General features: G+C 51.6%; 65 protein-coding genes (2 of these 65 running past the window's edge). 24 read left to right on the top strand and 41 right to left on the bottom strand.

The features are described from left to right. Positions 1–1403 carry the 5' portion of an arginine--tRNA ligase gene (gene argS, locus M979_RS08600; protein ID WP_064554472.1) on the bottom strand. The gene continues 331 nt to the left of window position 1, outside the view, so 1403 of the gene's 1734 nt are visible here — the first part of the coding sequence; its start codon is at positions 1401–1403; its stop codon lies beyond the left edge, outside the window. 250 nt (positions 1404–1653) lie between these two features. Here argS and M979_RS08595 point away from each other — a divergent pair, with 250 nt between their 5' ends. Then, positions 1654–2220, top strand: a complete 567-nt coding sequence (locus M979_RS08595) for a VOC family protein (RefSeq protein ID WP_064554471.1) — start codon at positions 1654–1656, stop codon at positions 2218–2220. Here the strand turns inward: M979_RS08595 and M979_RS08590 are convergent. After that, a complete protein-coding gene (locus M979_RS08590) occupies positions 2209–3351 on the bottom strand; it encodes a MalY/PatB family protein (RefSeq protein ID WP_064554470.1) in 1143 nt (380 codons plus the stop codon). The genes M979_RS08595 and M979_RS08590 overlap by 12 nt on opposite strands. A gap of 211 nt (positions 3352–3562) precedes the next feature. Between M979_RS08590 and cutC the strand changes: the two genes are divergently transcribed. Next, entirely contained in the window at positions 3563–4312 is a 750-nt protein-coding gene (gene cutC / locus M979_RS08585; protein WP_064554469.1) for a copper homeostasis protein CutC, read from the top strand. A 132-nt stretch (positions 4313–4444) separates the two neighbouring features. Next, entirely contained in the window at positions 4445–4657 is a 213-nt protein-coding gene (fumD, locus tag M979_RS08580) for a fumarate hydratase FumD (protein ID WP_064554468.1), read from the top strand. Between the two features lie 29 nt (positions 4658–4686). On the opposite strand, the gene cmoB is transcribed toward fumD, so the two are convergent. The 5 genes from cmoB to M979_RS08555 all read right to left on the bottom strand — a co-directional run bounded on the left by cmoB (position 4687) and on the right by M979_RS08555 (position 8285). Further along, entirely contained in the window at positions 4687–5658 is a 972-nt protein-coding gene (gene cmoB / locus M979_RS08575; protein WP_064554467.1) for a tRNA 5-methoxyuridine(34)/uridine 5-oxyacetic acid(34) synthase CmoB, read from the bottom strand. After that, positions 5655–6398 (bottom strand): carboxy-S-adenosyl-L-methionine synthase CmoA, encoded by a 744-nt coding sequence (gene cmoA, locus M979_RS08570; protein ID WP_064554466.1) that lies wholly within the window; start codon positions 6396–6398, stop codon positions 5655–5657. Before cmoA ends, cmoB begins: the two co-directional genes overlap by 4 nt. A 39-nt stretch (positions 6399–6437) precedes the next feature. Beyond that, positions 6438–6833, bottom strand: a complete 396-nt coding sequence (locus M979_RS08565; RefSeq protein WP_034455112.1) for an MAPEG family protein — start codon at positions 6831–6833, stop codon at positions 6438–6440. A gap of 70 nt (positions 6834–6903) precedes the next feature. After that, positions 6904–7722, bottom strand: coding sequence for a DUF72 domain-containing protein (locus tag M979_RS08560; RefSeq protein WP_064554465.1), 819 nt, complete (start codon positions 7720–7722; stop codon positions 6904–6906). Then, positions 7719–8285, bottom strand: a complete 567-nt coding sequence (locus tag M979_RS08555; protein WP_064554464.1) for a hydrolase — start codon at positions 8283–8285, stop codon at positions 7719–7721. The genes M979_RS08560 and M979_RS08555 overlap by 4 nt, the downstream gene beginning before the upstream one ends. A 260-nt stretch (positions 8286–8545) precedes the next feature. Between M979_RS08555 and aspS the strand changes: the two genes are divergently transcribed. From aspS to ruvB, 6 genes are all read left to right on the top strand, one after another. Next, positions 8546–10318: an aspartate--tRNA ligase gene (gene aspS / locus M979_RS08550; RefSeq protein WP_064554463.1), complete on the top strand. Its 1773-nt coding sequence runs from the start codon at positions 8546–8548 to the stop codon at positions 10316–10318. A gap of 116 nt (positions 10319–10434) precedes the next feature. Then, positions 10435–10893 carry a dihydroneopterin triphosphate diphosphatase gene (nudB, locus tag M979_RS08545; protein ID WP_034457023.1) on the top strand — a complete coding sequence of 153 codons (459 nt, stop codon included), beginning with the start codon at positions 10435–10437 and terminating at the stop codon, positions 10891–10893. Positions 10894–10912: 19 nt separating this feature from the next. Further along, a complete protein-coding gene (locus M979_RS08540; RefSeq protein ID WP_034457024.1) occupies positions 10913–11656 on the top strand; it encodes a YebC/PmpR family DNA-binding transcriptional regulator in 744 nt (247 codons plus the stop codon). Between the two features lie 43 nt (positions 11657–11699). Then, complete coding sequence (ruvC, locus tag M979_RS08535; RefSeq protein WP_034455116.1) at positions 11700–12221, top strand: crossover junction endodeoxyribonuclease RuvC; 522 nt, start codon at positions 11700–11702, stop codon at positions 12219–12221. A gap of 76 nt (positions 12222–12297) precedes the next feature. Then, the gene (gene ruvA / locus M979_RS08530; protein ID WP_034455117.1) at positions 12298–12909 is read left to right on the top strand and encodes a Holliday junction branch migration protein RuvA; all 612 of its coding nucleotides are present in this window, start codon (positions 12298–12300) and stop codon (positions 12907–12909) included. Between the two features lie 21 nt (positions 12910–12930). Continuing rightward, entirely contained in the window at positions 12931–13938 is a 1008-nt protein-coding gene (gene ruvB / locus M979_RS08525) for a Holliday junction branch migration DNA helicase RuvB (protein WP_064554462.1), read from the top strand. Positions 13939–14032: 94 nt separating this feature from the next. On the opposite strand, the gene znuB is transcribed toward ruvB, so the two are convergent. Together znuB and znuC are read right to left on the bottom strand one after the other, a co-directional pair. Next, the gene (gene znuB / locus M979_RS08520; RefSeq protein WP_064554461.1) at positions 14033–14818 is read right to left on the bottom strand and encodes a zinc ABC transporter permease subunit ZnuB; all 786 of its coding nucleotides are present in this window, start codon (positions 14816–14818) and stop codon (positions 14033–14035) included. Next, positions 14815–15570, bottom strand: coding sequence for a zinc ABC transporter ATP-binding protein ZnuC (gene znuC, locus M979_RS08515; RefSeq protein ID WP_064554460.1), 756 nt, complete (start codon positions 15568–15570; stop codon positions 14815–14817). Before znuC ends, znuB begins: the two co-directional genes overlap by 4 nt. Before the next feature lie 79 nt (positions 15571–15649). Here znuC and znuA point away from each other — a divergent pair, with 79 nt between their 5' ends. The 3 genes from znuA to lpxM all read left to right on the top strand — a co-directional run bounded on the left by znuA (position 15650) and on the right by lpxM (position 19030). Next, positions 15650–16594, top strand: a complete 945-nt coding sequence (znuA, locus tag M979_RS08510) for a zinc ABC transporter substrate-binding protein ZnuA (protein ID WP_064554660.1) — start codon at positions 15650–15652, stop codon at positions 16592–16594. Positions 16595–16609: 15 nt separating this feature from the next. After that, entirely contained in the window at positions 16610–17932 is a 1323-nt protein-coding gene (gene mepM, locus M979_RS08505; RefSeq protein ID WP_074388637.1) for a murein DD-endopeptidase MepM, read from the top strand. 123 nt (positions 17933–18055) lie between these two features. Next, complete coding sequence (gene lpxM / locus M979_RS08500) at positions 18056–19030, top strand: lauroyl-Kdo(2)-lipid IV(A) myristoyltransferase (protein ID WP_064554458.1); 975 nt, start codon at positions 18056–18058, stop codon at positions 19028–19030. Between the two features lie 40 nt (positions 19031–19070). Here lpxM and pyk read toward each other — a convergent pair whose 3' ends face one another. Beyond that, on the bottom strand, positions 19071–20513 hold the full coding sequence (pyk, locus tag M979_RS08495; RefSeq protein WP_034455123.1) for a pyruvate kinase: 1443 nt from the start codon (positions 20511–20513) through the stop codon (positions 19071–19073). A gap of 130 nt (positions 20514–20643) precedes the next feature. After that, positions 20644–21513 (bottom strand): MurR/RpiR family transcriptional regulator, encoded by an 870-nt coding sequence (locus M979_RS08490; protein ID WP_034455124.1) that lies wholly within the window; start codon positions 21511–21513, stop codon positions 20644–20646. 363 nt (positions 21514–21876) lie between these two features. Here M979_RS08490 and zwf point away from each other — a divergent pair, with 363 nt between their 5' ends. From zwf to M979_RS08475, 3 genes are all read left to right on the top strand, one after another. After that, the gene (zwf, locus tag M979_RS08485; protein ID WP_034455125.1) at positions 21877–23352 is read left to right on the top strand and encodes a glucose-6-phosphate dehydrogenase; all 1476 of its coding nucleotides are present in this window, start codon (positions 21877–21879) and stop codon (positions 23350–23352) included. A gap of 311 nt (positions 23353–23663) precedes the next feature. Continuing rightward, positions 23664–25475 (top strand): phosphogluconate dehydratase, encoded by a 1812-nt coding sequence (edd, locus tag M979_RS08480; RefSeq protein WP_064554457.1) that lies wholly within the window; start codon positions 23664–23666, stop codon positions 25473–25475. Positions 25476–25539: 64 nt separating this feature from the next. Beyond that, complete coding sequence (locus M979_RS08475; RefSeq protein WP_064554456.1) at positions 25540–26178, top strand: bifunctional 4-hydroxy-2-oxoglutarate aldolase/2-dehydro-3-deoxy-phosphogluconate aldolase; 639 nt, start codon at positions 25540–25542, stop codon at positions 26176–26178. A 152-nt stretch (positions 26179–26330) separates the two neighbouring features. On the opposite strand, the gene purT is transcribed toward M979_RS08475, so the two are convergent. Continuing rightward, positions 26331–27509, bottom strand: a complete 1179-nt coding sequence (gene purT, locus M979_RS08470; RefSeq protein ID WP_064554455.1) for a formate-dependent phosphoribosylglycinamide formyltransferase — start codon at positions 27507–27509, stop codon at positions 26331–26333. Between the two features lie 138 nt (positions 27510–27647). Here purT and M979_RS08465 point away from each other — a divergent pair, with 138 nt between their 5' ends. The 3 genes from M979_RS08465 (at position 27648) to ptrB (ending at position 30964) form a co-directional block, all read left to right on the top strand. Continuing rightward, positions 27648–27998, top strand: coding sequence for a YebG family protein (locus tag M979_RS08465; protein WP_064554454.1), 351 nt, complete (start codon positions 27648–27650; stop codon positions 27996–27998). 117 nt (positions 27999–28115) lie between these two features. Beyond that, a complete protein-coding gene (locus tag M979_RS08460; protein ID WP_064554453.1) occupies positions 28116–28814 on the top strand; it encodes a tellurite resistance TerB family protein in 699 nt (232 codons plus the stop codon). A 92-nt stretch (positions 28815–28906) separates the two neighbouring features. Next, the gene (gene ptrB / locus M979_RS08455; RefSeq protein WP_064554452.1) at positions 28907–30964 is read left to right on the top strand and encodes an oligopeptidase B; all 2058 of its coding nucleotides are present in this window, start codon (positions 28907–28909) and stop codon (positions 30962–30964) included. Positions 30965–30971: 7 nt separating this feature from the next. Here the strand turns inward: ptrB and exoX are convergent, their stop codons facing one another. From exoX to M979_RS08440, 3 genes are all read right to left on the bottom strand, one after another. Continuing rightward, positions 30972–31634, bottom strand: a complete 663-nt coding sequence (exoX, locus tag M979_RS08450) for an exodeoxyribonuclease X (protein WP_064554451.1) — start codon at positions 31632–31634, stop codon at positions 30972–30974. Positions 31635–31672: 38 nt separating this feature from the next. Next, positions 31673–32404, bottom strand: a complete 732-nt coding sequence (locus M979_RS08445) for a carbon-nitrogen hydrolase family protein (protein WP_064554450.1) — start codon at positions 32402–32404, stop codon at positions 31673–31675. Between the two features lie 131 nt (positions 32405–32535). Further along, positions 32536–32766: a DNA polymerase III subunit theta gene (locus M979_RS08440; protein WP_034455143.1), complete on the bottom strand. Its 231-nt coding sequence runs from the start codon at positions 32764–32766 to the stop codon at positions 32536–32538. 148 nt (positions 32767–32914) lie between these two features. On the opposite strand from M979_RS08440, the gene yobA reads away from it, so the two are divergent. The 3 genes from yobA to M979_RS08425 are packed head-to-tail and all read left to right on the top strand — an operon-like array spanning position 32915 to position 34535. Then, positions 32915–33289 (top strand): CopC domain-containing protein YobA, encoded by a 375-nt coding sequence (gene yobA, locus M979_RS08435; RefSeq protein WP_034455145.1) that lies wholly within the window; start codon positions 32915–32917, stop codon positions 33287–33289. A gap of 5 nt (positions 33290–33294) precedes the next feature. Further along, positions 33295–34179 (top strand): copper homeostasis membrane protein CopD, encoded by an 885-nt coding sequence (gene copD, locus M979_RS08430; RefSeq protein ID WP_064554449.1) that lies wholly within the window; start codon positions 33295–33297, stop codon positions 34177–34179. 14 nt (positions 34180–34193) lie between these two features. Beyond that, positions 34194–34535, top strand: a complete 342-nt coding sequence (locus tag M979_RS08425; RefSeq protein WP_064554448.1) for a YebY family protein — start codon at positions 34194–34196, stop codon at positions 34533–34535. A gap of 349 nt (positions 34536–34884) precedes the next feature. On the opposite strand, the gene M979_RS08420 is transcribed toward M979_RS08425, so the two are convergent. From M979_RS08420 to M979_RS08385, 9 genes are all read right to left on the bottom strand, one after another. Beyond that, positions 34885–35922, bottom strand: a complete 1038-nt coding sequence (locus M979_RS08420) for a phage integrase (RefSeq protein ID WP_083963906.1) — start codon at positions 35920–35922, stop codon at positions 34885–34887. Between the two features lie 163 nt (positions 35923–36085). After that, entirely contained in the window at positions 36086–36304 is a 219-nt protein-coding gene (locus M979_RS22450; RefSeq protein ID WP_074388636.1) for a DNA-binding transcriptional regulator, read from the bottom strand. 82 nt (positions 36305–36386) lie between these two features. After that, on the bottom strand, positions 36387–37541 hold the full coding sequence (locus M979_RS08415) for a phage late control D family protein (RefSeq protein ID WP_064554447.1): 1155 nt from the start codon (positions 37539–37541) through the stop codon (positions 36387–36389). Then, positions 37541–38002 (bottom strand): phage tail protein, encoded by a 462-nt coding sequence (locus tag M979_RS08410; protein ID WP_064554446.1) that lies wholly within the window; start codon positions 38000–38002, stop codon positions 37541–37543. The genes M979_RS08415 and M979_RS08410 overlap by 1 nt, the downstream gene beginning before the upstream one ends. 11 nt (positions 38003–38013) lie before the next feature. Continuing rightward, positions 38014–40458, bottom strand: a complete 2445-nt coding sequence (locus M979_RS08405) for a phage tail tape measure protein (protein ID WP_064554445.1) — start codon at positions 40456–40458, stop codon at positions 38014–38016. Beyond that, a complete protein-coding gene (locus M979_RS08400) occupies positions 40451–40570 on the bottom strand; it encodes a GpE family phage tail protein (RefSeq protein ID WP_064554444.1) in 120 nt (39 codons plus the stop codon). The genes M979_RS08405 and M979_RS08400 overlap by 8 nt, the downstream gene beginning before the upstream one ends. Before the next feature lie 32 nt (positions 40571–40602). Beyond that, complete coding sequence (locus M979_RS08395) at positions 40603–40908, bottom strand: phage tail assembly protein (RefSeq protein ID WP_064554443.1); 306 nt, start codon at positions 40906–40908, stop codon at positions 40603–40605. 62 nt (positions 40909–40970) lie between these two features. Further along, positions 40971–41492 (bottom strand): phage major tail tube protein, encoded by a 522-nt coding sequence (locus tag M979_RS08390; protein WP_064554442.1) that lies wholly within the window; start codon positions 41490–41492, stop codon positions 40971–40973. Positions 41493–41503: 11 nt separating this feature from the next. Continuing rightward, a complete protein-coding gene (locus tag M979_RS08385; protein WP_064554441.1) occupies positions 41504–42691 on the bottom strand; it encodes a phage tail sheath protein in 1188 nt (395 codons plus the stop codon). A 145-nt stretch (positions 42692–42836) separates the two neighbouring features. Between M979_RS08385 and M979_RS23285 the strand changes: the two genes are divergently transcribed. Then, positions 42837–43052 carry a hypothetical protein gene (locus tag M979_RS23285; protein WP_157093219.1) on the top strand — a complete coding sequence of 72 codons (216 nt, stop codon included), beginning with the start codon at positions 42837–42839 and terminating at the stop codon, positions 43050–43052. Between the two features lie 29 nt (positions 43053–43081). On the opposite strand, the gene M979_RS08380 is transcribed toward M979_RS23285, so the two are convergent. Genes M979_RS08380 through M979_RS08355 form a run of 6 tightly spaced genes read right to left on the bottom strand, consistent with a single transcriptional unit; the run spans position 43082 to position 48248 of the window. Continuing rightward, positions 43082–43600, bottom strand: a complete 519-nt coding sequence (locus M979_RS08380) for a tail fiber assembly protein (RefSeq protein WP_064554440.1) — start codon at positions 43598–43600, stop codon at positions 43082–43084. Between the two features lie 4 nt (positions 43601–43604). Then, entirely contained in the window at positions 43605–45812 is a 2208-nt protein-coding gene (locus M979_RS23780) for a phage tail-collar fiber domain-containing protein (protein ID WP_245164691.1), read from the bottom strand. Between the two features lie 11 nt (positions 45813–45823). After that, complete coding sequence (locus tag M979_RS08370; RefSeq protein ID WP_064554439.1) at positions 45824–46354, bottom strand: phage tail protein I; 531 nt, start codon at positions 46352–46354, stop codon at positions 45824–45826. Next, a complete protein-coding gene (locus M979_RS08365) occupies positions 46347–47255 on the bottom strand; it encodes a baseplate assembly protein (RefSeq protein ID WP_064554438.1) in 909 nt (302 codons plus the stop codon). The genes M979_RS08370 and M979_RS08365 overlap by 8 nt, the downstream gene beginning before the upstream one ends. 4 nt (positions 47256–47259) lie before the next feature. Then, positions 47260–47610, bottom strand: a complete 351-nt coding sequence (locus M979_RS08360) for a GPW/gp25 family protein (protein ID WP_064554437.1) — start codon at positions 47608–47610, stop codon at positions 47260–47262. Next, the gene (locus M979_RS08355; protein WP_064554436.1) at positions 47607–48248 is read right to left on the bottom strand and encodes a phage baseplate assembly protein V; all 642 of its coding nucleotides are present in this window, start codon (positions 48246–48248) and stop codon (positions 47607–47609) included. The genes M979_RS08360 and M979_RS08355 overlap by 4 nt, the downstream gene beginning before the upstream one ends. A 201-nt stretch (positions 48249–48449) precedes the next feature. On the opposite strand from M979_RS08355, the gene M979_RS08350 reads away from it, so the two are divergent. After that, complete coding sequence (locus M979_RS08350; protein ID WP_157093218.1) at positions 48450–49178, top strand: hypothetical protein; 729 nt, start codon at positions 48450–48452, stop codon at positions 49176–49178. 99 nt (positions 49179–49277) lie between these two features. On the opposite strand, the gene M979_RS08345 is transcribed toward M979_RS08350, so the two are convergent. From M979_RS08345 to M979_RS08300, 11 genes are all read right to left on the bottom strand, one after another. Continuing rightward, positions 49278–49727 (bottom strand): phage virion morphogenesis protein, encoded by a 450-nt coding sequence (locus M979_RS08345; protein WP_064554434.1) that lies wholly within the window; start codon positions 49725–49727, stop codon positions 49278–49280. Further along, positions 49720–50187 carry a phage tail protein gene (locus M979_RS08340; protein ID WP_064554433.1) on the bottom strand — a complete coding sequence of 156 codons (468 nt, stop codon included), beginning with the start codon at positions 50185–50187 and terminating at the stop codon, positions 49720–49722. Before M979_RS08340 ends, M979_RS08345 begins: the two co-directional genes overlap by 8 nt. After that, the gene (lysC, locus tag M979_RS23775; protein WP_074388635.1) at positions 50150–50395 is read right to left on the bottom strand and encodes an Rz1-like lysis system protein LysC; all 246 of its coding nucleotides are present in this window, start codon (positions 50393–50395) and stop codon (positions 50150–50152) included. The genes M979_RS08340 and lysC overlap by 38 nt, the downstream gene beginning before the upstream one ends. Further along, on the bottom strand, positions 50283–50708 hold the full coding sequence (gene lysB, locus M979_RS08335; RefSeq protein ID WP_064554432.1) for an Rz-like lysis system protein LysB: 426 nt from the start codon (positions 50706–50708) through the stop codon (positions 50283–50285). Before lysB ends, lysC begins: the two co-directional genes overlap by 113 nt. Then, positions 50705–51214 (bottom strand): lysozyme, encoded by a 510-nt coding sequence (locus M979_RS08330; RefSeq protein ID WP_064554431.1) that lies wholly within the window; start codon positions 51212–51214, stop codon positions 50705–50707. The genes lysB and M979_RS08330 overlap by 4 nt, the downstream gene beginning before the upstream one ends. Further along, entirely contained in the window at positions 51198–51419 is a 222-nt protein-coding gene (locus M979_RS08325) for a hypothetical protein (protein ID WP_064554430.1), read from the bottom strand. Before M979_RS08325 ends, M979_RS08330 begins: the two co-directional genes overlap by 17 nt. Beyond that, the gene (locus M979_RS08320) at positions 51410–51613 is read right to left on the bottom strand and encodes a tail protein X (RefSeq protein ID WP_064554429.1); all 204 of its coding nucleotides are present in this window, start codon (positions 51611–51613) and stop codon (positions 51410–51412) included. Before M979_RS08320 ends, M979_RS08325 begins: the two co-directional genes overlap by 10 nt. Beyond that, a complete protein-coding gene (locus M979_RS08315; RefSeq protein ID WP_064554428.1) occupies positions 51613–52113 on the bottom strand; it encodes a head completion/stabilization protein in 501 nt (166 codons plus the stop codon). Before M979_RS08315 ends, M979_RS08320 begins: the two co-directional genes overlap by 1 nt. Positions 52114–52204: 91 nt before the next feature. Beyond that, positions 52205–52945: a phage terminase small subunit gene (locus tag M979_RS08310; protein WP_064554427.1), complete on the bottom strand. Its 741-nt coding sequence runs from the start codon at positions 52943–52945 to the stop codon at positions 52205–52207. Between the two features lie 3 nt (positions 52946–52948). After that, complete coding sequence (locus tag M979_RS08305) at positions 52949–54034, bottom strand: phage major capsid protein, P2 family (protein ID WP_064554426.1); 1086 nt, start codon at positions 54032–54034, stop codon at positions 52949–52951. 35 nt (positions 54035–54069) lie between these two features. Further along, complete coding sequence (locus tag M979_RS08300; RefSeq protein ID WP_064554425.1) at positions 54070–54924, bottom strand: GPO family capsid scaffolding protein; 855 nt, start codon at positions 54922–54924, stop codon at positions 54070–54072. 166 nt (positions 54925–55090) lie between these two features. On the opposite strand from M979_RS08300, the gene M979_RS08295 reads away from it, so the two are divergent. Continuing rightward, positions 55091–55100, top strand: the 5' end (the start) of a protein-coding gene (locus tag M979_RS08295; protein ID WP_064554424.1) for a terminase ATPase subunit family protein. 1763 nt of this gene lie beyond the right edge of the window; only the first 10 of its 1773 coding nucleotides appear in the window; its start codon is at positions 55091–55093; its stop codon lies off the right edge, out of view.

Genomic DNA, 55100 nt, shown 5'->3' with positions numbered 1-55100 from the left:
AGCACGCGGGTGTAGGCATATTGCATATACGGCGCGGTGTTGCCTTCGAAGGCCAGCATGTTGTCCCAGTCGAAGATGTAGTCGGTGGTGCGGCTTTTCGACAGGTCGGCGTATTTCACCGCGCCGATGCCGACGGATTTCGCCAGTTGCTCCAGCTCATCCGCAGGCATGTCCGGGTTTTTCTCGGCTACCAGATTACGCGCGCGTTCCATCGCTTCGTCGAGCAGATCGGTCAGTTTAACCGTGCCGCCGGAACGGGTTTTGAACGGCTTGCCGTCTTTGCCCAGCATCATACCGAACATCTGGTGTTCCAGCGTGACGGATTCCGGAACGTAACCGGCTTTACGCACGATGGTCCATGCCTGCATCAGGTGCTGGTGCTGGCGGGAGTCGATAAAGTACAGAACGCGGTCGGCATGCAGGGTTTCGTAGCGGTATTTCGCGCAGGCGATATCGGTGGTGGTGTACAGATAGCCGCCATCTTTTTTCTGGATGATCACGCCCATCGGGTCGCCGTCTTTGTTCTTGAACTCGTCCAGGAACACTACGGTTGCGCCTTCGCTTTCAACTGCCAGACCTTTGGCTTTCAGGTCTGCCACGATGCCCGGCAGCATTGGGTTGTACAGACTTTCACCCATTACGTCGTCGCGGGTCAGCGTGACGTTCAGGCGGTCATAAGTCTGTTGGTTCTGGGTCATGGTGATATCGACCAGCTTGCGCCACATTTCGCGGCAGTATTCGTCACCGCCTTGCAGTTTTACCACGTAACCGCGCGCGCGCTCGGCAAACTCTGCATCTTCATCGTAGTGTTTCTTGGCGGCACGGTAGAACTCTTCCAGGTCCGCCAGCGCCATTTCACCCGCGTTTTCCTGCTGCTGCTTTTCGAGATACGCGATCAGCATACCGAACTGCGTGCCCCAGTCACCGACGTGGTTTGCGCGGATAACTTTGTGGCCGAGGAATTCCAGCGTGCGCACCGCTGCGTCACCAATAATGGTGGAGCGGATGTGGCCGACGTGCATCTCTTTCGCCACGTTTGGCGCGGAATAGTCGACAACGATAGTTTGTGGCGCGACGGTATCGACGCCAACGCGATCGGAGGCCACTGCTGCATCCACGTTTTTCGCCAGGAACGCCGGGTCCAGGAAGATATTAATGAAGCCAGGGCCTGCGATTTCAACTTTGCTGGCAATTCCGGTCAAATCCAGATTGGCAATCACCAACTCTGCGACTTGTCGTGGTGGCTTGCCCAGTGATTTTGCAACTGACATCACGCCATTGGCCTGATAGTCGCCGAACTGAACTTTTGCTGACTGACGAACCTGTGGTTCGCAATCCGCAGGTGCACCTGCGGCAATCAGTGCCTGACTGACTTTATCTGAGAGAAGAGCCTGAATATTCACCGGGATACCTTACTTTTTGCTAAGGGCTGCCGTGATATTTACAGCAGCCGTATCATTGGGGATAAAATTAGGGCGTAAGTATAACTGTATTTATCTGCCTTAGTCAGCAAAAGCCTTGCCCAGTGCGCCCTGGACTAATATCAACGGTATAATGAATAACCATTCAGAAATATAGCCACGTTTCGGGTGTTGGTGATATCGGCCTGAATTGGTAGATTAGGCCGCATTCGTGACTTGAGAGGATAGGGTAATGGCCAACTGGCAGACAATTGCAGAACTGAATGATATTTCAGCGGATCTGCCGCGATTTACACAAGCGTTAACAGAACTTGCCGCACGGCTTGATCTTGAAATCGCGCCACTCGACGCGGATCACATTTCTCTGCGCTGCCATCAGAATACGACGGCGGAACGCTGGCGTGCCGGCCTGGAAAAATGCGGCATATTGCTGTCGGAAAATATCATTAATGACCGCCCAATTTGCCTGTTCAAATTAGACGAACCGGTTTGCGTGGCTCACTGGCAATTTAGCGTAGTCGAATTACCGTGGCCGGGTGAAAAACGCTATCCGCATGAAGGTTGGGAGCATGTAGAGATTGTGCTGCCGGGCGAGCCTGAAACGCTAAATGCGCGAGCGCTGGATTTAATGTCTGACGCGGGTTTACGCCAGACAGGGATTTCAGTGAAAACCAGTTCGCCAAAAGGCGAACGTGAGCGCTTGCCAAACCCAACGCTTGCGGTGAGCGATGGCAAAGTCACCATCAAATTCCATCCATGGAGTATTGAAGAGATTGTAGCCAGCGAACTAGCTGACTGATCTCACGGCTGCTTCCATGCGTTTAATGGCTTCGTTAAGCGTTGTGAAGGTGCAGCCAAAGTTAATGCGCACAAATTTCGCTTCACCAAAATCAGCACCTGGAGAGAACCCCAGCCCCGCTTTCTGGAAGAATAGCGTCGGGTTTTCTACTGGCAGAGCGCTTGCATCCACCCATCCGAGGTAAGTGGCGGGTGGAGATGCCATCGTAAGGCCAGGCATATTATTCACGGCACTCACCAAAAAGTCGCGATTGTGGCGTAAATATGGCAGTAACTCCTGTAGCCACGGCTCGCCATCGCGCCACGCGGCGGTGGCGGCAGTCAGTGCCAACACATCCACACTTGGTACAATCCCATCGCGAACCGTATTAAATTGCTTGCGTAATTGTGGGTCAGGGATAATCGCAAGTGATGCGCCAAGCCCGGCAATATTGAAAGTTTTGGATGGCGAAAGTAGCGTGATAGAACGCTGTTCGGCGTCGTGGCTCAGTGTTGCAAAAGGAATATGTTTCGCACCCGGTTCAAGCAGCAAATCGCAGTGAATTTCATCAGAGCAGACAATCATGCCGTGGCGTTGTGCGAACGCCAATTGCTGCTGTAGTTCTTCACGCGTATAGATGGTGCCGCCGGGATTTTGCGGGTTGCACAACATCAGCAATTTTTCTTTACCGGTAAGCTGAGATTCCAGCGCCTGCAAATCCATAACCCAGCGGCCATTTTCAAGGCGCAGTGGTGCGTTGAGTTGTAAGCGATTGGCAAATGCGGATGACTTTCGGAAAGGAGGGTAAATCGGTGTTGGTGCAATCGTCGTTTCATCAGGGGCCGTAAAGGCACGAACACTCAAATTCAAGCCCGCGACAATGCCCGGTAAAAAGACGACCCACTCTGGTTTAATCTGCCACTGGTAGCGGCTGGCCATTCTTTCAACGACAACATCAACTAATTCTTGCGGCCGGTTACCGTAACCAAAAACGCCGTGTTCTACTCGTTTATGAAGGGCTTCGAGAATACAAGCTGGGGAGCGAAAATCCATATCTGCCACCCACATAGGTAACACTTCTTCACCATATTTATTCCACTTCGAACTGTCGCTGTGACGGCGGTCGATGCCTTCATCAAAATTGAATGCCATGATTGTACTCATCATATTTTAAGTTGCAGGGGGGCTGCACTCAATTACCCGAATCGCATACTGAAGTAAGCTCATCGGGATAATCTCCTTTGCCGCCTACCTGCCACTCGAATTATTTAGAGTACCGCTACCTTTTTGTGATCGTGGTTTCACATTATCATTTTGAATCGGTGAAACAACCGCCAGGCTAAAGATTTTTAAGGAGTAATCAATGCCGTTGCTTGAGATATGTTGTTATGGAATTGACTGTGCAGTGACAGCACAAATTGCCGGAGCGGACAGGCTTGAATTATGTTCAGCCCCCAAAGAAGGCGGGCTAACCCCTTCGGCTGGCGTACTGCGTAAAGTTAAAGAACGAGTTTCGATCCCTGTACACCCGATTATTCGCCCGCGCGGTGGTGATTTTTGTTACACCGATGCCGAGTTCGAGACCATGCTTGAGGATATCGCTTTCGTACGCGAGTTAGGTTATCCGGGTTTGGTCATCGGCATGTTAGATGGCGAAGGGCATGTTGATATGCCGCGCATGAAGCGAGTGATGGAACAAGCGCAGGGGATGGCGGTCACTTTTCACCGGGCGTTTGATATGTGCCATAACCCCCATCTGGCATTGGAACAACTAACAGATTTAGGCGTGGCGCGCATCCTGACTTCAGGCCAACAGCAGAATGCAGAATTAGGACTTTCATTACTTAGGGAACTAAAACAACATTCCCGTGCTCCAATCATTATGGCAGGTGCTGGTGTGCGATTGAGCAACTTGAAAAAGTTTGTCGATCAAGGCATTGACGAAATGCACAGTTCAGCCGGGCAGACCGTGCCATCACCGATGCGTTACCGTAAAGCGGGTGTGTCGATGAGCGCTGATGCGGAAGCCGATGAGTTTAACCGTTACTGCGTTGATGGCGATGTAGTGGCAGCAATGAAAGCCGTGTTGGTTGCAGGCAAAACTGCAGCCTGACGAAAAAAGTTTTAACCGCGCATCACGTCGCCCATGTGATGTTGCTCGTACCAGGCCCCGGCGTTTTGCTGGGGCTTTTTTTATTTTAATGATTTAAACGTGTTAGGCTCCCTCTAAACAGTGGAGGACAGTATGAGTATCACAGATAAAGAGCTTTACGATGAAATGTGTCGTGTTGTTGGAAAGGTAGTGCTTGAGATGCGCGACCTGGGTCAAGAACCAAAACATGTTGTCATTGCGGGAGTGGTCAGAACCATGTCTGCCAATAGCAAGATTCAGCGTTCTGAACTAACAAGTGCTGCAATGCAAGAAGTCATTCGGGCGCTTGGATTTGAGGCGAAATAAGTAAGGCCACATTCCGTGGCCTTAAATAGTTATGGCTTACGAGCCACCAGAACGGCGCGCAGTGGGGCAGGATAGCCCTCGATGGTTTTGCTCGCATCGTTCGGATCAAGGAAGTCGGCCAGTGATTCGGTGGTCAGCCAAGTAGTACGGCGTTGTTCTTCACTTGTGGTATAGCAATGGTCGACAATTTTTACATCGACAAAACCACACTTCTCAAGCCAGTTTTTCAACGCTAACGCTGACGGGATGAAATAAACGTTACGCATTTGCGCGTAACGCTCACCTGGCACCAACACGGTGTTCTCATCGCCTTCCACAACCAGGGTTTCCAGAACCAGTTCGCCATCTTTAGCGAGCTGATTTTTTAGCTGATAAAGATGGTCGAGCGGTGAGCGGCGGTGATAGAGCACGCCCATTGAGAACACAGTATCAAAGATATTGAGTTCAGGAAGTTGCTCAATACCCAGTGGTAGCACATGAGCACGTTGATCGTTACCCAACAACTTACGCACGGCCTCAAACTGGCAAACAAACAACTGCATCGGGTCGATACCCACCGCGAGGTGTGCGCCCGCGCCAATCATACGCCACAGGTGATAACCGCTACCGCAGCCGACATCCAGAATGGTGCGCCCGGTTAGTGGAGAGATATGCGGTAAGACGCGATCCCATTTCAGGTCGGAACGCCATTCGGTATCGATGTCCACGCCATACAGAGAATATGGCCCTTTGCGCCATGGCATCAGGTTGCGCAGTAGTTTTTCAATCCCCAGTCGCTGCCCATCGCTGAGTGGCGTTTCAGATTCAGCAGTGACGCTGTGCAATAAATCCAGGCGATATGGCTTCTGTTCTGGCAAGTATTCAACGGTGTTGTACCAGTGCTTGAACTGGCCGTGCAGGTTCTCTCGCTGCCATGTGGCAATTTGTGCAGGCAGGGTTTCTAACCACGGAGCCAGCGGGCTTTTCGCAATAAGCTGATAAAAATTACCAAAGTCGATCATGCAGATGTTCCTGATTTCAGTGCAACTAAAGAGCCAAAGTTAAAGCACTGGAACCATAATTCTGCGTGGTCAAATCCGGCTTGTTTGAGGCGTTTTTTATGTGTTTCGACAGAGTCGGTGAGCATGACGTTTTCCAGCATGCTGCGTTTTTGGCTGATTTCCAGCTCGCTATAACCATTCGCGCGTTTAAAGTCGTGGTGCATATTGAACAGCAATTCACCCACTTCACTATCTTCAAAGCTGAATTTCTCGGACAGCACTAACGCGCCACCAGGGTTAAGACCTTGATAAATTTTTTCCAGCAGAAGTTTGCGGTCATCGGGTTCAAGAAATTGCAGAGTGAAGTTCAGCACCACCATCGACGCATTTTCGATAACGATATCGCGGATGTCGCCTTCTATAACATCGACTGGGGTATGCGCTTTAAATGCGTCAAGGTGACGACGGCAGCGCTCAACCATCGCTGGCGAGTTATCGACCGCGATAATTTTACAGTTGTCATGCTGGATGTTACGACGCACGGATAACGTTGCTGCGCCAAGCGAGCAACCAAGGTCATAGACCTGGCTTCCTGGTGCCACAAAGCGCTCCGCCAGCATGCCAATCATCGAAATGATGTTGGAGTAGCCAGGCACCGATCGTTGAATCATATCGGGGAACACTTCAGCCACGCGTTCATCAAAGGTCCAGTCACCTAATTTGGCGATCGGGGCGGAAAACAGCGTATCGCGGTCAGACATAACGTTAAATCCGGAAATTCGAAAGGGGCATATTTTGCGTTAATGCAGCGAGAAAACCAACTCCCATGGCATATACCATAGGTTAGCCAGCACCATCAGGATTAAAGAGCTCCATGTTGCACTCATACCGGAGCGACGCCAGCTGATTAAACGATGATGAAATCCATAAGCATGCATCAGGCGCCCAGAAATTAGCAGCAGCCCGCAAACATGCACCATCCAGGTTTCGGCACCATTCATTTCCATCAGTAATAAAAGCAGTAACGCAACGGGGATATATTCCACCGCATTACCATGAATTCTAATTGCGCTCTGGAGTTCGCTAAAACCACCGTCACCATATGAGACGCGGTACTGCAAACGCATACGAACAACATCAAACGAGAACTTAATTAGCAACAAAGCACCCAACACGGCGTAGAGCGCGCTTACCATACCCACATCCTTTAGAGATAGTTCCAGCACCGCATATGATAGCAGTGCAACCTGACTGCTGTCGCTACCCCTAAAATAGGGAGTTCTGCTTTGGAATTGCCGGTTCGTTGCCCAATGCGGGAAAAGCCTGTTGCAAGCCCGGCCATAGCGTATGAACTAAGTCTTGCACCAGACCGATATCCGGGGTGTGCAAAAATAGGTAGGGGGTAGTGCTTTGCGCCCATTTTGATAGCGTTTTTAACCAGACATCAAAAAACACCTGATTTTGCTGCATATCGTCGCTACCGATAAAACGCACCACAGGATTATTTGCTGTGACTAGCGCATGCACCGGCACTTTAGGCTTTTTACGCTGTGCATCGCGAATCGCCTCATTGCTGGGGGTTGCGCTATGAACCGGGCGGCTATCGAGAATAACCCGGTTAACGCCACGCTGATGCAAACCCCGATTAAACGCTTGCTCATCGGCACTTTTATCAAAAAAAGAAGGGTGACGGACTTCTACGCCATAGGTGAATTCTTTTGGTAAAGCATCGAGAAAATTCCACAGCGCGGGTAAATCGGAAGGCCCAAATGTTGCCGGAAGCTGCAACCAGTATTGGCCAATGCGATTTGCCAGCGGCGACATCCTTTCGAGAAACTCAGCGGTTAAATCGCCGCACTGGCGCAGTGCTGCATTATGGGAAATGGTTGCCGGGAATTTAAAGCAAAAGCGGAAATCGTCATCGGTCATATCGCGCCAGCGTGACACAATCTCCGCTTTAGGTAGTGCATAAAGCGTGGTGTTGCCTTCCACACAATTAAAGTGGCGAGCGTAATCTTCAAGAGAAGTTATGCCAAGGCGCACCCAATGCGGATGCGACCATTGTGGAAGGCCAATATAAATCACAGCGCGGAAAGGACTTCTTCTGTACTACGAACACGGGCGATGCGCGGGAAAATATGAGTCATGCTGCCCTGATGCTGTTCGCCGTTTGCGGCACTACAGGCATCTTCTGCAATCACCAGATTGAAGCCCAGTTCCCAGGCGTTACGAGCGGTGGATTCCACACCAATGTTAGTGGCAATGCCGCATAGCACGATGGTATCGATACCACGACGGCGCAGCTGTAGTTCCAGATCTGTGCCGTAGAACGCGCCCCACTGGCGTTTAGTCACTTCAATGTCACTGTCTTTTTTACCCAAAGCTTGCGGATAATCCCACCAGTTTTCAGGCAAAGAGTGTGCCGCTGGTTGTGCATCAACCGGTGGTTTGAGCGCATCGCCAAAGTCTTTTGACCAACCAACGCGGACCATGACGACCGGTGAGCCATTTTCACGAAATTTATCAGCAAGCCTTGCTGAACGAGCCACCACATCCTGTGCACTATGCGGGCCGCCAGCAAACGGCAGGATCCCTTCCTGCAAATCAATGATTACCAGTGCGGTTCGGGAAGTATTCAGTTCTAACATTGGGTGACTCCGGGGAAAAATAAGTTGATCGGCTAATACCTTACGATGAAACCAGGGGCCGACAGTTTACAAATTTTGTTAATTTTTGTGAGTTTTGCTAAAACAAGGCGCTTTGAAACGCGTCAGTCAGTCGTATCGGGCTTATCGTGAGCCATTATTTCCAGTATAATAACCCCCTTTTTTATCAATAGATGACAGACAAAAATAGTGGCCACCGTTGCAGGTAGTGGACAGTGAGCGGCTAATTTAAGGGATATCTCATGCGTACAGTATATTGCGGGCAGCTAAATCAATCCCATGTGGGACAACAAGTAACACTGTGTGGTTGGGTCAATCGTCGTCGTGACCTCGGTAGCCTTATCTTTATTGATATGCGCGATCGCGAAGGCATCGTGCAGGTGTTTTTCGATCCTGATCGTCAGGACGCGTTCCAGCTTGCATCCGAACTGCGTAATGAGTTCTGCATCCAAATTACCGGTACTGTTCGTCCGCGTGATGAGAAAAACATCAACAAAGATATGGCTACCGGAGCTGTGGAAGTTTTCGCAACCGACCTGACCATTATCAACCGTTCTGAAGCGTTGCCGCTGGACTCTAACCACGTCAACACCGAAGAAGCGCGCCTGAAATTCCGCTACCTGGATTTGCGTCGCCCGGAAATGGCTAACCGTCTGAAGACTCGTGCGAAAATCACCAGCTTTGTGCGCCGCTTTATGGACGACCACGGTTTCCTTGATATCGAAACCCCAATGCTGACCAAAGCTACACCAGAAGGCGCGCGCGACTACCTGGTGCCAAGCCGTGTTCACAAAGGTAAATTCTACGCGCTGCCGCAATCTCCACAGTTGTTCAAACAGCTTCTGATGATGTCTGGCTTTGACCGTTACTATCAAATCGTTAAGTGCTTCCGTGACGAAGATTTGCGTGCTGACCGTCAGCCTGAATTTACTCAGATTGACGTCGAAACCTCCTTCATGTCTGCTCCACAAGTGCGTGACGTGATGGAAAAGTTGGTTCGTGATCTATGGCTGGACGTGAAAAACGTCGACCTGGGCGATTTCCCAATCATGACTTTCGCTGAGGCTGAGCGTCGTTACGGTTCTGACAAACCAGACCTGCGTAACCCAATGGAGCTGGTGGATGTTGCTGACCTGCTTAAAGACGTTGAGTTTAAAGTGTTCTCGGGCCCGGCAAATGATGCAAAAGGCCGCGTTGCTGCACTGCGTGTGCCAGGTGGCGCACAGTTAAGCCGTAAACAGATTGACGATTACGGCAAGTTCATTGAGATTTACGGCGCGAAAGGGCTGGCTTACATCAAAGTGAACGAACGCGCTAAAGGCATCGAAGGTATCACAAGCCCGGTAGCTAAATTCCTGAACGCAGAAATCGTTGAAGCTATTCTGGCCCGTACCGGCGCACAAGACGGCGACATGATCTTCTTCGGCGCAGACAACAAGAAAGTGGTTGCCGATGCGCTTGGCGCACTGCGTCTGAAAATTGGTAAAGATCTGAGCATCACCGATGAGAACGCATGGGCACCGTTGTGGGTTATCGACTTCCCTATGTTTGAAGACAACGGTGAAGGCGGTCTGACCGCGATGCACCATCCGTTCACTGCGCCAAAAGATATGTCACCAGAAGAACTGGCGGCCGATCCGGAAGCCGCAGTTGCGAACGCATACGATATGGTTATCAACGGTTATGAAGTGGGCGGCGGTTCCGTACGTATTCACAATGGCCAGATGCAGCAGACTGTTTTCGGCATTTTGGGTATTACCGAAGAAGACCAACGCGAGAAGTTCGGCTTCCTGCTTGATGCGCTGAAATACGGTACTCCACCGCATGCAGGCCTGGCGTTTGGTCTGGACCGTCTGACCATGCTGTTGACCGGTACCGACAACATCCGTGATGTTATCGCGTTCCCGAAAACAACCGCAGCAGCGTGTCTGATGACCGAAGCACCAAGCTTTGCCAACCCAACAGCACTTGCTGAACTGGGTGTAGCCGTCATTAAAAAGGCTGAGAAAGAATAAATGGTCTCCGTGCACGCAATCATTCGTGTTGCGTCGAGGCGGCAACTGAGTGAATTCCCATGAGCATAGATAACTATGTGAGTGGGATGAATGAAGGCAGCCAACAAAGAGGCAACGTGAAGGATAAAGTGTACAAGCCTCCCGTTTCGGTTCTAGTGGTCATTTATGCCCAAGACACCGGACGGGTGCTCATGTTACAGCGGCGCGACGATCCTGAATTCTGGCAGTCGGTTACCGGCAGCATAGAAGAAGGTGAAACCGCGCTCTATGCCGCACAGCGTGAAGTAAAGGAAGAGGTCGATATCGATGTTGTCTCAGAGCAACTGGCCTTGATTGACTGCCAACGCTGTGTGGAGTTCGAGATTTTTACACATTTGCGTCATCGCTATGCCCCGGGAATTACGCGCAACACGGAATATTGGTTCTGTCTTACGCTGCCAAACGAACGGCCGATTACCATTTCGGAGCATTTGGCCTGGGAGTGGACAGACGCACAAGCTGCGGCTGCTATGACCAAGTCGTGGAGCAACCGGGAAGCGATTGAAGAGTTTGTAATTAATGCTGCCGTCAGGTAGCTATTTTGGAGATATTTTTATGGCAGGTCATAGTAAGTGGGCCAACACAAAACACCGCAAGGCTGCGCAGGATGCCAAACGCGGTAAAATCTTTACCAAAATCATTCGCGAGCTGGTGACTGCTGCCCGTTTGGGCGGTGGCGATGCTGGTTCTAACCCGCGTCTGCGTGCAGCGATTGATAAAGCGTTATCCAACAACATGACGCGTGACACCTTAAACCGTGCGATTGCGCGCGGTGTCGGCGGTGACGAAGACGCGAACATGGAAACCATCATTTATGAAGGTTACGGTCCTGGCGGTTCAGCCGTGATGGTTGAATGCCTGAGTGACAACCGCAACCGTACCGTGGCTGAAGTACGTCACGCGTTCAACAAATGCGGTGGTAACCTGGGAACTGATGGCTCTGTAGCCTACCTGTTCACCAAAAAAGGCGTTATCTCTTATGCTCCAGGCAAAGATGAAGACACCGTGATGGAAGCTGCTCTGGAAGCGGGTGCTGAAGACGTTGTTGCATATGACGACGGCGCAATCGACGTGTTTACTGCCTGGGAAGAAATGGGTGCAGTACGTGATGCACTTGAAGCTGCTGGCCTTAAAGCAGACGAAGCTGAAGTCTCTATGATTCCATCCACTAAAGCGGATATGGATGCAGAAACAGCTCCGAAACTGATGCGTCTTATCGATATGCTTGAAGATTGTGATGACGTGCAAGAGGTTTATCACAACGGTGAGATCTCTGACGAGGTTGCGGCAACCCTGTAATGGTGTTGTCTGAATCCGTCCTGCTGTTTATGAGGAACGCGTGATGGCGATTATTCTCGGTATCGATCCGGGGTCGCGCGTTACCGGTTACGGCGTCATACGCCAGACTGGTCGGCAACTTACCTATTTAGGTAGCGGCTGTATTCGTACTCAGGTTACTGACTTACCCTCGCGTTTGAAGCTTATCTACGCGGGGGTGAGCGAAATCATTACCCAGTTCCAGCCAGAATATTTTGCTATCGAATCTGTGTTTATGGCGAAGAATGCCGATTCTGCACTGAAACTCGGCCAGGCGCGCGGTGCCGCGATTGTTGCAGCGGTAAACCATGATCTGCCGGTGTTCGAGTATGCGGCTCGTCAGGTTAAACAGACAGTGGTTGGCATTGGGAGTGCAGAAAAAAGCCAGGTTCAGCATATGGTACGTACTTTGCTGAAGCTCTCTGCTAATCCACAAGCCGATGCGGCAGATGCTTTGGCTATCGCGATTACGCATTGCCATGTGACGCAGAACTCGATGCAGATGAGCGATACGCGGCTTAATCTGGCGCGGGGACGATTAAAATAAATAGGGCTGGATATTTATCCAGCCTTTTTTATATGATAGGCAAAATTTTTTAGCACAACCGTGGGAGCAGAATAACGTGATTGGACGACTCAGAGGCATCATCCTGGAAAAACAGCCACCGTTGGTACTTATGGAAGTCGGCGGCGTAGGGTATGAAGTCCATATGCCGATGACCTGCTTCTACGAGTTACCGGAAATCGGTAAAGAAGCCGTGGTGTTTACTCAATTTGTAGTGCGTGAAGACGCGCAGTTGCTCTACGGTTTCAACAATAAACAAGAACGCACCCTGTTCCGTGAACTTATCAAAGTGAATGGTGTTGGCCCGAAACTGGCGCTGGCTATTCTCTCGGGTATGTCTGCCCAGCAGTTTGTGAATGCTGTCGAGCGTGAAGAGATCGGTTCTCTGGTCAAACTGCCAGGAGTAGGTAAAAAGACCGCAGAGCGTTTGATTGTAGAAATGAAAGACCGCTTCAAAGGAATGCATGGCGACCTGTTTACTCCGGCGTCAGATTTGGTGCTGACTGCGCCTGAAAGCGGTGTAACAGACGACGCGGAGTCGGAAGCGGTTGCGGCACTAGTATCGCTGGGCTATAAACCACAAGAAGCCAGCAGAATGATCAGCAAAGTAGGGCGTGCAGGTGCTGATTGTGAAACTCTGATCCGTGAAGCACTTCGTGCCGCACTTTAAAGCCCCTGAGGTAGATGAAGGATGATTGAAGCAGACCGTCTGGTTTCACCAGATACCATTACCCCAGACGAATTAATTGACCGCGCGATTCGCCCACGTTTTTTGGCGGATTACGTCGGCCAGCCGCAGGTGCGCTCGCAAATGGAGATATTCATTCAGGCGGCGAAACTGCGTGGGGATGCGCTCGATCATCTACTAATTTTCGGCCCTCCGGGTTTGGGGAAAACGACGCTCGCGAATATCGTGGCGAATGAAATGGGCGTTAATCTGCGTACCACTTCTGGCCCCGTGCTGGAAAAAGCAGGGGATTTGGCGGCGATGCTGACCAATCTTGAACCGCACGACGTGCTGTTCATTGATGAAATCCATCGCCTTTCACCGGTCGTCGAAGAAGTGCTTTATCCGGCAATGGAAGATTACCAACTCGATATCATGATTGGTGAAGGTCCAGCCGCTCGGTCAATTAAGATTGATTTACCTCCCTTTACCCTGATTGGTGCAACGACGCGAGCCGGTTCTCTGACTTCACCACTGCGTGACCGTTTTGGTATTGTGCAGCGCCTCGAATTTTACCAGGTTGCCGATTTGCAGCACATTGTTGGCCGCAGCGCGAGCGTGTTGGGGCTGGAAATGAGCGAAGAGGGCGCGTTAGAAGTGGCCCGTCGTGCGCGCGGAACACCACGTATTGCCAACCGTTTACTGCGTCGTGTGCGTGACTTTGCCGAAGTGCGCCATGATGGCACCATCAGTGCCGAAATTGCTTCGCAGGCGCTGGATATGCTCAATGTCGATACCGAAGGGTTTGACTATATGGACCGCAAGTTATTGCTGGCGGTGATAGACAAATTCCTTGGCGGCCCAGTCGGGTTGGACAACCTTGCAGCAGCAATTGGCGAGGAGCGGGAAACGATTGAAGATGTGCTGGAGCCCTTCCTGATTCAGCAGGGCTTTTTGCAACGTACGCCACGTGGACGTATAGCGACACCAAGAGCCTGGACTCACTTTGGAATTGTGCAGCCGGACGCATAACAGTGAGTAAAAAGGCGGATGGCGCTTGCGCTTATCCGCCCTAAGGTATTGCGTTTTGTAGGTTGGATAAGCGCAAGCGCCATCCAACACTATCTTAAGCAGCCTGCTTCTTTGTCATACTCAGAATAAACAACACCGCCGAGCTCAGCACGACTGAAGGCCCAGCGGGCGTGTCATAGAATGCAGAGAACGTCAGTCCACCCGTCACTGAAAGCATACCGATAATCACGGCAAAACCTGCCATTTGTTCAGGCGTACGCGCAAAGCGACGTGCTGTTGCTGCAGGGATAATCAGCAGTGAAGTTATTATCAACGCGCCAACAAATTTCATTGCTACACCAATGGTCAGTGCGGTCACCAGCATAAGTAGCATCTTCACGCGTTGCAGATTTACGCCGTCTACATGCGCAAGGTCCGGGCTGATAGTCATCGACAACAGGTTTCGCCATTGCCAAAGCAGCACGCCAACGACCACGGCGACACCCAGCGCAATAGAGATAATATCGGTCATCGTGACGGAAAGTAGGTCGCCAAACAGATACGCCATCAAATCGACACGCACGTTAGACATTAAACTGACCACGACCAGGCCTAATGACAATGCGCTGTGAGCCATTATTCCAAGCAAAGTATCTAACGCAAGATGCGGGCGTTTTTCGAGCCAGACCAGACCTAACGCCAGCATTAACGTTACCGCAATCACCGCATAAAACGGGTTTACATTGAGCAGCAGACCAAATGCCACACCCAGCAAAGATGCGTGAGCCAGCGTATCGCCAAAGTAGGACATGCGACGCCAGACAACAAACGAACCTAGCGGACCTGCGGCACACGCCAGCAAAATCCCGGCAAGCCAACCGGGCAACAACAATTCAATCATGACTGGCCATTCCCTCTGCGCAGAACAATACGTCCGGTAAGATCGTGACGGTGGTTATGGTGATGGCGATAAATCCCTAACTGCTCCGCACCACGCGCGCCAAACATCGAAATAAATTCCGGATGCATCGACACCACTTCAGGCGTACCCGAACAGCAAATATGGTGGTTCAGACACAGCACATCATCGGTTTTAGCCATCACCAAATGCAGGTCGTGGGAAACCATCATCACTGCGCAATTCAGTTCCTGCCGTAGTTGATCAATCAGGTTGTACAGCGCCAGTTGGCCGTTTACATCAACGCCCTGGGTTGGCTCATCAAGCACCAACAACTGTGGCTGATTTAACAATGCGCGAGCCAATAGCACGCGTTGGTTCTCTCCACCGGAGAGTTTTTGCATCGGTGCTTCAATCAAATGGGCTGCCTGAACGCGTTTTAATGCGGGGAGAATATCGGCCTTCTTCACGCCAGGACGCAGACACATAAACCGACTAACGGTTAAGGGGAGGGTGGCATCAAGATGTAATTTTTGCGGTACGTAACCAATTCGCAAGTCGCGGTCACGCTTGATAACTCCCTCATCCGGGGCTACCAGTCCAAGAACCACACGAACTAATGTTGATTTCCCTGCACCGTTTGGCCCAAGCAGCGTCAAAATGCGGCCTGGTTTGAGATCGAGTGAAATATCAGACAGCACGCGGCGTTGTCCGAAAGAAACAGAAATATTTTCCAGTGATACCAGATTTGTCATGACAATTTCAGGGGTTGCAGAAGTTAGCGGATGTTATAATATCACACTTCTCATATTCATAACGATGAAAAGTCGCATTATGTTACATAAAAACTCATTTCTTTGCGCAGCTTTAACAACTGCTTTTTTGGGAGCGGCAACGGTCCCGGCCGAGGCTGCTGTGGTTGCGTCTATCAAGCCATTAGGTTTCATTGCCGCAGCGATCGCTGACGGCGTGACGCCTACCGAGGTTTTGCTACCCGATGGTGCTTCTGAGCATGATTATGCACTTCGTCCATCTGATGTAAAACGCTTACAAAGCGCGGACTTAGTTGTGTGGGTTGGCCCTGAAATGGAAGCCTTCATGCAGAAATCGGTTAAGCAATTAGCTGAACAAAAACAAGTGCAACTTGCTGCTTTGCCAGGTGTGAAACCGTTGCTAATGAAAGGTGATGACGATGACGAACATGGTCACGAAGGACATGACCATTCAGCCGAAAATAGTGACGAAGATCACCATCATGGTGAATACAACATGCATATCTGGCTTTCGCCAGAGGTAGCGCGCCTGTCAGCGGTTGCAATCCACGATAAATTAGTGGAACTTATGCCCCAAAATAGAGCCAAACTTGACGCCAATTTGCAAACTTTCGAGTTAGGATTAGCCAACATCGATAAGCAAATTGGTAGCGTGCTCGCGCCGCTCAAAGGAAAAGGGTATTTCGTTTTTCACGACGCTTATGGCTACTTTGAAAAACATTACGGTCTGACGCCACTTGGCCATTTTACCGTTAACCCAGAAATCCAACCCGGTGCGCAGCGTTTACATGACATCAGAACACAGTTGGTTGCGCAAAAAGCCGTGTGCGTTTTTGCTGAACCACAATTCAGGCCAGCAGTTATTAATGCCGTTGCCCGTGGCACTAACGTTCGAAGTGGGACGCTAGATCCGCTGGGGATAGAGGTTAAGCTCGGCAAAGACAGCTATATGCAGTTTTTGAGCGGGCTTGCGAACCAATATGCGAGCTGCCTGAAAGGAGATTAATGAGGAAGTGAATACGTGCAACAGATAGCCCGCTCTGTCGCCCTGGCATTCGACAATTTGTCCCGGCCCCACCGCGTTATGCTGGGGTCTCTTACAGTTCTTACACTTGCGGTCGCAGTCTGGCGACCGTACGTCTATCATCCTGAAGCCAGCCCCGTCATTAAAACCATTGAGCTTGAGAAAAGCGAAATTCGTTCGTTGCTCCCGGAAGCCAGTGAACCGTTAGATCAGTCTCCGGACGCAGAAGACGACACAATTCCGCAAGATGAACTGGATGACAAAACTGCCGGTGAAACAGGAGTTCATGAATATGTCGTGTCGACGGGGGATACGCTCGGTAGCATCCTGAATCAATATGGTATCGACATGGGCGATATCAGCCAGCTTGCGACGGTAGATAAAGATCTTCGTAACCTGAAAATCGGCCAACAGATCTCCTGGACGTTAAATGACGATGGTGAACTACAACGCCTGACATGGGAAATGTCACGCCGCGAAACGCGAACATACGACCGTTCAGGCAGTACTTTCAAACTCAGCAGTGAAATGCAGCAAGGCGAATGGGTTAACAATGTACTGAAAGGCACAGTTGGTAATAGCTTTGTCAGTAGTGCGAAAGATGCCGGATTGACCAGTGCTGAGATAAGCTCGGTTATTAAAGCCATGCAGTGGCAAATGGATTTCCGCAAACTGAAGAAAGGCGATGAGTTTTCTGTGCTGATGTCGCGCGAAATGCTTGATGGGAAACGTGAACAAAGCCAATTAGTTGGTGTGCGCCTGCGCAGCAGTGGAAAAGATTACTACGCCATTCGTGCGGAAGACGGCAAATTCTACGATCGCAGTGGTTCCGGGCTTGCGAAAGGTTTTATGCGCTTCCCAACGGCTAAACAATTCCGTATTTCGTCAAACTTTAACCCGCGTCGCCTGAATCCAGTAACCGGGCGTGTGGCCCCGCACAAAGGTGTCGATTTTGCGATGCCGCAAGGTACTCCTGTGCTGGCTGTCGGTGATGGTGAAGTTGTTATGGCCAAACGTAGTGGTGCAGCTGGTTACTTTGTTGCTATCCGCCATGGTCGTACATATACCACTCGCTATATGCACCTGAAAAAGCTGTTGGTTCAGCCAGGGCAGAAAGTGAAGCGTGGAGACCGTATTGCACTCTCAGGTAATACCGGGCGTTCTACGGGGCCGCATTTGCATTATGAAGTGTGGGTTAACCAGCAGGCGGTAAACCCATTAACCGCGAAATTGCCTCGTACCGAAGGGCTCACAGGCTCGGATCGTAGCGATTATCTGGCGCAAGTTCGTGAAGTCACACCGCAACTTAGCTTCAATTAATCCAACCTTATGAAAAAAGCCGGTACTTTGTTGCCGGCTTTTTCTTTGTCTGATGGGCATTAGCCCGCTAAGATACTTACAAATTCATGTCATCAACGATTTGATGCTGTACTGAGAATATGCATGGAAAAAGCAAAAAAAAGTCACAGTGAGTTCATTCCTGAATTTCAAAAGGCCTTCTTGCACCCGAAATTTTGGGGCGCCTGGTTAGGCGTTGGCGCTTTTGCAGGGCTTGCAATGTTACCGCCGGCACTGCGTGACCCCTTGTTGGGCAAAGTGGGGCGTATTGCCGGACGCTTTGGTAAAAGTGCGCGCCGTCGTGCACAAATAAACCTGCTTTATTGCTTCCCCGATATGCCGGAAGCTGACCGTGAAGCTGTTATTGACGAAATGTTTGCCACTGCCCCTCAGGCGATGGTGATGATGGCGGAGCTTGCGATTAAAGATCCGCAAAAAGTTATGCAGCGTGTTGACTGGCATGGCAAAGAGATTATCGACGAGCTAAAACAACGCGAAGAAAATGTCATCTTCCTCGTCCCGCATGGCTGGGCGGTGGATATTCCTGCAATGCTATTGGCGTCTCAGGGGCAGAAAATGGCGGCGATGTTCCACAATCAGGGCAACCCGCTATTTGATTACATGTGGAATACCGTGCGTCGCCGTTTCGGTGGACGACTGCACGCGCGTAACGATGGGATTAAGCCGTTTATCAGCTCTGTGCGACAGGGATATTGGGGATATTATCTGCCAGACCAGGACCATGGTGCCGAGCACAGTGAATTTGTCGATTTCTTCGGAACATATAAAGCGACACTACCAGCGATTGGCCGCTTGATGAAAATATCACGCGCGCGCGTTGTTCCGCTGTTCCCGGTTTATAACAGCAAGACGCATCGCCTGGATATTCATATTCGCCCGCCGATGGATGACCTGCTTGATGCAGACGACAATACGATTGCCCGACGCATGAACGAAGAAGTGGAAATTCTGGTAGGGCCGAATCTCGAGCAATATACCTGGATACTTAAATTGCTTAAAACGCGAAAGGAAGGGGAGACAGAACCTTACCGCCGCAAAGAGCTTTATCCAAAGAAATGATAAAGGGGCCAATTGGCCCCTTTGTTTTTATGCAGATGGATTACTCAACACACAGAATACGCGTGGTGTTGGTGGTACCAATGGTACTCATCACATCGCCCTGGGTGACGATAACCAGATCGCCAGAAACCAGGTAGCCTTTGTCACGCAGTAGATTCACTGCATCGTTTGCAGCGGCAACACCGTCGCTTGGGCTATCAAAGAACACAGGCGTTACGCCACGGTACAAAGAGGTGAGGTTCAGCGTGCGCTCGTGGCGAGACATCGCGAAGATTGGCAAACCGGAGCTGATACGTGAAGTCATCAGTGCGGTGCGGCCAGATTCAGTCATAGTGATGATTGCAGTAACACCTTTCAGGTGGTTTGCCGCGTACATCGCAGACATTGCAATCGCTTCTTCTGTGTTGTCGAATTGTACGTCCAGACGGTGTTTGGAAACGTTAATGCTTGGGATTTTCTCAGCACCCAGGCAAACACGCGCCATTGCCGCGACGGTTTCAGCAGGATATTGGCCTGCCGCAGTTTCTGCAGAAAGCATTACCGCATCGGTACCGTCCAGTACGGCGTTCGCCACGTCCATAACTTCGGCACGAGTTGGCATTGGGTTGGTAATCATCGACTCCATCATCTGGGTCGCTGTGATAACCGCGCGGTTAAGTTTACGCGCACGACGAATCAGGGTTTTCTGAATACCGACCAACTCTGGGTCACCGATTTCAACACCCAGGTCACCACGAGCAACCATCACAACGTCAGAAGCAAGGATAACGTCGTCCATGGCCGCTTCGTCGCATACCGCTTCGGCACGTTCAACTTTAGCGACAATCTTCGCATCACAACCAGCTTCGCGCGCCAGACGGCGAGCATAGTTCAGGTCTTCACCACAACGTGGGAAGGAAACAGCCAGGTAATCAACACCGATTTTGGCAGCGGTCAGAATATCTGCTTTGTCTTTTTCGGTCAGAGCTTCAGCAGACAAACCACCGCCCAGCTTGTTGATGCCTTTGTTGTTAGACAGCGGGCCACCCACGGTGACTTCTGTGAACACTTTCATACCCTGAACTTCCAGGACTTTTAACTGTACGCGACCGTCATCAAGCAGCAGGATGTCACCGGTTACAACGTCAGCAGGCAGACCTTTGTAGTCGATACCGACTTTTTCTTTGTCGCCTTCGCCCTTGCCCAGGTTGGCATCAAGCAGGAATTTGTCGCCGATATTAAGGAATACTTTACCTTCTTTAAAGGTAGATACACGAATCTTTGGTCCCTGCAAATCGCCCAGGATAGCGACATGACGACCCAGTTTCGCGGCAATTTCACGAACTTTATCAGCACGGATCTGGTGATCTTCTGCGGTGCCGTGGGAAAAGTTCATACGCACCACGTTAGCGCCAGCAGCGATAATCTTTTCCAGATTATTGTCGCGATCGGTGGCTGGGCCTAAAGTGGTAACGATTTTGGTTCTACGTAGCCGTCTGGACATGTATTACTCCGTTGACTGAAACAACTTTGGTGTTGCGTTAACAAAAGATTCGGAAAATCAGAATGCGTTAAAAACGCAAAGCAACAACTTAACCGAATAGCCTAAAAAGTTACAGTTTTGTTATGGAAACTTAAGTGTTTTCACCAGAAACAAACAGCCCCTTATCAAAACGCGATTCCTTGAGCGCTTCTTTGACTCGCTTCAAGTTATCTCTGAATTTTGCCCCACGGCGTAAAGTAAAACCGGTGGCAAGTACATCTATTACTGTTAATTGCGCCAGTCTCGACACCATTGGCATATAGATATCGGTGTCTTCAGGCACATCAAGTAGTAAAGAAAGTGTCGCTTCGCGAGCGAGTGGTGAACCTTCTGAGGTTATCGCCAGCACAATGGCATCGTTTTCACGCGCCAGTTGTGCGAGTTCGACCAGATTTTTAGTTCGCCCGGTATGCGAGATGAGTACAACGACATCTTCTTCACTACAATTCATGCAGCTCATACGTTGCAAAACGACATCGTCAGAATAGATAACGGGCACATTAAAACGAAAGAATTTATTCATTGCGTCATGCGCTACAGCGGCTGAAGAACCTAGACCGAAGAAAGCGATTTTCTTGGCCTGGGTAAGTAAATCTACAGCGCGATTGACTGCTGCCATATCCAATGATTGCCGTACCTGATCAAGGCTTGCCATAGCGGATTCGAAGATTTTGCCGGTATAAGCCTCAACGCTGTCGTCTTCGTCAACATTCCGGTTTACATAAGGAGTACCATTCGCCAGACTTTGCGCTAGATGTAATTTAAAATCTGGAAAGCCTTTAGTTTCAAGGCGACGGCAAAAGCGGTTGACTGTCGGTTCGCTGACATCGGCACTGCGGGCAAGGGTTGCAATGCTTGAGTGAATGGCATCTTGAGGCGCGGTAAGAATCACTTCTGCGACTTTACGTTCTGATTTGCTAAGGTGTTCCAGTTGAGACTGGATTTTGTCCAGCATATTCATAGGTGTCCGGCATTCATGGATTTTGTCGATTTCAACAAATGGAGAAATCGTGACGCGATTTAGCAAGAATATACGCTTGCCCATTAGTGATTGGACAAGTTAATCGATGTGATGATGTTGTTTTTTTTCATAACATGATCAGTGTCTAACTTTCGACATGGTATACATCAACAACGAAACTTCGAAAAATTCGATTTATTGCCGTGAAATGGTATTAGTGGCCAAGTCTTGTTCATGAATGCGATCAAATAATGGCTGAAGACTTACCTGAACTCAGCAAAAGCAGTACATTGTTCTGTAATAAAATTACAAACGGGCCGGTACATATCATACTTCCGGACATCCGAAACGAGGAGAATAGACATGGCGGTAACACAGACAGCTCAGGCATGTGACCTGGTGATTTTCGGCGCAAAGGGCGACCTTGCGCGTCGGAAACTTCTGCCATCCCTGTATCAACTGGAGAAGGCAGGGCAGATCCACCCGGAGACGCGCATTCTGGGCGTGGGCCGCGCTGATTGGGATAAAGAGGCTTATACCAAAGTAGTGCGCGAAGCGATCGAAACCTTTATGAAGGAAAAGATCGACGAAAGCCTGTGGGATAAATTGAGCGGCCGTCTCGATTTTTGCAACCTGGATGTTAACGATACTGCAGCCTTTACCAAACTCGGTAAGATGCTCGATCAGCAAAATCGCGTCACCATCAACTACTTTGCTATGCCGCCGAATACTTTTGGCGCAATCTGTAAAGGTCTGGGCAAGGCGAAACTAAACGCTAAACCTGCCCGTGTTGTCATGGAAAAACCACTTGGCACCTCGCTTGCGACTTCCCAGGAAATCAACGACCAGGTTGGCGAGTATTTTGAAGAGTGTCAGGTCTATCGTATTGACCACTATTTAGGTAAAGAAACCGTACTAAACCTGCTGGCATTACGTTTTGCGAACTCCCTGTTTGCCAACAACTGGGATAACAAAACTATCGATCACGTGGAAATTACGGTAGCAGAAGAAGTGGGTATCGAAGGGCGCTGGGGTTACTTTGACCAGGCCGGGCAGATGCGCGACATGATTCAAAACCACTTACTGCAAATTCTGTGCATGATTGCGATGTCTCCGCCGTCCGATCTCACCGCAGACCATATTCGCGACGAGAAAGTTAAAGTGCTGCAATCCCTGCGTCGTATTGACCGCAGTAATGTGCGTGAAAAAACGGTTCGTGGTCAGTACACCGCGGGCTTTGCGCAGGGTAAAAAAGTTCCTGGTTATCTTGAGGAAGAAGGTGCGAACAAAAGCAGTAGCACGGAGACCTTTGTAGCAATCCGTGTGGATATTGATAACTGGCGCTGGGCAGGTGTACCGTTCTATTTGCGCACAGGCAAACGTCTGCCGACCAAATGTTCCGAAGTTGTAGTCTATTTCAAAAGCCCACCGTTGAACTTGTTCAAAGACTCCTGGCAAGATTTGCCACAAAACAAGCTCACCATCCGTCTGCAACCGGACGAAGGTGTGGATATTCAGGTGCTCAACAAAGTGCCAGGACTTGAACACAAGCACAACCTGCAAACCACTAAGCTTGATCTGAGCTACTCCGAAACCTTCAATGAATCACATCTGGCAGATGCTTACGAGCGCCTGTTACTGGAAACCATGCGTGGTATCCAGGCACTGTTCGTGCGTCGTGATGAAGTAGAAGAAGCATGGAAGTGGGTTGACTCCATCACAGAGGCGTGGGCAGCGGATAACGACGCACCTAAACCTTATCAGGCTGGAACCTGGGGTCCTGTGGCATCAGTTGCAATGATCACCCGTGATGGGCGGTCATGGAACGAGTTCGAATAATCTGAGTCATCCTTCGAGTGGCAAAGTTGTTGGCGGCACTCGAATGATTCAGCGGATAGAATTGGTGTAATTGTGCAAATATCGCGTAACAAATGATTTATATTTTACCGGTAACATGATCTAGCACTCGTACTGTGGAAATTTTTTAATTTAAAAGCCCTGACTGGATTCACCAGCAGGGCTTTTTTATTTACACTAGCTGAAGCGATTTTGCCCTGATGGTACGGAATGCCGCCTCACAAGATGAGAAAAGAGCCGGTAACGTCGACCACCTGCCTAAAGCGACGGCAGCCACTTTATGAGGACTTGTTATGAATCCTAATTTGTTACGCGTAACACAACGTATTGTTGAACGCTCCCGCCAAACCCGTGAAGCCTACCTGGCACGGATTGAAAAAGCGAAGTCGAACACCGTACATCGCTCTGAATTAGCATGTGGCAATCTGGCACACGGCTTTGCCGCTTGTCAGCCAGAAGATAAAGCCGCGCTGAAAAGCATGCTGCGTAACAACATTGCGATCATCACGTCCTATAACGACATGCTCTCCGCTCACCAGCCGTATGAGTATTACCCTGACCAGATCCGAAAAGCATTGCATTCAGTGGGGGCGGTTGGGCAAGTTGCCGGTGGCGTTCCTGCGATGTGTGATGGCGTGACGCAAGGGCAGGATGGTATGGAACTGTCATTGCTAAGCCGTGAGATTATCGCAATGTCTACGGCAATCGGCCTTTCTCATAACATGTTCGATGGCGCGTTGTATCTCGGCGTGTGCGATAAAATCGTTCCTGGTTTAACCATGGCTGCATTGTCATTTGGCCATCTCCCTGCGGTATTTGTGCCATCAGGCCCAATGGCCAGCGGTTTACCGAATAAAGAAAAAGTACGTATTCGCCAACTTTATGCTGAAGGTAAAGTGGATCGCATCGCGCTTCTGGAATCTGAAGCTGCTTCTTACCACGCACCGGGTACTTGTACATTCTATGGCACTGCCAACACCAACCAGATGGTGGTTGAGTTCATGGGTATGCAGTTGCCAGGTTCTTCATTTGTTCATCCGGATGCCCCTCTACGCCACGAATTGACTGCTGCGGCAGCACGGCAGGTCACGCGTCTGACCGGCAATGGCAATGAGTGGATGCCACTCGGTAAAATGATTGATGAAAAAGTTGTTGTAAACGGCATAGTTGCCTTGCTGGCCACTGGTGGTTCAACTAACCACACCATGCACCTGGTAGCGATGGCTCGTGCGGCGGGCATTATCATTAACTGGGACGATTTCTCCGATCTTTCCGATGTGGTGCCACTGTTAGCACGTCTGTATCCGAACGGCCCGGCGGATATTAACCATTTCCAGGCCGCAGGTGGTGTGCCAGTACTGATGCGTGAACTGCTCAAAGGTGGTTTGCTGCATGAAGATGTGAACACTGTAGCGGGCTTTGGTTTGCATCATTACACCATGGAGCCATGGTTGGATAACGGCCAACTGGCATGGCGTGAAGGCGCAACTACCGCGCTCGATACTGATGTTATCGCGACCTTCGAAAAACCATTCTCAAAACATGGCGGTACGAAAGTACTTAGCGGCAACCTGGGGCGTGCGGTTATGAAAACGTCTGCGGTGCCGGTGGAAAACCAGGTTATCGAAGCACCAGCAGTCATTTTCGAAAGCCAGCATGACGTCTTACCTGCTTTCGAAGCAGGCCTTCTGGACCGTGATTGCGTCGTTGTTGTTCGCCATCAGGGGCCAAAAGCGAACGGCATGCCAGAATTACATAAACTTATGCCGCCACTTGGGGTATTATTGGACCGCTGTTTCAAAATAGCGTTAGTCACTGATGGACGACTGTCGGGCGCATCAGGAAAGGTGCCCTCTGCAATCCATGTTACTCCAGAAGCTTATGATGGTGGGCTACTGGCAAAAGTCCGGGACGGCGACATGATTCGTGTCAACGGGCAAACGGGTGAACTGACATTGCTGGTCGATGGCGCCGAGCTTGCAAAACGCACTGCATACCACCCGGATCTTAGCGCGGAACGCGTTGGAACCGGCCGTGAACTATTTAGCGCGTTACGCGAACAGTTATCTGGCGCGGAACAAGGCGCGACCTGCATTAAATTTTAAGGACCGGACGCAGCACTTGCTGCACTGGAAACGAATTATAAAGTTGGTTGAAGAGGCTCTTGAGATGAAAAACTGGAAAACTACTGCGGAACAGATCCTGAAAACAGGACCGGTTGTCCCGGTAATCGTAATTAACAAACTGGAACACGCAGTACCAATGGCTAAAGCTTTAGTTGCAGGCGGCGTACGTGTTCTGGAAGTGACTCTGCGTACTCCATGTGCAATGGATGCTATCCGCGCTATCGCTAATGAAGTACCAGAAGCGATTATTGGTGCGGGTACGGTTCTGAACCCAGAGCAACTGGCAGAAGTGACTGAAGCTGGTGCTCAGTTTGCTATCAGCCCTGGCCTGACTGAGCCACTGCTGAAAGCAGCAACCGAAGGCTCAATTCCATTGATCCCAGGTATCAGCACTGTTTCTGAACTGATGCTGGGTCTGGACTACGGCTTGAAAGAATTCAAATTCTTCCCGGCTGAAGCTAATGGCGGCACCAAAGCGCTGCAAGCTATCGCAGGTCCATTCTCTCAGGTTCGTTTCTGCCCAACCGGCGGCATTACCCCTGCTAACTATCGCGACTACCTGGCGCTGAAAAGCGTTCTGTGCATCGGTGGTTCATGGTTGGTTCCGGCTGACGCGCTGGAAGCAGGCGATTATGATCGCATTACAACACTTGCCCGTGAAGCAGTTGAAGGCGCGAAATAACACGTCATCCTTCGAGTCGTAGATGCGTTGGCTTCCTCGCTCACCCCAGTCACTCACTAATGTAAGCTCCTGGGGATTTGCTGCGTCGCCGCCTTGATGCAACTCGAATTATTCGTGTAATTGAATCCTCGCTCGAAAGAGCGGGGATTTTTTTAACCCGTTACACTTACTGCTTTTGTTGCGGCAATGGCCCGCGCAATGGCATCTTCTACACTGGAGCCCGTTGCCAGTGCCACACCCATCCGACGCTTACCGTTAATCTCTGGTTTACCAAACAGACGCACTTGCAAGCCCGCGCCTAGTGCGGCACCCACATTGCCGTACTGCACGTTATCGCTGTTCAATTCTGGAAGGATCACCGCGGAAGCCGCAGGGCCATACTGGCGAATATCGCCAATTGGCAAGCCAAGGAAAGCGCGGACGTGCAGCGCAAACTCTGAAACGTCCTGAGAAATTAGCGTCACCATGCCAGTGTCGTGTGGACGAGGGGAGACTTCACTAAAAATAACATCGTCACCGCATACGAACAGTTCGACGCCAAACAAACCATAACCACCCAACGCCTTCACCACTTTTTCAGCGATTGCTTGCGCGCGACCCAGAGCGATATGGCTCATTTTCTGAGGTTGCCAGGATTCGCGGTAGTCGCCATCTTCCTGACGATGCCCGATTGGAGCGCAGAAATGCACGCCGTCGACAGCACTAATGGTCAGTAGGGTGATTTCGAAATCGAAATTTACCACGCCTTCGACAATCACTTTGCCTTTCCCCGCGCGGCCGCCTTCTTGCGCGTACTCCCATGCTTTGGCTAACTGATCTGCTGTGCGGATAAAACTTTGTCCTTTGCCGGAAGAGCTCATCACCGGTTTAACGATGCAAGGTAAACCGATTTCTTTAACGGCCTGTAAAAATGCCTCTTCGTTATCGGCAAAACGGAAGCTGGAGGTTGGGAGGGAGAGTTCTTCTGCTGCCAGGCGACGAATACCTTCGCGGTTCATGGTCAGTTGTGTTGCGCGCGCGCAAGGCACTACACACTGACCCTGGTGTTCGAGTTCAACCAACATGTCTGTGGCAATGGCTTCAATTTCGGGAACGATGAAATCGGGCATCTCTACGGAGACCAACTTTTTAAGTTCGGCGCCGTCGAGCATATTAATGACGTGGCTGCGGTGAGCAACATGCATCGCGGGGGCATCGGCGTAGCGATCTACGGCGATAACTTCCAGACCAAGACGCTGGCATTCTATCGCCACTTCTTTTCCTAATTCGCCTGACCCTAACAACATGACTCGTGTAGCTGACGGACGAAGTGCTGTTCCCAAAATTGACATAATCTGTATACCCGAACGGAGAAAATAGACCGGCGGATTATAAACGAAAACGTTTGCGTGCGCAGCGATTTTCCCACTTGCGATACAGGGGTAATATCATTACACTGTTTAAATAAACAGTTAAACCGGAGCTGCAAAATGGCGGTTGAAATCAAATACGTTGTTGTACGAGAGGGGCAAGAAAAAATGTCTTTTGCCAGTAAAAAAGATGCAGACGCCTACGACAAAATGCTCGACCTGGCAGAAGTATTGAGCGAGTGGCTCGTACACAGCCCCGTTGCTCTCGAAGAAGGGCAAAATGATGTGCTGGCCATGTGGATGGCAGAAAACAAAGACGTGCTTTCCTCCGTGCTGAAAAGCGGCAAATTGCCGGATCTGGAAAGTGCCACAGTAAGCGATGAGATTGCAGTCGATGAAGTGGTTGTTGAAGACCCCATTTCTGATGACAAAGTAGCTGAACACCCGCGTAAGCGCACGAAAGCTGCATAAGTTTTTATCGCGTCGCGTTCCCGGCGCGGTTCTTTTCTCATCTTTAGCCTTATCAGACACTTCTTGACAGCCTTTGGCTTAACCTCAGATGTTAAGTTCTCACAAAGGGTGTCTCTAATGAGCAATTGGTTACAGCAGCTTCAGTCTATGCTGGGGCAAGCGACGCAATCCATCCAGAATCACACTGGTCAGAATCGATCCTCACAAACTCCTCAGGGAAACAATTCTCAGGGGCTGAGTAAGTTACTGGTGCCTGGCGCACTCGGTGGCTTAGCGGGTTTGCTGCTGGCGAGCAAATCGTCGCGGAAACTCCTGACCAAGTACGGCACCAGTGCGTTATTGGTCGGCGGTGGTGCGGTTGCGGGAAGCGTACTGTGGAACAAATATAAAGACCGAGTGCGTGAAGCCCATCAGGGTGAGCCGCAGTTTGGGCAGCAGCAGTCACCTGTCGATGTGCGTACGGAGCGCCTGATTACCGCTCTGGTGTTCGCTGCCAAAAGTGATGGTCACATTGATGATAAAGAACGTCAGATTATCGAGCAGCAATTACGTGACGCGGGTATCGAAGGGCCTGGGCGTAATTTAATTCAGCAAGCAATCGATCAGCCTCTTGATCCGCAACGCCTGGTTCAAGGTGTTAATAACGAAGAGGAAGCGCTGGAACTTTATTTCTTAAGCTGTGCTGCAATCGACATTGATCATTTTATGGAGCGCAGTTATCTCAATGCGTTGGGGGATGCGCTAAAAATCCCGCAGGATGTACGCGAAGGCATTGAACAAGATATTCAGCAACAGAAACTCAATCTGCCGGGTTAATCCCGGCATTTTCCTTAAAATCCCACGTTACGCTTGCAAGGCTGTCTGAATTTGCCACCCTTACAGGGTGTTAACTCAAAAAGAAAAATGACATGCCACCAAAAGCAAAAAAAATTCCCCACACCATGACCATGCATGGTGATACCCGCATCGATAATTATTACTGGCTGCGTGATGATGAGCGATCTGATGCGCAGGTACTTGATTATCTTCATCAGGAGAATGATTACGGTCACCAAATCATGAGTTCGCAGCAGGCATTGCAAGAACGCCTGCTTAAAGAGATGATCGACCGTATCCCTCAGCGTGATATTTCCGCACCTTATACGCAAAATGGTTATCGCTATCGCCAGATTTTCGAAACCGGTAACGAATACGCTATTTATCAGCGCCAGTCTGTGGTGTCGGAGGAATGGGAAGAGTGGAGCACGCTGGTAGATGGCAATCACCGTGCTGCCCACAGCGAGTTTTATACCATGGGTGGCATGAGCATTACGCCAGATAACACAGTCCTGGCGCTGGCAGAAGATTTCCTCTCACGCCGTCAGTATGGACTGCGCTTCCGCAATCTGGAAAGCGGGAACTGGTATCCGGAAGTGTTGGATAATGTCGATAGCAGTTTTGTCTGGGCGAATGATTCCGCCACGCTTTATTACGTCCGCAAGCATCCCAAAACGTTACTGCCGTATCAGGTCTGGCGCCACACAGTGGGGCATCCATCCTCCGAAGATGAATTAGTCTACGAAGAAAAAGATGAAATGTTCTATGTCAGCGTGCATAAAACCACTTCGAAACACTTCGTTCTAATTTATCTCAGCAGTGCTACCACCAGCGAAGTGCTGTTGCTTGATGCCGAACTGGTAGACGCGCAACCGCAAAGCTTTTTGCCACGCCGCAAAGATCACGAATACACCCTCGATCACTTCCAGCATAATTTCTATATGCGCTCGAATCGGGAAGGTAAAAACTTTGGTTTGTACCGCACAAAAGTGCGTGATGAAAGCCAATGGGAAGAGCTGATTCCTCCGCGCGAAAACGTCATGCTGGAAGGCTTTACGTTATTTACCGATTGGTTGGTTGTTGAGGAAAGACAACAAGGGCTGACCAGTTTACGCCAAATTAATCGCAAAACTCGCGAAGTGACGGGAATTGCTTTTGACGACCCCGCTTATGTAACCTGGCTTGGACATAATCCGGAACCGGAGTCTTCGCGTCTGCGTTACGGTTACTCATCAATGACTACGCCAGATACATTATTTGAACTGGATATGGATACCGGTGAGCGACGCGTGATTAAGCAAACCGAAGTTGCAGGTTTCGATGCCAGCCATTATCGCAGTGAACATGTATGGGTCACAGTACGTGATGGCGTTCAGGTGCCGGTTTCTTTGGTCTACCATCGTGAACATTTCCAGCGCGGGAAAAACCCTTTGCTGGTATATGGCTATGGCTCTTATGGGAGCAGCATGGATGCGGATTTCAGCAGCAGCCGTCTAAGCCTGTTGGACCGTGGCTTTGTCTATGCCATCGCGCATGTACGCGGAGGTGGTGAACTCGGCCAGCAATGGTATGAGGATGGTAAATATCTGAAGAAAATGAACACCTTCAATGATTATCTGGATGTCTGTGATAGCTTGCTTAAACAGGGGTACGGTAACGAAAAGCTGCTCTATTCGATGGGAGGGAGTGCAGGGGGCTTACTGGTAGGGGCCGCAATTAATATGCGTCCAGAACTATTCCACGGTGTTGTTGCACAGGTGCCATTTGTTGATGTGTTAACGACGATGCTCGATGAGTCCATTCCACTCACGACCGGGGAGTTTGAAGAGTGGGGGAATCCTCAAGACCCTGAGTATTACCATTACATCAAACAGTACAGCCCGTACGATCAAATCACCGAACAAGCCTACCCGCACATGCTGGTAACCACCGGACTGCATGATTCTCAGGTGCAATATTGGGAGCCAGCTAAGTGGGTCGCAAAACTGCGTGAACTACGTAGTGACGATAATTTGCTGCTTTTATGTACTGATATGGACTCAGGGCACGGCGGGAAATCGGGGAGATTTAAATCTTACGAAGGTGTCGCTCTGGAGTTCGCTTTCTTGATAGCCCTGGCACAAGGAACTTTACCAGGGCGAGCGGGATAGGCTGTTACTAATCCTCGAGATAATGCTTTAATGTCATTCTAAGATCTGGGGCTAATTCTTTGATGTTATTTAACATCCATCGTAAATAGCCCGGATCTTTATCTGCAATTTCCGCAATCGGCTCGCCGCGATATTTACCAAACGCCATGGTTTTCACAAGCACTGGACGACCTGTAATCGTCACCATTTCGTCTGGTGTCCAACCTGACTCATCCATTATGCGAATCAGTAAAGCAGCGGTGATATAGCAATCAAATAGCGCGCGGTGATGGTGCAGGCCGGCAGGTGTCACAACTTCCAGCTTAAGAGATTTATATAAACCCATATTGCTGTATTTGATGCCAGGCCATAAACGGCGTGCCAGTTTTACCGTGCAAATCCACTCGCTATCGGGCATTTCAGGCAGCATACGTTGGTCAAAACTGGCGTTATGGGCCACGTAGTATGGGCTGCCGTGATAGCGCGGAATAACATCTTCAATCCACGGTTTATCCGCGACCATCTCTTCGGTAATTTTGTGAATGGCCATCGCCTGGTAGCTAATGGGACGATCCGGGCGTACCAGGTCACTCATCGGATTAACAATCTTGCCATTGACGATATCGACAGAGGCAACTTCTACCACGCCACCCTGTAGACCACAGGTTTCAGTATCAATAATGCGCAGCATATTTACTCCATCAAGCCTTAGCGTGTTTTATTAATGCGCTAGCGTAATGGAATGATTTCCCCGTGCCAACCTTTTGCATCACGTCTTCCAACTGCCAGAAGCTCGCCATGATCGGCGCGAACCACTAATTCACCACGATCGTCCCAGCAAGCGCTGCGCCCCGCAGATCGATATTTGCCGGTAGAAAACGCATGGTTAGCTAATAAAACGGGCAAGTTGTATTTATGGGCCCAGCGTTGCAGGTACATTTCATCTTTCTGGTAGCTGATTTCATTAATGAATTTCCCTGTGGCATAGAGACTTGCACCCATTTCAGCTGCACTGCGTGGCCAGGTTTCTTCATCACTGTCGGTGCTAAACCCCATCGCCACGCTACGATTGTGCAAACCTACCAATGGCGTGTGTTGATCGGGGAGATCAAGATCGCAGGTTTGTGGTTTGCAGCAGGCTACTCGGGAGCCATCAGGCAAAAAACCTACCGACCCTGGCGATACTCCTTGTTCACTGCGCAATGGAAGACCCACGACAATAGTCATATGGTGTTTTACGGCAGCATCTTGCAAAGGATTCAGGCGTTCATCGGTGAAGGGAAGGGCACAAACGTGGTGGTTTTCAATGTTAAAACCGCTGAGGGAAAGTTCGGGGAATACCAGTAGATCTATTCGTTCAGCAACAGCGCAGCGAACAAAATCTAAATGATGTTTGATATTCACCTCGAGGTCATTGGGTGTGGCGCCATACTGCGCCGCGGCAACATTCCAGACAGGCATACGTTCTTCCTTAATCAATCTACCCAACGGCCATCATCCTATGGCCGCAACAGGTAATTCCTGTGTTCAGATATATAAACTAGGAAAAATCTTAACACCATTTTTGTCAGGAAGTTTAGTGCGGTTAATATTTATTTCACTTTAGGTTCGTACGGCAGTCTGGACAAATTGACTGAAGCAAGTCGATGAGCAATCAGTCTTTCTCTGAACCATTCGCGCAAATGTACCGGTTGCTCGCGTTCTACCACTTCTGCGATCACCGGCATGTTGTAGCGTTCCTTAAATGCCACGCCAGCAGCCGCAAGATCGACATTGATCTTATCCATTTCGTCCTGGGGTAATTCAGCAAGATTGTGATTCATATTGACCTCATGTTTGTTGCCGCAAAGGTACTTGTTGATATCAGTGATGACAAGTCTTTACATTCATTGATAGCTGTTCTCATCTCGACTTAACAGGGACTCAAGGTTATCCTTTTGCCGTCTCGAATAAGAAAAAGGAATAGTTGATATGGCTTTCACCCGAACTCGTTTCATTACCATCGCCACCCTCTTTACCGCACTTGCCGTTTCCAGTTCAGCTTTCGCTCATGCGCATTTAAAGCATCAATATCCAGCGGCAGATGCTGCGGTAACGGCTGCACCGCAGGCAATTACTCTTAATTTCTCTGAAGGAGTTGAAGCGAATTTTAGCGGACTTACGCTCACCGGGCCACAGCAAACGGTCGTGAAGACGGGTACGGCTAAGCGCAACGAAAAAGATGATAAGCAGCTTATTGTTCCAGTCGAAGAAGCTATGAAACCGGGAGATTACCAGGTTGACTGGCACGTGGTATCCGTTGACGGACATAAGACGAAAGGGAAGTATCACTTCTCGGTGAAGTAAGCCGTATGTTACCAGGTTTCTATATCGCGCTGCGATTTATTCATTTTACTGCATTAATGGTGCTGCTTGGCAGCACCATCTCCTGTTCATTGCTTGCTCCTCAAGCGTTTAAACCGGTTCTCATTCGCCGACTAAAATGGCAATGGCAGTCCGCAGTCTGGATGACAGCCCTTAGCGCAATATTATTGTTGTGTGCTCAGGCTGGCATGATGGGCAGTGGTTGGCGAGATGTTATCAATCCCCAGATTTGGCTGGCGGTTCTTGGCACGAGCTTTGGGTCCATCTGGTTATGGCAAATATTACTGAGTGTAGTGACACTTTTTGTGCTGCTGCTTAAACCGCGCCCGTTGCAATCCATGTTATTGATCCTTGCGGCAGCGCAATTAATTTTGTTGGCAGGTGTCGGGCATGCCGCGATGCGTGAAGGGATTGCCGGTGGCTTACAACGCATAAATCATGCTGTGCATCTTCTTAGTGCTGGCTGGTGGGCTGGCGGGTTACTTCCGCTTTTGATGTGCATGCGCATGGCTCAAAAACCACGCTGGCGCGGCTGTGCTATTACCGCGATGATGCGTTTTTCGCGTTACGGGCATCTGGCGGTTGCTGCCGTAATACTCAGTGGATTAATCAACAGCCTGATGATTTTAGGCTGGTCACTACCACTGCAAAGTAACTATATGCGCTTCTTGTTGGTGAAGGTTGCCTTTGTTGCCGTGATGGTTATCATCGCCATGTATAACCGCTATTTTTTGGTGCCGAGATTCAATCGCATGCCAACAGCCACAAAACAGTTCATACAGTTAACGTGGCTGGAAGTCATTTTGTCGGTGGTGGTGCTCCTTGCTGTTAGCATTTTCGCTACCTGGGAACCGTACCGAAGACGTTATTAGCTCAAGAGATATTCATGAAAAAAAGTATTTTGACGCTGTTATTGCTGGCTTGCGCAGGTAGTGCATTAGCCGCACCGCAAATTATCACCGTAAGTCGTTTTGAAATGGGCAAAGATAACTGGGCATTTAATCGTGAAGAGGTAATGCTAAGTTGCCGCCCTGGACATGCGCTCTTTGCAATCAACCCAAGTACCTTGATGCAATACCCTTTAAACGACGTAGCGCAACAACAAGTGAGTAGCGGCAAAACCACTGGTCAGCCAATCTCCGTGATTCAAATTGATGATCCTAAGACACCGGGACAAAAAAAGAGTCTTGCTCCATTTATTAAGCGCGCAGAGAAGTTGTGTAGCTAAAACGCAATAACTTACTAATTAACAATAAAAAACCGCAATAACCGTAGACCGGATACTGCGGTTTTTTTCTAAAACATTACCTGTGCCGCAGTATTTTTCTGAACACTTTCGCGCCAGACTGGAAAACCTGCGCCGGTAATCTATTCTTAGAAGGCAAGGCGATGTCTGCCTGCATTAATGCCAACTTTTAGCGCACGGCTCTCTCCCAAGAGCCATTTCCCTGGACCGAATATAGGAATCGTATTCGGTCTTTTTTTATTCGCTGATTAAAATCAGCGACTTATAATAAATTCAGTTACTTACCGCACATCCTGTTGTACTCCATTACACCCAATATGATGCTCTGTAGTCACTTTGTGGACGCCCCGCCGAGTTTACTGAGCGGGTTTAAAATAAGCGCATCCTCAAGATGGTCAGGTGCAAAATGGGCATAACGCATCGTAACTCGAATATCAGAATGCCCCAAAATTCTTTGCAGGACAATAATATTCCCGCCTCCCATCATAAAATGACTGGCAAATGTATGCCTAAGTACATGACTCATTTGGCCTTCTGGTAATTGAAGTCCTGCAATTTTTATTACTCGGTAAAACTGGCGATAACATTGCTCAAAAGGCTTACCGTCACGCTCAATAAGTTGCTTATATAATTCGTCAGATATTGGAACTGTTCGGTTCTTTTTACCCTTCGTGTTTACGAAAGTAATCTTATTAGGTGAGAGTTGAGATTTCTTAAGATTTGCCGCTTCACTCCAACGTGCTCCGGTGGAAAGGCAGATTTTTACAATCAGGGTTAATTCAGGATTTCCATGCCCGCGACACGCACCCATCAATCTTTTCACTTCATCGTCAGTAAGCCAGGACATTTCTTTTTCAGGCTCATCAAACTCACGAATATTTTTGAGTGGGTTAGGGTAGTTAACCTCCCCAAGTCGGGTTAATTCATTAAACACTGCCCGCAGAAAAGCATGTTCACAGTTCACCGTTCCGATGGAAACCTTAAGTGACTTCTCACTGGTTTTATATCCGTTAGCAATCTGGCCGGTGAGTCGTCTATCCCGATAATGCGCCCAATCTTTAGCTGTGATTTGAGAGGCGACGGGATCGCCTAACCCATTACATATTATATGCAGCTTACCCAAGCGACCTTTCTTATCACTAAGAGAGCAACCATGTAACTTGTACCATAGCTCAATTAGTTCACTTAGATGTCGACGGTCATCCTTCTCTGCCATCCAGGGTTTTTGCTTCGCTTGTTCCAACTGATAACTTTCATAGGCAAGCGCTTCACCTTTAGTGGAGAATTTCTTGCGTACACGCTTACTGCCGCGCCCATCGATATAAACATCGCAAAGCCATTGTCCATCAGCTTGCTTTCGTACGGTCATGTGTAAATCCTGCTAAATCAAATGATTGAAAAATACTGTATATTTAAACAGTATTCAATGTTTGATTTTGCAAACTCATACATTCAAATGCTTACTTAAAAGAGTATCTTTGTTATCTCAGACGGAGTGCAGGCATAAAAAAACCTGCTTTCGCAGGCTTTTTCTACATCCAGAGCTGTTGTTGTTTATAACGATTAGGGTGGGGCGGTGCTGGTTCAACTTCGCCAGGTTTTACGATATATCGAGCAAGTGATTCATGGGTGACAAAAGTGCATCCACAGTTGATATTCTGGCACTGGTGATAACGTTCTTTAGTTTCTATGCTCAAATATCTGCTGGATCGCGCGTGGGCTGCGTCCTGGCATAACGGGCAATGCATCATGATTTATTTCCCCTCTCGCTCTTCATTGAGGGAATGATAAACTCACAGATCGCATTTGCAAGTTATTGTTTGCAAATTTCACTTATTCAGACTCGTAACTCACATCGTTTAATCTCACCTCCAGCTCAAGCGAGGTCGTATAGCCACTGTTACTGAGTGAGTGCATCACCTTTGTGATTGTCCATGCCTGCTCGTCTATGGCGCGCTTGAAGCCTGAGACTGCGACCGGTGTTTCCGGGTAGAGATCTGCGCGTCCCATGGCGAGACTAATCGAAAACTCCGCCACGCCGCGTTGCAGTTTGTCCCATTTCGCCTGAGCCGCCCGCATCGCCTGCGCCTTGCTGGCGTAGATGGTGGTGAGGGCAAAGACATTATCTTCCTCACCAACCATGTATTCGCCCTCGCGTGCTTCCTTTTCCTTCGGTGCTTTCTTCGCTATAACCGGCTTTGCTTTCGGGTGCTGGAGTGCGCGCAGGTGCTGCGGCTTGGCCTTGCGTTTGAGTTTGACCTGCTGCTTTTGCTCTTTCGGTTCTCTGGTATGCAGCCATTTCACCGTCACGCCGGTATAAGCGCCCCGGTCAGCAATCGCAAACTGATGACGGTCGCCATCTTTACGCTCAATGGTCACCTGCGGAATCGGTCTGCCGCTGGCTGAGACTCCGGCACCCGCTTTCAGGAACAACAATTTCCCGGCCTTGACTGACACCTCGGCTCCGTTGCGTTCTGCCAGACGGGTGAGAAATTTCGCGTCCGACTCCTGCGACTGGTCGATATGCGGGATGGCAATCGAGGCAAACGACGGCGCAACGCTGGCGGTAAGCTTGTTGCGGCTGGCGATAGTGTTCAGCACCTCCCCAAGTGTGGTGTCGTGATACGACGCTTCACGGCGTGAGTTAAGCGTGCCGCGAAAATCTGCACTACGTGCCCGGATGGTCAGCGTATCCGGTGCGCCCCGGTGCTCAATTTCATCGACCGTGAATTGTCCTTTGCCCAGCAGTGCCGAACCCTGCCAGCCGAGAAACAGTGACAGCACCGCACCACGCGTCGGTAACTCAATCAGGCCGTCGCTGTCATCGAGTTCGATATCGAGCTGGTCAGCCTCAAAACCCCGGTTATCCGACAGACTGAGACTAATCAGCCGCTCGCTGATATTGCGGCTGATATCCTGATTATTGAGTGTCAGCATAAACGCCGGTGCCATACTCGCCCCGGCATCAAGTGTCATTCCGGTCAGCATCAGAATATCCCTCCAAGTTTGCTCTGCACGTTTCCGACCAGGCTTTCGGCCTGCTGCTGGATATCGCCGAACATGGCCGCGAGCGACTCATCCACGCGGGTGAGGTTGACGGTAAAATCAATCTTGCATGCCGAGCCATCGGCAAAAAACTCCGTGTAAGTCTCACTCACCGCATTAATCACAAACATGCCATAAATCGTGCCACTGCCATCGAGCAGCGGCCACGCACGCCCCTCATCCGCCATCAGGTTGAGTGCCAGCAGTGACATTTTGCCCCCAGTGATTTCCGGCAGCAGGCTTCCACTTAAAACAATCTTTTCCTCGTTAACGCCGAGGAACTGCATCGCCGGTCGCTGACCGACGCGGCTGTTTGACGGCCAGCGGTAATCCACATCGCGTTGCAGGCTCTGGTAAGGCAGCGTCTGTAACTGAAAAACAAACATGCCGAGAACAAGCATCATGGTCGGTCTCCTTAGTCGTACATCATGCTGCCGCGCTGTCTGGCGCGTTTCTCACGCTCGTATTTTTCCAGGCTGTCGCGGAGCTGGCGGTCAAGTTCGCCGCCGTTCTGCACGCCACCGCCAATGGCGATGTGATACTCATTCCGGCTCTGGTCGGTATAGCTTTTACCGGCGCTGGCCGTCACCGGCTGATAACTGCCATAATTCCCGGTCAGCACTCCACCGGAGGGGGAATATCCGCCGCCGCTGGCGTAAGCATTCACCTGTTCGGCTTTCGCATCGAGCTGGCCGGATTCCTGATTAATCAGGCCGAGCTTTTCGAGCACATAATCAATCCCGCTGCGCAGGGCGGTGACCGGTGCCAGCGCGAGTTTAAATGCCCCCGCCAGCGCCTGCCCCACGGCAACACCGGAGTCTTTCCAGCTATCGAGCGTGTCTTTGCTGGCTTTCACCGGGGCAATCAGTTCAGTGAACCACTGCCACACCGCCCGGAGTTTCTGACCTATGGCATCAAACATCGGGACGAACGGGGCGAACATGTCCCCGACCGGGGCAAAGGCGGCGGTCAGCCCTGCGACCACACCGGAGAAAAACGCCCCCAGCGGCTCCCAGTATTGGCGGATGAGCAACACACCGGCGACGATGGCAGCACCGACTGCCACTATCGGCCAGGTGAGCGCCCCGAGTACCGTCATCATCGCCCCTCCGGCGACAGTAAAGGCGGTGCCGAGCAGACCGGCAGCGGCAATGATGGCATTGATACCCGCAATCACCGGCCACGCCACCAGACCAATTGCACCGACCATGCCAATCAGCGCCAGTGCCACACCGCCGACCTTGAGCAGCGTCTGCGCGAGTCCTTTGTTCTGCACTATCCAGTGGTCGAGTTTGAGCACATATTTGGTGGTGGTCTGCGTGAGTTTGCGGAGCGAGGATTCCTGCTGGTCAAACAGGTCAGTCCCGACCGCTTCATAGGCCGACTGAAACTCTTTAAAGTCGCCGCCAAGATTGTCCTGCATCACCTTGACCAGCTCGGCGGTTTTGCCGTCCGAGGCTTTGAAAGTGGCGGTGAGTCGGTCGAGTTTGCCGGTCATGGCATCGGTCATCAGCACGGCGGCTGCGGAGCTGGCTTCCTCACCAAAAATGACCTTCATGTACTCGGCCTGCTGCGCGGTGCCGAGTTTGTTGCGGGTAAAGCTGGCCTGCATTTCTTTCAGCAGGGTAAACAGCGGGCGCATATTGCCTTTCGCATCCGTATTTTTTACCCCCAGCTCACCGAGTGCCGTTTTGGCCTGGCCGACCGGTGCCTGCAACCGGCTGATAACCGCGCGACTGCCGGTGCCTGCCATCGAGCCGGTGATTTTCGCATCATGCAGCGCCCCCGCCATCGCGGCGGTTTCTTCGATACTGATACCGGCATTTTTCGCCACCGGTGCCACATAGGTCAGCGCATCACTCAGCCCGTTAAAGTCGGCGGCGGTTTTGTTCATGGTGGTCGAAAGCACATCGCCGATGTGCGCGACCTGGTCATTTGAAAGCTGGAAAGCCGAGCGCATCCCCATCAGCAGGGCGGCGTTTTCTTCCATGGTGCGCTGGTTGGCGAGCGCCATATTCAGCGTGACGGGTGTTGCGGCCTGAATGGCGGCGCTGTCTCCCCCAGCCTTGGCGATAATAATCTGCGCACCGGCGGCGTCATCGGCTGAGGCGGCGGTGTTGTCCCCGAGCTGGCGCGCCTGTTTGCGTAAGGCTTCCATTTCCGGTGAGGTTTTTTCCACCCCGAGCACAGCCTGCAACTCGGAATTTTTCTGCGCAAAGTCGTAGCCCGGTTTGAGAATACCGACACCGGCGGCCACACCGGCCGTTGCCATGCCGACACCAGCGGCACCGACCGCGCCCGCTGTCCCGGCCAGCTCTTTACCGGCCTGATAGCGGTTTTTTATCGCATTGAGTTTTGCCTGTTTCGCACTGACCTGTTCGAGTGCCAGCTTCTGCCGGTTAAGCTGGTTCGTGGTTTCGCTGATGCGGCCCTTTAAACGCAGCTCATCAGCCGTGAGGTTGCGGGTGTTAATCCCGGCCTGCCCGAGTTCGCGCTGCTGACGCTTCACCGACTCGGTGAGACTGTTATATTTGGCCTGCAATCCTTCCGCCGCCGCTTTTGCCGTTGCCAGCGCTTTGGCCTGCTCGCGCGTCGGGCGTTCAGTATTTTTAAACTGCGTTGCCAGTGCTTCGGCTTCGGTCTTTGCTTTTGTCAGTGACTGCCCGGTGACGGCGAGCTGCGCGCTGGTTTTACGAAAACCCTCGATACGTGACGCCTGACCGTTGAGGTCTTTGAGGGTTTTGTGCGTGTCACGAATATCACCCGCCAGCGTCTTACTTGCCGTCTGGATGTGCTTAAACGGGCGCGTCGCCTGGTCAACGGCTTTTAGCAGCACTTCGATTCTGACGTTATTACTCATGAGAATTTCCGCTCCGTTTCAGCGCCATCTCGCGCCAGGTGATGAGGTCGGTCAGGCTCAGGGCATACAGCTCTGACGGCGGCCAGTGGAAAATCACCGCGATATCCGCCATCAGGTCGTCGACCGATAAGCCCGGCGGGAAGGTTAAACCGCCGAAGCCGGAGCCAAAAAACCGATCACCTTCGCGGCAAGGGTCATCATGTCCGGTAATTCCATGGCGATGACATCCGACTCGGTGAGGCTCGGGTAGGTCATGCGCGGCAGCACTTTAATCAGCGCATTCACATCTGAGCTGGCCACATCGGCGAGACTCACCCCGCGCAGGGTGCCCGCCGTCGGCTTAATCAGGGTGAGGGTTTCAATCACGATGTCACCGCGTTTAATCGGTTTCACCAGGGTCACAATGTTCGGGTTATCAGACGTGTTCTTGTATTTTTTTGCGTTGCTCATGAGGTTTTTCTCCGGGAATTAAAACAGGGTTAACCGGCCAGCAATCCTGACCGGCAGGTGCATTAAGACAGGCCGATATTGCGGCGGCGCTGCTCCAGACGGTCGATGCCGTTGACCTTCTCAATCATGTTGATGGTGTCGATTTCAATCAGCTCTTTGCCGTTCATCGTCAGCTTGTAGTAAGTACACAGGGTGGTGATTTTGGTCTCGGTGTCCTCACCCTGTTTGCTGTCGCCGCCGTCAAATTCCTTGTGACGGCCACGCACCACCACCTCGACGGCGGTTTCTTCTTCGGTGTCGTCGCGCTGATAGGAGCCAGCAAAACGCAGCGGCACACTGGAGGCACCCGGCAGCGCGTACTGCGCCCAGAGTGCTTCATCCGGGAAGCCACCGAGCGTCCACTCCAGGGTGAGCGCCTCATCGTCAAGACCAAAATCCACATGCGCGGCACCGTTCATCCCGGCACCGCGCCAGGCTTCCAGTTTGCGGGTGAGTTTGGGGAGCGTGACGGAGGACGCCACCCCCATGTAGCTGAGGCCGTCGTTAAACAGGTTGAGCGATTTAAGTTTGCGGGGCATGGCCATTTGAGCACTCCTTATCCGTTAACCGAGGCAATCAGGTTCACCAGGTATTTATCGGTGATGCGGCTTCGCAGGGTGAGGTTTTCCAGTGGCGGCACCGGCGTGTAGTCATAATCGAGATAGAGTTTCCCGGCTTTCAGCGACTCTTTATCGTTGGCCGTTTCATCAAACCAGCAATCCGCATCCACGATATAGCCGCCGCTTTTCAGCTCGCGGAATTTGGCTTTGATACCGTCAACAATGTCGCGGATGAGCACCGGGGTGATCGGTTTATCCACCGCCCACATATGCCCCTCCGCCATGGTGTCGGCAATCACCTGCGCGGTGCGGCTGTAGTTTTCAAACAGGAATAACGGATCATCCGAGCAGGTGCGGTTGCCCCAGAAGCGGAAACCATCCTTGCGGATAAGCGTCGTGACACCCGCTTCGTTGAGCAGGTCAGCATCGGTGCCGGGTGCCTGTAAATCCCAGAACACCGACGCACTGATGCCAGTGACACCCTGCACGCCGACGTTAGACAGGGTTTTGTGCCAGCCGACCGTCTGGTCGATGTAAGCACGTAAACCGAGGGCGCGCGCCGTCGCATACGCCATGGCGCTGGCACTTTTTGCGGTGTCCCAGGCGATAAAGTCCGGCCAGATAACCATCAGCTCGCGCTGGCTGAAATTGTCGCGGTATTTGATGGCGTCAGAAATCGTTTTGCAGTCCCAGGCACTGACATAGCCAAAGGCGCGCAGACTGACACACACTGAGGCGAGCGCGACCGCCACCTCCTGCGAGTCCAGCCCCGGCACGCCGAGAATGCGCGGACGGACACCGGTGACAGCTTCGGCGGTCAGCAGCGCTTTAATGCCGGTGTATTTGCCGTGCTCATCGGTGCCGCCGATGATATTGGTGATGGTCTGCGCGTGTGCATTTGCTTCGTTATCGCCGCTGCCTTCTTCAACGCGCACGACAATTGTGACCGGTTTGCACTGGTCGGCAATCGCCTGGAGTGAAGCCGCGAGCGTGCCACTGGTTCCGGCTTTGCCGATGGCGGCCTGCACATTGGTAATGAGCACCGGCTCATTGAGGGGGAAGGTTTTCGCGTCAGCATCGCTGGCGGTACACACCATGCCGATGACTGCCGTCGAGACCGTGGAAATAACACGCGTGCCGTCGTTGATTTCAACAACCTGTACGCCGTGGTGATAGTCGCCCATCCGGGTCACTCCGTATTTGTTCAGGGAAGTCCATTCTCAGGTGTTGTGTGTCGTGCAGGCGAGCAATCAGCGCTGGCTGGCATCAGGCACAACAAACCGGAAAGCAGAACAAAATCAGCGGCTCGAATGAGGCGGGGATTGATCGGTGAGAGCGATCAATCCGGGAGAATTGATCGTTTATATCCATTATCTATCAGGGGTTATTGTCGCTATCGTGACTGCCATTCACGGAGGTGATGCGATGGAATATATTTTGTGGGGCGTGGCGGCACTGGTCGGCTGGTTGTTAGCAGGCTACTTCTGGTGTGTCTGGTTTGTTGATGATGACGATGATGAATATCAGGAATGCCCGTATGACTAGCCCGCCTTGTGCGGGCTTTTGTTTGCCTGTCAGTCAGTAACTGGCGGCTGTGGCCATTCAATCCCGTCAGTCTGCGTAACATCAATCCGACTCAGTAGTACACGGTAATTTTTCCAGACCCGCAGCAGCGCCGCCTCGCTTTCAGTAGCGATGTTCAGCTCAACTGCATCCTGAAGCACTGCAATGGCTGTATTTGCTTCATTCATTAACATCTGTTTCTTATTTCCAGCCTGCGCGGTTAATTCCTCAGAACTTAATACTCGCTGTGAGATAACTCCCTCATCAAATATCCATGTTCCGTCAATATCAAATCCATCGGGTAGCGTATCGACATCCGTGACATTCAGGTCAACCGGATACAGGCGCGAAACATCATCGCAATAACTGCGGATAACGCCCGAAGCTGGCTCAAATGCAATTGAATATTTCTTTGTGAATAATGGCAGCGATTTAAACCAGTCCTTTCCATTAACATCAATAAAATACTGCACACCGTTACCCAGCGGCATTTCTTCAGGGTAGTAACGCTTTAATTCAATAAGAGTCATATTATTAGCCTGTGATTGTGGCCCATGTGCCATTGATATTTTGCTGAATCGGTTTGTAGTAACACGGATCGCCACCGATGTTTTGCCCTTCAGGCTGCCATCCCGTCATCACACATCCGGCAGGGACTCTCGAAATTGCACCTGATGAATTAATCACTATGTGCCCTTCAGCACCCAGTTTCGTTCCCTGCAAATATCGGGCATCAGATGCAGCTTTTGTGTATGCCTCACCCGCAGGTGTGTAGCTGCCTTTAGGCTGAAAACGGGTATCAGCCTCCGTTTTTGTATAAACAGTGCTTTTTGGCGCTGCGGCATTGGCTGTTGTCTGTGCGGCTTCGGCGGCCGTTATACCAGCGGAACCACGCGCATAGGCGCGATTTAGTGCGGTAGAGAGCCAGATCCCCGCTTTACCATCGCCGCCCAGGGATGCACTCGCCCATACAGTGCCAAATATGTCACCGTTATTAGCTGTCATTGCCCCAGCATTACCCCAACTGAAAGCGCCATTACTGATAGTGTTGGCTTGAACCTTGCCCCCTGCCGTGATTGACAACGCCGTGCTGATAGCCCCTGCGCTCGATAATGTGCCGCTTGTGTACCAGCCCGTCGTTGTCAGATATGCCGACATATCATGTGAGTTATCTGACTCGGCATGACTGTTTGCGTTCATGAAGAACCCAAAGTAAGAGTTACCCAGCCCACCCAGCATCCACTTGTAGTTAGTGTGTTCTTGTCTAACCATCACACTGACTGAGCCGTTTGAAACGGCAGTGCGGTTTACGAGGACGGTATTTTGTGTACGACCAGAAATGTAGGAGCCGTTAGTGGTTTCAAGCTGAATTAACTTTTTCGGGTTAATGGCAGATGGTGCGACGTTCATGATTGCGTAGGCGTTAGCCATCACATCAAAGTTGCCGTCGTTGTTCCATTTAAAACCAGTATCACTATCACCGATAGCAATACTATTGCTTCCCATAGCGCTGCTAGTCGCAGTTCCGATAGATAAGCCATTCCCCAGTGAAACCAGCCCGTTGCCGAGGTTTATAGTGAATGGCTTAATACCGGACGCCGCATTTCCGGTTTCGGCTCCGCCCTTCGCTGTTGGATAGATTGCAAACGTATCCGAGGCTGGTTTGAACAGAAATACACCGTATTCGTTTGCACCATTGTCCTGATACAGTCGAATTGGCGCGCCAGCATTCCCATATTTTATTTTTATCCCGCCCGTTAACGTCCCGCCATTAGCAAGCGATAGCGCTCCAACATCTTCCGCAGTTAAATTTGCATCGGCAGTGAGGACGTGACCATTGATTTTCCGGTTTGACGGTACGCGACCATTAGCATTGTCATTCGCCGCCTTAACCGCTTTCGGCGTGGCTGCCAGCACCTCACTGATGCTGTCGGTAGCACTACTGAGCTGAACGATACCCTTGCGCGCGGTGGTTGCATCCTGCGCGGTGTATTTGCCGTTCGCCAGGTCATAAGCCGTCTTGACCGCTTTCGGCGTTGCCGCCAGCACCTCACTGGTGCTGTCGGTGGCACTGCTGAGCTGGACGAGGCCTTTGCGCGCGGTGGTCGCATCCTGCGCGGTGTATTTGCCGTTCGCCAGGTCGTAAGCCGCTTTCACCGCTTTCGGCGTTGCCGCCAGCACCTCACTGGCACTGTCGGTGGCACTGCTGAGCTGGGTCAACCCTTTCGCCGTGAGTGAGGCATCAGGATGCCTGCGGGACTGTTCGTGCTCGGCGATTTTGTCGTCGACATAGTCCTGGGTTGCCATCACCATCGTGGTGTCGATAACCAGGTCGACTGACTCCACCGCACTGACGATAATCACCATGCGCAGCGTCTGTGCACGTCCCGAGCCTTCGGCAAGCTCTGGCTTGTAGCTCTCCGCCATATTCGCCACCGCAACCAGTGTGCCTGCGGCATCGTAAAGCCCCATTTCACGCAGCCAGAATCCCCCCACCTCCGGGGGGATCACCAGCTCGGCAATCACGTAATTTTTCTTTTTCGCGTCCACACTGATTTTATTGAGCGCAGCCCGGTATTTCTCACTGATGAGCTTTGTCTGGCCGACGTCCGGCACCGGCAGTGTGCCACCGCCGTCACCGACGGCCATCTGCGTGATGGTGACTTTTGTGCCGCCTGCGGTCGCGGCGGCAAATTTTGCCGCCCCGGCGGTGGTAATGAGTGTTTTATATTTAACGGTCATGCCTGCCTCTTTTAGCCGGGGTAAACAGTAAGAATGTCGCCGTCATAGCTGACGCCGCCGGTGTACAGATAACCGGGAATGTCCTGGATGATGTTCAGGCCAATCAGGTGACGGCTGGCCGCTTTCGCATCGGCGATGAGGCGCTCCATCTCGTAATACATTTCTTCCGTAATGCCACTTTCCAGCACGCCGATATCCAGACGAAAGGTGCCGGGGGCATCACTGGTCTGCCACCATTCGGTCACGTTAATCAGGTAGCCGAGCGGCTCCACCACGCGCCGGATGGCCCCGATAGTGCCTTTGTGGCTATGAATATATTTTGCCGCCTGAATAACGGCGCGTTTGGCATCCTCCGTCCAGTTCTCATCCCAGCGGTCGACCGAAAACGCCCAGGCCAGATACGGTAGCAGCGGTGCGGGGCATTCCTGCGGATTCCAGAGCTGGCGCAGTGGCACCGGCACACGGGTCAGTTCGGCGCAGGCTTTTGCGGCGGCCAGCTCAAGCTCAGAGGAACCCACCGGCAGCAGCCGGACGTTATTCATCGGCACCCCCAATCGTGATTTTGTAATCAGCGCAGAAAGAAGCCTGAGTGTCATCAAGGACGATGTCGGCCAGCGGTTTTGCCAGCTCGACACGCTGCACACCTTCCACGTGTAGGGCGGCATAAATGGCGGATTTGCGGATATCCCGCCCGAGGCGGTGCTGCGCGCTGATGTAGGCTTTTAACTTTGCCTCGGCGGCCTGTCTGACCGGCTCCATTTCGGGGCCGGGATACAGATAAAGTGTGGCGTCAATTTCATAGTTGACGATGACCGCCGACTGCACTGTCACCCGGTCGGCCACCGGGCGGACGTTCTCGTCATTCAGGGCAAGGCTGACGATATTCACCAGCTCGTCACTGGCCGTACCGTTACCCTCACGCGACAGCACCGAAATAGTGACGCAGGCAGGCGACGGACTTATCACCGACACATCCGCGACCCGCCCGTCGGCACTGCGGCCGTGGAACTGATACGCCCCGACCGGCCCCGCGACACTCAGCCCCTCAAACGACTGCTGAATACGTAAACGGTAATCGCTGTCCGATTCCATCACCGCCGCCACCGGCGGGATGGCAGTCTCATCTGCTGGCGTAATCACCAGGCGTGCGACGTTATTGTTTACGCCGAGCACATCGAGGTCATTCCCTCGGGAAAAGGCCAGCATCACCGCCAGTGCCGACTCGTTAATGCGCTGTCGCAAAATCAGCTCACGATACGCATTTTCTTCCAGCAGTTTGACGATAGGCTCGGATTCCAGCGCGAGCGTGCGCGCGACGGCTTCCTGCTCATCTTCGGGATAGAGTGAAATCAGTGTCGCTTTGCGTTCGGCGAGCAGGGTTTCATAGTCCAGCACCTCGACCACATCCGGGGCGGGTAACTGGCTCAGGTCAATGGTTGCCATAATCTCAGCTCAGGGGAATGGTTAAGGAAAAAGGCGTGCCGCCGGTGCCGGTACGCACGCCGGTAATATCGACAAACAACGCGCCTGCGCTGGCGCTTTCAAAAGTGATGGCCGTCAGCCGGATACGCGGCTCCCACTTAAGAATTGCCATGTAGCAGGCGGCCATAATTTGCAGGCGCAGCGCCGGGTTGTCAGGCTGGTCAATGAGTGCCGAGAGCAGTGAGCCATAATCGCGGCGCATGACGCGCGAGCCGATGGGGGTGATCAGAATGTCGCGCACGCTCTGACTGATATGTCCGGAATCGGACAAACTCAGGCCAGTGGCACGGTTCATGCCGGGGTATTGCACCGTCATTGCGTCCCCTCCGTCTGACTTCCACCGCGCTCAACACCACCATGCTTATGGTTATCCACCTGCACACCGTTGGATTTGAAGGTGCCGCCGCTGTGCTCAATGTTGCCGCTCATTTTGCCGCCTTGCTTCACCTCAAGCGTACCGGTGGTGAGCTTGTTCGTGCAGACCACTTCCGGCGTATCCAGGGTGATTTTCTGGCTGGCCTTAACCGTCACAACCGGCACCGTGACGACCACAGATTCAGACGCCGTTACCGAGGCGGTTTTAATGCCTGAAACGGTGAGCGACCCGGTCTCCGGTTCGTATTCGATAACGGCACCATCAGGGAAAGAAATATGCAGCGCATTGGCAGAGGCTGAGGGCGCGGGGTTATCATCGGAATAAATGCCAGGCAGAACAAAAGCGGTGTCCAGTTCGCCGCCAATCGCCAGCAGCAAAACCTGTTCACCGACCGACGGTGCCCACCAGGTCCGTGAGCGACCGGCGCGGGGCGTCAGCCAGTTGAGCCAGTCGGTGGTGATACCGCCAGTTTCAATACGGCATAATGCCCGCGCGGTGTCGACTTCAGTCACGACACCGGTGCGGATAAGATTGCGCAGCAGACGTGCAAGGTCATTTAAAGATGTCAGAGTATTCATGTAGAAAAGGATGCCTAGAGTGTTCACATTACTCAATTTAGCTTTGCTCTCTGAATATCAACACAACACAGTGGTTAATTGAAACGACTGGGGTTACAAGTTTTCGTACAACTTTCGTATTAATTACATCGCGCTAATAACTATTAAAATTTTAAATAAAGAGTTATAAGCCGATTAATCAATGAATGTAGAGGTATAGTTATGAGTCTTATAGATGTAACTTCCGTAACTGCACAACAATTTAACTCTCCGTTAGGAGAAGAGTTGGTTGTAATCACTGTGTCAGGTAATTTGCCAACAAGTGGGTGGGGGCCTGTTAATCTTTCTCCTTACATATATATTTCTGATCCAAGTGATGGGGTTTGGGATTTCGGTCTTATAGCCAAGGAACCTGTTGGAATGGTACTACAGGTTATTGAACCATTTGAATTACGCTCAATTGTACCCAAACTGAGTTGGCTAAAAGCAGTACGAATAAATGCAAGCAAATCTGTAATGGCACCAATTGAACTTAATGAGAGTTTAAAGTATGAGCTATTTCAACGGTCACAAAACCGTGATGCAACCCGTTCTTTAATCAGTCAGCAATTGGCTTCGTATGACGATAGCATTCAACCCACAGGTACCATTCACTGGAAAAATGATGGACCTTTTGGTTTACCAGTACCACATCCTGAAATGAAAAAACTGACACATTCAATAATTATTACTGTAGATGGACCTGATGAAAGTAAGGTCCGTGAGTGTCTTAGTCGCGCATTTACAAGTGCAACTATTGCAGCCATCTTGGCGGCATTAATTTCCGGAGGAATGGCGGCTGCAAGTGCATTTTTTGCCGCAGGAACCGAGTCACTAAAAAGCTGTCTTGGTGATGAATTAATATCAGTAAATATTGTTGATGATTCTCACTGGGTGTTTTGGGATGTGTAGTTCTTTTTTCAATTATAAAAGTCCATAACTATGTTGTTATGGACTTTATTCTGTAAGTGCTCTTAATAATAGGCTATTTAATACTTAACTTCATGGTTTTTAATATGTTAGTATTTTAATAATACTATCCCTAATATTGCTCATGTCATGACTACTAAACCCTAGTAGTTTGCGCGCCTCATACTGCACAAGTTCACTGTAAAGGTTAGGGTGATCTCTTAATCCCTCCTGATGCACTCGAGCCATGCGCTGCACACGCCCGGTAAACTCCACCACAGCAGCCTCGTTAGTGCCTTTGACTTTCATATACCGGTTGGTGCGCAGTTTGGTAAACATCGCACGTTTAACCCGACCTTTTTTACCCTTCACCGGCTGGCGTTTACGGGCTGCATAGGGCGTACCGTCGGGGGCCTGTTGCCGTTTAATTCGCTGCTGCTGCGAGGCTCTCAGCCGCTTTGCAATCTCTGCCGTTATTCTGCGGCGCGCAGCCGGTGACAGGCTGGCAATCAGCCCGGCGATTTTGTCCTCAAAGGGTTTAAATTCATTCATGCCACTGACTCACTAGCTCGCCGTGAGCGTACAGTTCCATTGGGCGGGTGACGTTCTCCGGCAAAGGTGGTTCAGGAACGTGCTTCACGTGCAGCGCTTCACCTTCCTGCCTGACCAGCGTGCGCTCTGTCAGTAACAGGCTGATACTCACGTCGACACTCTCGTCGTCGTTAATATCGGCAATATACGTGAAGCCTCTTTTTTTCCCCTCATCGGTGGTCATGATGTCGGGCTGGTTTTCCCGCAGCCAGGCATTGACCGGCACGATGAGGTAATCCAGGTCGCCGTGATAATCCGTGACCACGATGTTTAATGTGTACTGATTTTCAAACGACAGCGAGGTCGCAAGGGTTGAGGCGATTTTCCCGCTGTCGATAAAGATGCGCAGCATGTCCGGGTTATTACGCAGCACCGGCGCTGCGTCACAGAGGGCTTTGCGTAAACTGGCTGGCTTGAGCATCGAGTTCGTCCTGGCAGTGTCTGATGGTTTCAGTCTGGGCGGCACAACTCACCAGTGCCGCCTCAAGCTGGCGAATATCCACGCTTAAATCACCGTTAGTGCGCGGGCTGCTTGCCGGTATCGGGCACAGCGACACTTTCGGACAGCCACTGTAAATAATCGGCGGTGGTGTTAAAGGCCGGGCGGGTGTGCAGCCGGATAATGTCATCAGGCAAATCAGACTCATACCACTCACGCAGCGCTTTATTTTCATTGAGTAACCTCGTCACGGTGTTGCCACGGTTCGCCGCCAGTGTGTTAGCGGCGGTGAGTTTGTTGCGTAAATCGACCTGCGCCTGCTCGTTGCGCTTACGGACAGTGGCGGCAACCTCGAGCTGATTACGCAGCATGGTTATCTGGGTTTTCTGCTCTCCGGCCACGCGGTTAGCCTTTTCAAACGACCGGAGCAGCGTGCTGTTTTCGCGCTTCATCCACCCCAGACCAGCGACGGCCAGTAACAGCAGAATAATCAGCGTTTTCATTCAATCCCCCTGAGGCAGTAAGCCCGTTCACGCGTGCGGCGATTTTCCAGCCCGGTATTTCTGACGCCATTCACAAACACCCAGCGCGGGAACTGCTCACAGACCTGCCACCACTGGTGACGCTTGATATAACTCACCATCGTTGAACGGCAGGCCGCACCGGTGCCGACGTTAAACGCAAAACTCACTACGGCGTCATAGACCGGCTGCGGCATGGCAACCGGTGCGCAGACCGCAAGACGGCGCTCAACATTCAGCACGTCGCTGACCAGGTTCTGCGCCGCCTGCGGCTCGGTGATATCACCTTTCGGCGTGACACCAGCGGTATGACCGATGCCGGATGTCCAGACACCGGCGCTGCACTGGTACGGTTTCAGGCGGCACCCTTCGAGGTCGGCAATCAGCGCCAGCCCGTCGGGGGAGGTTTTCAGCATCCTGAAATCCGGCACCAGGACGGCGAGTGCCAGTACCACGGCCACACTGCAACGTTTAACGATTGATGCCACGTATCACCTCCTCATTCATTCCCATGGCGCGCAGATAACGGAAGGTCTGACGGCGATACCAGAAATTCACCAGCGCGGTGAAAATCGCACAGCCGCCGCCGACATACAGCGCCAGCTTTTCGGGCGTCTGCGTGCCGAAATACGCCAGCGCCACCGACAGCCAGTAGGTGACAAACGTCGTGATTTTTTCCATGTTCAGTCCCATAAGTTCAGCGTCTCCGTGACCGGTGAAGATTCAACATCCGGCAGTTCAACGGCGGTGCCGTGCGGCACTTCCTCGCCCAGCTCTGCCAGTCCGGGATTTGCCCGCAGCACCGCCTCGACCACACCCTCAGTGCGCCCGTAATACCGCGCACACAGTGCATCGAGCGTGTCGCCCTGGAGGGCTGTCACCTTCATCAGATTTGCCCGATGATGCAGCGTGATTTGCCCTGTAAGCGGGAGACCGCCCAGCGCATATCGCGCCACAGCTCATCAATGGTGCTTTCCACGTCGTCGGCTTTCTTGTCACCTTTCGCGCTCGCATCCACGCCGCGATAACGCTCGTAAAGGGTCGCGGTGGTCATCGCCACCACGGCACGCAGGTAGTAAAAACAGCGCACGCTTTCGCCGTCGAGCGTTTCGGCAGGCACATCGGCCAGGTGCTTAAAACCGAGGGCCATCTGCGTGCTGCGGTAATCAAATAGTTCTGCGTTGGTTTCGGCGATACCGTCCTTAATCGCCACGCGCAGACGTTCCGGCGTGACGGTGTGCTCAAGGCGCATCAGCTCACGGACGCGCACCGGGTCGACTGCCGGGAAAAAGAAGGTGTTGCCGATAACCGGCTCGCGTACCGGCTGCGGCGGAATAACCACACCGGCCTGCGATGTGTCGGGCTTACTGATAATCACTGTCGTCATGACAACCTCTAAACAGGTGGACGGTGGACGCCGGTATCGATGAAGGACGAACCTGTCTCAACCGGCGTGCCGTCCGGCGCGGGGCGCATTCTTAACCGGTGGTTTTTGCCACTTTGCGGGGGCGACCGCGTTTACCCGGTGTGGTCGCAGGTTTACGCGGTCGCGGATTTTTAGCCGTTGCAGACTTTGGTTTCAGTGCGCTTTCGAGGCGCTCAATATCCTTTTTCACACCCGCCTGTGCATCGAGCTGCATCGCACGCTGGAGTTGTGCCAGCGCATCCGCCAGCAGTCCCGCGTCACGCAGTACCAGCCCGGTGATTTTGTGCAGTTTTGCACGCACTTTATCGGGCATATCTGACGCGCTTGTCAGGGTTTGCGTTGCCAGCAGGAGACCGACATCAACCGGTTCACCGGCGGCATGGGCGCGCATGGCGGCCAGTGCCACATCTTCGGCGAGCACATACGGCGTGGTGCGTTTGTGCAGGGATGGCATGGTGAGACTGTACTGCAACGCATAGCGGGCAATCTCCAGCGCCCCGGCAATGTCACCGGCATCGAGCTTCCACAGCATGACCGTCATCACAATGTCATCCTGCGCGCCTTTGCCCTCGCTCAGCACACCGGCGACCCATGGGGCATAGGACGGCAACAGCGCACGCTTTTTGTCGGCCTTGCGCTCGATGGAATGAATGGTTTTTAACGTGCGTTGGTCGGCAGCCAGTTTGACCAGCATCTGCTCGTAAGCAGACGCATGGCGCAGCGGATTATCGTCCCGCTGCGCGGTCACAATGGCCGAGACCCGCATCATGTGACGTGCGGCGGGACTCGTCATGGCTTACGCCTCCTGCGCCGGTTCATCAGCCTGGGTTTCTTTCGGCGGCTCAGGGAACTCACCGAGCGTGATGTTTTCCACCAGGCAACCGGCGGCGTAGTCTTCAATCACGTAATCAATGTTCATTGATTCGTAGTTTTCGATGCGGTCGAGCTTGCCGTTCTCATCGATGATGCGGCGGTGACTGTCGTCCATATAGTAAATCGACAGGTTCTCCAGTGTGGTCACCATCAGACCGTTGGCGGGGAAGTACGGCACGCGCACCGCGGGCAGGTTGCCGATGCGTTTCTGGCTGACAATCACGTCAGCGGCCATCGCTTCGGTGTTAGCCTGCTCCTGGTTCACAATCGGGAAGTATTTATCCGCTAACAACTGGCGGCCACAGATGACCACTAAATCCGGATCTTCCTGATACCACGGCGCAATCATATTGTTGGTTGCATCCATCACCAGCGCGTCGAGGTTTGCGTAATCACCGTTTTTACCTACGCGGATCACCGCAGAAATCACGCTGCCATCGTCGGCGGTGACTTTATCCATCACGCGCGCTTTCGCTTCGTTGCGGTACTTCTGCAACCAGCCGACCGCCACGTCCTGCAACAGCGGATTTTTGCTGCGGTCAGATGTCGCCGCACGTTTGATACCGTTGAAACCGGCCATCATTAAATCGAGCGACTGACGTTTGATAATCGCGTTACGAATACGGAGCTGGAAATCCTGGAAACGCGCCCATAAATCCAGGGTGCGGAAACGGATATGGAAATCGAAGTTAATCTGATCGCATTCGTATTTATTGGATTCCAGCGCGGTGAAATCTTCGGTCTGACGTTCATCACCACTCGCGGTATCGGCGGTGCTGGCAATCGAGCCGGAGACACCGACGCCGATTTTTTCACCCTTCATTTCAGCGACCGGCACCATATTGATGCGGGTCAGAAAGTCAGATGACTCCTGCATGGTGTTCATCAGCGTCTGGGTGACGGACGGGTCGACGCTGAATTTTTTGGTCATGTCACTGGCGTCGACGTTGTTGAGCTTCGCGACCTGGGTGAGATAGGCATTAAATTTAAATCGGGTCTGTGGCTTCATCGTTATTCCTGAATGAGTTGAGTTTTATTCCGGGATTAGCAGTTGGTCAGCAGCGAGTCGCCATTGCCGCCGCTCGACGGTTCACGGCGGCGCTGCGCAAAGCTCTCGGTTTTATCCAGCGACGTTTCAAGTGAGGCGAGTTTTTGCTGGCTTTCCTCAAGCTGCGTGGTGAGTTCACCCTTTAGGGTGTTGAATGACTGCTCCATGGCGGAAAGACGCTGCTCAGTGGCATCGTGGTTGGCCTGCACCTGCTCAGTGACGACGGTGACCGCTTCATGCACGTCGTTAAAACGCGCGTCATCGTCGGCCTGTTTACGGCTAAAAATGCCTTTCACGGTGTCGGTCAGCTTGTTAAGCAGGGTGTCGGGCTGGTCTTCAAACTCCAACTCGGCGAGGGTAGCGACGGAAATCAGATTTTCCGGGCTGGTTTTAAAGCGGTTAAGCGGGTTGGATTTTGCAGTGCGGCAAAACTCCAGGTATTCGGTGCCGAGACTTGCCGGGTCATCAGTAACGGCAAGGCCAACCAGATAGCACTTGCCGGTATTGGCAAAGTTCGGCTGAATTTCCATGGAGGTGTAAACCTTCTGGCCTTTGCCAACCATGTCGACCAGGTTGTCCAGCGGAGCAATTTTCGCAAACAGCGCCCATTTGCCGTTGAGCACGGAGTCGTCTTCAATCTGTGCGGCTTTCAGTTCCACCACGTCGCCGTAGCGCTGGAAAATACTATCGGGAAGGATGCCGCGCAGGTGCTCCAGATTAATGCGGCAACCGTAAACACGCGGGTCGAATGCGCTCGCCATTTCCTGAATGTCGGTGCCGCTGATAAGTCGCCCGTCACAGGTGTCACCCTCGACACCGATGCGGAATAACTTCGATACTTTTTTTGCCATGGTCAGGAGTCCTGATGGTGAGGTGATTAGGTCAGGCTTAGTTTCCTGACTCCGCACCCGGCCTGCCATTCATCCCGGATGGCTTACCCCTGACACAACAGCACCTTAGCGCACATCACCCGCCGCTTAAGTAGCCTTGCTCCGTATCAATTAATGCGAGGCAATCATGACCATCA

Origin of the sequence: Buttiauxella noackiae ATCC 51607 (assembly GCF_001654865.1) — a bacterium.
Lineage (GTDB): Bacteria > Pseudomonadota > Gammaproteobacteria > Enterobacterales > Enterobacteriaceae > Buttiauxella > Buttiauxella noackiae.
Note: the sequence above shows the minus strand (reverse complement) of the source record. Positions and strands in the feature narration are given on the sequence as shown.

What these genes read in the sequence shown, in the direction of transcription:
- M979_RS08595 (WP_064554471.1), top strand. Translation starts at nt 1,654, where the DNA reads ATGGCCAACTGGCAGACAATTGCAGAACTGAATGATATTTCAGCGGAT.
- M979_RS08590 (WP_064554470.1), bottom strand. Translation starts at nt 3,351, where the DNA reads ATGGCATTCAATTTTGATGAAGGCATCGACCGCCGTCACAGCGACAGT.
- cutC (WP_064554469.1), top strand. Translation starts at nt 3,563, where the DNA reads ATGCCGTTGCTTGAGATATGTTGTTATGGAATTGACTGTGCAGTGACA.
- fumD (WP_064554468.1), top strand. Translation starts at nt 4,445, where the DNA reads ATGAGTATCACAGATAAAGAGCTTTACGATGAAATGTGTCGTGTTGTT.
- cmoB (WP_064554467.1), bottom strand. Translation starts at nt 5,658, where the DNA reads ATGATCGACTTTGGTAATTTTTATCAGCTTATTGCGAAAAGCCCGCTG.
- cmoA (WP_064554466.1), bottom strand. Translation starts at nt 6,398, where the DNA reads ATGTCTGACCGCGATACGCTGTTTTCCGCCCCGATCGCCAAATTAGGT.
- M979_RS08565 (WP_034455112.1), bottom strand. Translation starts at nt 6,833, where the DNA reads ATGGTAAGCGCGCTCTACGCCGTGTTGGGTGCTTTGTTGCTAATTAAG.
- M979_RS08555 (WP_064554464.1), bottom strand. Translation starts at nt 8,285, where the DNA reads ATGTTAGAACTGAATACTTCCCGAACCGCACTGGTAATCATTGATTTG.
- aspS (WP_064554463.1), top strand. Translation starts at nt 8,546, where the DNA reads ATGCGTACAGTATATTGCGGGCAGCTAAATCAATCCCATGTGGGACAA.
- M979_RS08540 (WP_034457024.1), top strand. Translation starts at nt 10,913, where the DNA reads ATGGCAGGTCATAGTAAGTGGGCCAACACAAAACACCGCAAGGCTGCG.
- ruvC (WP_034455116.1), top strand. Translation starts at nt 11,700, where the DNA reads ATGGCGATTATTCTCGGTATCGATCCGGGGTCGCGCGTTACCGGTTAC.
- ruvB (WP_064554462.1), top strand. Translation starts at nt 12,931, where the DNA reads ATGATTGAAGCAGACCGTCTGGTTTCACCAGATACCATTACCCCAGAC.
- znuB (WP_064554461.1), bottom strand. Translation starts at nt 14,818, where the DNA reads ATGATTGAATTGTTGTTGCCCGGTTGGCTTGCCGGGATTTTGCTGGCG.
- znuC (WP_064554460.1), bottom strand. Translation starts at nt 15,570, where the DNA reads ATGACAAATCTGGTATCACTGGAAAATATTTCTGTTTCTTTCGGACAA.
- znuA (WP_064554660.1), top strand. Translation starts at nt 15,650, where the DNA reads ATGTTACATAAAAACTCATTTCTTTGCGCAGCTTTAACAACTGCTTTT.
- lpxM (WP_064554458.1), top strand. Translation starts at nt 18,056, where the DNA reads ATGGAAAAAGCAAAAAAAAGTCACAGTGAGTTCATTCCTGAATTTCAA.
- pyk (WP_034455123.1), bottom strand. Translation starts at nt 20,513, where the DNA reads ATGTCCAGACGGCTACGTAGAACCAAAATCGTTACCACTTTAGGCCCA.
- M979_RS08490 (WP_034455124.1), bottom strand. Translation starts at nt 21,513, where the DNA reads ATGAATATGCTGGACAAAATCCAGTCTCAACTGGAACACCTTAGCAAA.
- zwf (WP_034455125.1), top strand. Translation starts at nt 21,877, where the DNA reads ATGGCGGTAACACAGACAGCTCAGGCATGTGACCTGGTGATTTTCGGC.
- edd (WP_064554457.1), top strand. Translation starts at nt 23,664, where the DNA reads ATGAATCCTAATTTGTTACGCGTAACACAACGTATTGTTGAACGCTCC.
- M979_RS08475 (WP_064554456.1), top strand. Translation starts at nt 25,540, where the DNA reads ATGAAAAACTGGAAAACTACTGCGGAACAGATCCTGAAAACAGGACCG.
- purT (WP_064554455.1), bottom strand. Translation starts at nt 27,509, where the DNA reads ATGTCAATTTTGGGAACAGCACTTCGTCCGTCAGCTACACGAGTCATG.
- M979_RS08465 (WP_064554454.1), top strand. Translation starts at nt 27,648, where the DNA reads ATGGCGGTTGAAATCAAATACGTTGTTGTACGAGAGGGGCAAGAAAAA.
- M979_RS08460 (WP_064554453.1), top strand. Translation starts at nt 28,116, where the DNA reads ATGAGCAATTGGTTACAGCAGCTTCAGTCTATGCTGGGGCAAGCGACG.
- ptrB (WP_064554452.1), top strand. Translation starts at nt 28,907, where the DNA reads ATGCCACCAAAAGCAAAAAAAATTCCCCACACCATGACCATGCATGGT.
- exoX (WP_064554451.1), bottom strand. Translation starts at nt 31,634, where the DNA reads ATGCTGCGCATTATTGATACTGAAACCTGTGGTCTACAGGGTGGCGTG.
- M979_RS08445 (WP_064554450.1), bottom strand. Translation starts at nt 32,404, where the DNA reads ATGCCTGTCTGGAATGTTGCCGCGGCGCAGTATGGCGCCACACCCAAT.
- M979_RS08440 (WP_034455143.1), bottom strand. Translation starts at nt 32,766, where the DNA reads ATGAATCACAATCTTGCTGAATTACCCCAGGACGAAATGGATAAGATC.
- yobA (WP_034455145.1), top strand. Translation starts at nt 32,915, where the DNA reads ATGGCTTTCACCCGAACTCGTTTCATTACCATCGCCACCCTCTTTACC.
- copD (WP_064554449.1), top strand. Translation starts at nt 33,295, where the DNA reads ATGTTACCAGGTTTCTATATCGCGCTGCGATTTATTCATTTTACTGCA.
- M979_RS08425 (WP_064554448.1), top strand. Translation starts at nt 34,194, where the DNA reads ATGAAAAAAAGTATTTTGACGCTGTTATTGCTGGCTTGCGCAGGTAGT.
- M979_RS08420 (WP_083963906.1), bottom strand. Translation starts at nt 35,922, where the DNA reads ATGACCGTACGAAAGCAAGCTGATGGACAATGGCTTTGCGATGTTTAT.
- M979_RS22450 (WP_074388636.1), bottom strand. Translation starts at nt 36,304, where the DNA reads ATGATGCATTGCCCGTTATGCCAGGACGCAGCCCACGCGCGATCCAGC.
- M979_RS08415 (WP_064554447.1), bottom strand. Translation starts at nt 37,541, where the DNA reads ATGCTGACCGGAATGACACTTGATGCCGGGGCGAGTATGGCACCGGCG.
- M979_RS08410 (WP_064554446.1), bottom strand. Translation starts at nt 38,002, where the DNA reads ATGATGCTTGTTCTCGGCATGTTTGTTTTTCAGTTACAGACGCTGCCT.
- M979_RS08405 (WP_064554445.1), bottom strand. Translation starts at nt 40,458, where the DNA reads ATGAGTAATAACGTCAGAATCGAAGTGCTGCTAAAAGCCGTTGACCAG.
- M979_RS08400 (WP_064554444.1), bottom strand. Translation starts at nt 40,570, where the DNA reads ATGGCGGATATCGCGGTGATTTTCCACTGGCCGCCGTCAGAGCTGTAT.
- M979_RS08395 (WP_064554443.1), bottom strand. Translation starts at nt 40,908, where the DNA reads ATGAGCAACGCAAAAAAATACAAGAACACGTCTGATAACCCGAACATT.
- M979_RS08390 (WP_064554442.1), bottom strand. Translation starts at nt 41,492, where the DNA reads ATGGCCATGCCCCGCAAACTTAAATCGCTCAACCTGTTTAACGACGGC.
- M979_RS08385 (WP_064554441.1), bottom strand. Translation starts at nt 42,691, where the DNA reads ATGGGCGACTATCACCACGGCGTACAGGTTGTTGAAATCAACGACGGC.
- M979_RS08380 (WP_064554440.1), bottom strand. Translation starts at nt 43,600, where the DNA reads ATGACTCTTATTGAATTAAAGCGTTACTACCCTGAAGAAATGCCGCTG.
- M979_RS23780 (WP_245164691.1), bottom strand. Translation starts at nt 45,812, where the DNA reads ATGACCGTTAAATATAAAACACTCATTACCACCGCCGGGGCGGCAAAA.
- M979_RS08370 (WP_064554439.1), bottom strand. Translation starts at nt 46,354, where the DNA reads ATGAATAACGTCCGGCTGCTGCCGGTGGGTTCCTCTGAGCTTGAGCTG.
- M979_RS08365 (WP_064554438.1), bottom strand. Translation starts at nt 47,255, where the DNA reads ATGGCAACCATTGACCTGAGCCAGTTACCCGCCCCGGATGTGGTCGAG.
- M979_RS08360 (WP_064554437.1), bottom strand. Translation starts at nt 47,610, where the DNA reads ATGACGGTGCAATACCCCGGCATGAACCGTGCCACTGGCCTGAGTTTG.
- M979_RS08355 (WP_064554436.1), bottom strand. Translation starts at nt 48,248, where the DNA reads ATGAATACTCTGACATCTTTAAATGACCTTGCACGTCTGCTGCGCAAT.
- M979_RS08350 (WP_157093218.1), top strand. Translation starts at nt 48,450, where the DNA reads ATGAGTCTTATAGATGTAACTTCCGTAACTGCACAACAATTTAACTCT.
- M979_RS08345 (WP_064554434.1), bottom strand. Translation starts at nt 49,727, where the DNA reads ATGAATGAATTTAAACCCTTTGAGGACAAAATCGCCGGGCTGATTGCC.
- M979_RS08340 (WP_064554433.1), bottom strand. Translation starts at nt 50,187, where the DNA reads ATGCTCAAGCCAGCCAGTTTACGCAAAGCCCTCTGTGACGCAGCGCCG.
- lysC (WP_074388635.1), bottom strand. Translation starts at nt 50,395, where the DNA reads ATGACATTATCCGGCTGCACACCCGCCCGGCCTTTAACACCACCGCCG.
- lysB (WP_064554432.1), bottom strand. Translation starts at nt 50,708, where the DNA reads ATGAAAACGCTGATTATTCTGCTGTTACTGGCCGTCGCTGGTCTGGGG.
- M979_RS08325 (WP_064554430.1), bottom strand. Translation starts at nt 51,419, where the DNA reads ATGGGACTGAACATGGAAAAAATCACGACGTTTGTCACCTACTGGCTG.
- M979_RS08320 (WP_064554429.1), bottom strand. Translation starts at nt 51,613, where the DNA reads ATGAAGGTGACAGCCCTCCAGGGCGACACGCTCGATGCACTGTGTGCG.
- M979_RS08315 (WP_064554428.1), bottom strand. Translation starts at nt 52,113, where the DNA reads ATGACGACAGTGATTATCAGTAAGCCCGACACATCGCAGGCCGGTGTG.
- M979_RS08310 (WP_064554427.1), bottom strand. Translation starts at nt 52,945, where the DNA reads ATGACGAGTCCCGCCGCACGTCACATGATGCGGGTCTCGGCCATTGTG.
- M979_RS08305 (WP_064554426.1), bottom strand. Translation starts at nt 54,034, where the DNA reads ATGAAGCCACAGACCCGATTTAAATTTAATGCCTATCTCACCCAGGTC.
- M979_RS08300 (WP_064554425.1), bottom strand. Translation starts at nt 54,924, where the DNA reads ATGGCAAAAAAAGTATCGAAGTTATTCCGCATCGGTGTCGAGGGTGAC.